Here is a 57,330-nt window from a genome sequence, read left to right on the forward strand (position 1 = left end):
TCTTGGACGCGATATAACGCGATTCCGAACAAGGAGAAGCACATGACCGAGAAGTGGCTCATCGCCCCTGGCGAGGAACGCGTCATCGACATCGAGAACATCAGCCGACTGAAGATCGGGCTCGTCGGCGGGCAGGTCGACGTGATCGCCCACGACGAACCCGGCATCCGCATCGAGGTGCACGGCGTCACCATCAAGGACCTGCGCATCGAGTCCTCCGACGGCGAGGTCGAGATCGACCACCCGCAACTCGGCTGGGACAACTTCCTCGAGGTGTTCCGCAACTTCGGCTCCGGCGGCCCCAAGGCCGAGGTCAGCGTGGCGGTCCCCCGTGCGATCGCCCTCAACCTCGGCGTCGTCAGCGCGGGCGCCCTCGTCTCCGGCATCCGCAACGACGCCCGCCTCAACACCGTGTCGGGCGACATCATCGTCGACACCCTGATCGGCGACCTCACCGTGAACTCGGTCTCCGGAGACGTGCAGGTGCGCGGTCTGACCGGCTCGATCAACGCCAACAGCGTCTCGGGCGACGTCGCCGCCACGGGCACGATCCGCAAGGCGACGGTCGACAGCGTCTCCGGCGCGACCCTGATCGACGCCGCGGGAGATGTGAACTCGATCAACGTGAACACCGTGTCCGGCGGCACCACCGTGCGCCTCGACGAGTCGCTCGCCGCGAACTACGTGGTCCGCTCGATGAGCGGTCGGATCCTGATCGACGGCGTCGAGCGCGGGTCCTCCGGGCCCAGCAACTACACCGGCTCCACGGGCGAGCTCGCCGGCCGCTTCGTCGACCTCCGCGCCAACTCGGTGTCGGGCGGAGTCACCGTGCTGCGTCGCGCGACCGCGTCGATCGCGAACGACGAGGAGTGGGACTCGTGAGCCCCGCGGTCTTCTCCCACGGCGACCTGCGCCTGTACCTGCTGTCGCTCCTCGCGGAGTCCCCGCAGCACGGCTACGGCGTCATCCAGGCGCTGACGGATCGCACGGGGGGCACGTACACCCCGAGCGCCGGCACCATCTACCCGCGACTCGCGAAGCTCGAGGAGGAGGGCCTGGTCACCAAGACCGTCGACGGCCGCACCACGATCTACGCGATCACGGATGCCGGACGCGCCGAGCTCGCATCGCGCGAGGGCGACCTCGCCGGCATCGAGGCGGGTCTCACCGACTCCGTGCGGCTGATCGCGAACGAGGTGCGGCAGAGCGTGAAGGAGGCGATGAAGAGCCTCAGGGCCGACCTCGCCAGCGCCGAGCACGACGACCGCCAGGCGTCCAAGTCGCGCCCCCGCACGCCCATGGACGACGAGCGCATCCTCAGCCGCGAGGAGATGCACAGGGCGGATGCCGTCATCAACGCGTTCCGCGCACGGGTGCGCACCGACCTCCGCACGCACATCGCGAAGGGCGGGGCCCTTCCGGCATCCGTCGTCTCCGATCTCGAAGACGGCCTGGATGCCGCCGCGAAGGGCGTGACCTCCGCCCTCGCCGGCCTGGGGCGCTGAGCGTCAGCCCCCACACCGGTCGTCGAGCGAGCACAGCGACACGAGACGCGGATTCAGTCGTACGACTGGATCCGCGTCTCGTCTCGGTCGCTCAACGGCCGAAGCCGAGGCGGGCTACTCGACCCAGATCTCCTTCTGGTCGTCGGGCACCGGCTCTTCCAGCGGGACGACGAGCACCGAGCGGTGCTGCCGGTGCGCGAGCCGCGCGGCGACGGAACCGGTGAAGAACTCCCTGATCGACTCGCCGATCCCGCGCTTGCGGGTTCCGACGACGATGAGCTGGGCGTCGAGCTTGTTCGCGAGCTGCTTGATCGCGAGAGCCGGGTCGCCGACGAGCTGCCGCGCGGTCCAGGTCAGTCCCGTGCCGTCGAGTGCGGCGGAGGCGGTCGCCTGCACGGCCTCGAACTCGGCGGCTCCCGCTTCGAAGTTGATGTCGATCGGCGCCGAATGCACATAGCCGTCCGGGTCCTCGTAAGTGACGAAACGGGTCACGTCGACGTGCACGACCACGAGCGGAGCGCCGAGCAGACGCGAGTACTTGACGGCCTCATCGAGGACGTGCTGTGACTGTCCGGGCTGCAGCCCGACGATCACCGCCTTCTGCAGGGCCGCGTTCTGCACGGCTTCCTCTCGTGGAGCAGAGGTGTTGTCGGTCATGAGGATCGCTCCCTTCACCAGGCTGGCCTCGGCCAGAGGGTCTTACCCGCGTGCTATTCTGAATGCTACTCTTACCGGCTTCAGGCCGGTGTCCTGAAACGTGTCGGGCCCCGTGTAGCCCGCAGCTAACTCGTGAGGGGGTCTCGCGCATGGGCCGTGGCCGTCAAAAGGCGAAGCACACCAAAATCGCCCGCGAACTCAAGTCGTTCAGTCCGTCTGTGAATTACTCGGCACTGGAACGCGAGCTCGGGCACCCGAGCGACGACTCGGAACCCGAGTACGTCGACAAGTGGGCAGACGAGTATGCCGACGAAGACGAGGACGAGCTAGAAAAGGCCTGACCGCCTCAGCTCGTCGTCTCCCCCGTGCGTTGCGCGGGGGTTTCGTCGTGCCCGGACGCCGGAGCGGATGCCGTGATCTGCGGCACCCCCTCGCCGTCCGGCCCCGTTCGACCCCCCTCGCCGCCCGGCCCGTTCGCGCTGCTCATCGCTGCACACGCTGTCGACACTTCTGCCGCGCCTACAGACTTCAGCAGCGCAACTCGCAAACCGACCGCGCGTGCAGACTTCAGCAGCGCGACCCGCCAACCGACCGCGCGTGCGGACCTCCGCAGCGCGACCCGCGGCACCTGCCGAAGGCACAGCATCCAACGCTATGTCAGCGCTCCCTTCTGTGTCGAGGAGACCGCATATTTCGATTGCATTTCAGAGCTTGTGAACGCAAACATTTTCTGATTTGATGTGCAGAGTGATCGACGCCGCCCGCGGCGCCTGGCCCCCGCCCTGGGGCGATCCGCATGAACCTGACCTCAAAGAGGAGAACAGCATGGCACTCACCCCCCGCTTCACTCGCACCGCGGCGATCGTCGCGGTCGGTGCGGTCTCGGCCTTCGGCCTCGCGGCGTGCTCGTCCGGTGACACCGGCGGCGACGCATCCGGCGAGCCGATCACGATCGAGTACGTGCACCGCCTTCCCGACGGCGACGGCATGACCAAGGTCTCCGACATCGTGAAGCGCTGGAACGACGACCACCCCGACATCCAGGTCAAGGCCACGAAGTTCGACGGCAAGTCCAGCGACATGATCCTCAAGCTCGAGACCGACATCAAGGCCGGCAACGGCCCGTGCCTCGCACAGACCGGCTACTCCGAGGTCCCCCAGCTGTACGTCAAGGGCCTGCTGCAGGACGTCGCGTCCGAAGCCAAGAAGTACGAGGACAAGTTCTCCGCCGGCGCGTTCAGCGGCATGAAGGTCGGCGACGCGATCGTCGGACTCCCGCAGGACACCGGACCCCTCGTGTACTTCTACAACGAGACCGCGTTCGCGGCCCTCGGCCTGGAGGCCCCGAAGACCCTGGACGACCTGACCGCCGACTCGGCCACCGCCGCCGCCGCAGGCAAGTACGTCACCGCGTTCACCCCCGACGAGGCGCTGAACTGGCTCGCCGGGCAGTCCGCCGCCGCAGGCGACACCTGGTTCTCCACCTCGGGTGACAAGTGGAAGGTGGATGCCGAGGGCGAAGGCTCGCAGCGCGTCGCCGCGTTCTGGCAGGGCCTGCTCGACAACAAGCAGACCCTCGCGACCGAGCGCTGGGGCGAGGGCTTCACCGCCGCCCTCAACGACGGCAGCCTGATCGGCCACGTCGGCGCGGCCTGGGAGGCCGGCTTCCTGCTCGACTCGCTCGACGGCACCCCGGCCGAGGGACAGTGGCGCGTCGCGCAGCTCCCCGACTTCGGCGCAGGCGCGCTGAGCGGCCCCGACGGCGGCTCCGGCGTCTCGGTCATGAAGGGCTGCAAGAACCCCGCCGAGGCCATGGAGTTCAACGCCTGGCTCAACACCCAGGTCGACGACCTGGCCTCGCAGGGACTCGTCGTCGCCGCCAAGGGCAGCGTGAAGACCCCCGAGAAGATGCTGCGCCAGTTCGGCGGACAGGACGTCCTCGCCGAGCTCGCCACCGCGACCGAGAACCTCAACCCGGACTTCCCCTACGCTCCGGGCTTCTCGACCCTGTCGACGATGAACGAGACCGCGGCCGCGGCCGTCGCCGGCACCGCGAAGGTGGCCGACATCTTCACCACCGCCCAGGAGACGGCCGTCGCCTCACTGAAGGACCTCGGCCTCCCGGTCGCGGAATGACCCTCGGACAAGGCATCATCTGATGATCGACGGCGGAGTGCACACCACCACGGTGCACTCCGCCGTCGTCATGAAGCGAGAGGCGAAAGCATGGTCACCGTGACCGACAGCAGGGTCGTCCCGAAGACCCCGACCCCGGCATCCGCACCCGCACGACGGCGGCGCTCCGGCATCCGACGCGAAGGACTCACCGGCTGGCTGTTCATGCTGCCGTTCGCGATCCTGTTCGTCGTCGTGTTCCTGGTTCCGATCATCGTGTCGGTGCGCTCGGCCTTCTTCGCCCAGGTCCCCGCGGGCGACGGGCTCTACGGCGGCGGTGAGCTCGTCGACACCTTCGTGGGGCTCGACAACCTCGTCATGGCCGCGACGAACAGTGCGTTCTGGGCCGGCATGGGCAGGGTCGTGCTGTTCGCTGTGATCCAGATCCCCGTCATGATCATCGGCGCTCTCGCTCTCGCGTTGCTGCTGGACTCGTTCATCGTGCGGCGCCCCGCACTGTTCCGTCTCTCGTTCTTCCTCCCGTACGCGGTGCCTGGCATCATCGCCGCGATGATGTGGCTGTACCTCTACACACCCCAGGTCTCGCCGTTCCTGCCCTACCTCCCCGAGGGCACCGACCTGATGTCACCCCAGACGATCCTGTTCTCGATGGCGAACATGACGACCTGGACCTACATGGGCTACAACATGCTGATCTTCCTGTCGGCGCTGCAGGCCGTGCCGCGCGACCTGTACGAGGCGGCCCGTCTCGACGGCGCATCCGGGTTCCAGGTCGCGATGCGCATCAAGGTGCCGCTCGTGCGAGGAGCCGCACTGCTGGCCGTGCTGCTGTCGATCATCGGCACGATCCAGCTGTTCAACGAGCCGGTCATCATGGAGGCCGCGAACTCGTGGATGGGCAAGGACTTCACGCCGATGATGCTCACCTACAACTCGATGATGGGCGAGATCTCGCCGTCGGGCAGCGGCCCGGCATCCGCCTACTCCCTGCTCATGGCCCTGATCGCGGGCGTGCTCGCGATCGTCTACGCACTGCTGCAGCGCCGGAAGGGTGACGCCTGATGACCACCACACGACTCCTCACGGTCGCCCCGGCATCCGCTCGCCGAGCGCGCAAGCCGCAGGCTGCGGATGCTCCGCCCCCGTCGATCGCGCCCGGCCCCCTCGCGCGGACCTTCGGCATCATCGCGCTGGTCATCGCGACACTGTACTTCCTGGTGCCGGTGTACTGGCTCATCGTCGCGTCGACCAAGAACAACACCGACCTCACGTCGACCTTCGGCTTCTGGTTCGCCGACTGGAACCTCGGCACGAACTACGACAGCCTCATGGGCTGGACCCAGGGGCTGTTCTGGCGCTGGGTGGGCAACTCGCTGTTCTACTCGGTGAGCGCCGGCGTCATCGGCACCCTGTTCGCGGTGATGGCGGGCTACGCGATCGCGAAGTTCGCGTTCCCCGGCAAGCGGATCGCGGTCGGCGTCATCATGGCGGGGCTGCTGCTGCCTGTCGCCCTGCTCACTGTGCCGCTGTACATCGAGTTCCACTCGCTGGGGCTCACGAACACGGCCTGGGCGATCATCATCCCCTCGGCGGTCTCGCCGTTCGGCGTGTTCCTCGGCATGGTCTACGCGCAGTCGTCGGTGCCGACCGAGCTGCTCGAGGCCGCGCGCATCGACGGCGCAGGAGAGGCGCGCATCTTCTTCACGATCGTGCTGCGCCTGCTCGGGCCCGCGATGGTGACGATCTTCCTGTTCATCTTCGTGGCCACGTGGAACAACTTCCTGCTCCCGCTCATGATGATCTCCAGCGCCGACCTGAAGCCCGTCACCCTCGGTCTCTACGGCATGATGAGCTACTTCTCCCCCGACAAGGGCGCGGTCATGCTCGGCGCCCTGCTCGGCGTCATCCCGCTGATCATCCTGTTCTTCACCCTGCAGCGGTACTGGCGCTCCGGCCTCGCGGCCGGCGCCGTGAAGGGCTGAGCCCTCCCCACGTGCGTGGCGGGGAGACTCTCCCCTCATCCCCGCCACGCCGGTTCGGGAGGAGAAAGCGCGTTCGGGAGGAGAACGCACGTTCGGGAGGAGGACGCCCGTTCGGGAGGAGAAAGCCCGTTCGGGAGGAGCCTCCGCGCGGAATCCTCCTCCCGAGCGTGAGAACTCCTCCCGAGCGTGAGTTCTCCTTCCGAGCAGGAGTTCCCCTCCCCAGCAGGAGTTCCCCTCCCGACAGGAGCTCCCCTCCCGACAGGAGCTCCCCTCCCGACAGGAGCTCCCCTCCCGACAGGAGCTCCCCTCCCGACAGGAGCTCCCCACCCGACAGGAGCTCCCCACCCGACAGGAGCTCCCCTCCCGACAGGAGCTCCCCTCCCGAGCGTGAGCTCCCCTCCCGACAGGAGCTCCCCTCCCGACAGGAGCCGGATGCCGCGGCATCCGGCTCCTGCTAGAGTCGGGCCGTGGGAACAATATGCTCCGCGCCCGTGACGGGGCGCTTCTTCACCTTCCGCGACCGCCGCGCCTGACGGCGCGCTCGCATCCGCTCGATTGAGCGCGCCGTCCCTCCGAGACGTCATCACGCACCTCGGACGGGCGCTTCCGCATACCCGCGACCCGGCCTCTCCGTGGTGCTCCAGAACCTTTCCTTGGAGCGCTCCCATGCCTCGTTCCCTTCACGGCGGCCGCCATGAACTCGGCCAGAACTTCCTCGTCCACCGACCGACCATCGACACCGTCATCGCCCTCGTCGACGCGACCACCGGGCCCATCCTCGAGCTCGGGGCTGGTGACGGCGCCCTCACGCGCCACCTCGCGTCGACCCGCCGGCCGCTCACGGCGATCGACCTCGACGAGCACAGGGTGCGGCGCCTCGCCCGCGCCCTCCCGCACGTGCGCGTCATGCACGCCGATGCGCTGCGGCATCCGCTCGACGCGCCCGTCGTCGTCGGCAACGTCCCGTTCCACCTCACGACGCCGATCCTGCGGCGCCTGCTCTCGGAGCGCCGCTGGGATCACGCCGTGCTCGTCACCCAGTGGGAGGTCGCCCGCAAGCGCGCCGGCGTCGGAGGCGGGACGATGATGACGGCGCAGAGCGCACCGTGGTTCGAGTTCTCCCTGCGGGGGCGGGTGCCCAGCTGGGGATTCGCGCCGCGCCCCGGCGTCGACGGCGGCATCCTCACGATCACCCGTCGCGGATCGCCCCTCGTGCCGTACGCCGAGAGACGCGCGTACGAGAGGTTCGTCCGTGACGTGTTCACTGGGCGCGGCGTCGGTGTCGAGAGCATCGTCAGGCGGATCGCGCCGGTGAGTGCCACGACCGTTCAGCACGCCCTCGCCGCGGCGAAGGCGCCGCCTCGCGCACTACCCCGCGACCTGGCCGCCGCGCACTGGGCATCGCTGTGGGCGGCGGTGCGCGGCGCGCGATGACCGCCTCCTCGGCGCGGCGCGGTCCTGTGCGGTGCGGTGGATCAAAAGTGCATCCGCCGGGCCATCCCCAGCGGCATTTCTGATCCATCTTCGCGCGACGCGGGACGCGGGAGCGGGACGAGACGGGACGCGGCCCGGAGGACTCATCCTCCGGGCCGCGTCGTGCTGCGGGTCTGCGGGTCAGCTCAGCCGACGCCGCCTCGTCCACAGCACCGCACCGAGGGCCAGCAGAACCAGAGCGGATGCCGCCACGGCCGACCACAGCGAACCATCGGCTCCCGTCGTGGCGAGACCCGCTCCGGAGCCCGTGCCCGCACCGGGCGCGGCCGTGACCGCCAGCCCGGCCGATGCGAGCTCGACGCCCTCGGCATCCGTCGCGACGAGCGTGTGGGCGCCCGCCGGGGTGGAGGCGGGAACCGTGATCGACAGCACCGCCTCGCCGTCATCGGACACCGTCGCCTCGCCGACCTTGACCGGCTCGGAGTGCAGCCACAGCTGCACGAGCTGACCGGGCTCGAATCCGCCCAGCTGCACGGTCAGCGTGCCGCCGGAGCGCACCGTCCCGACCGACGGGGTGATCTTCGGGGCCTTGGCCGGCTTGGCCTTCTTGACCTTCAGCTCCGCGCTCGCGAGCTCGGCTCCTGAGCCGTCCTTCACGATGACGCGGTGCTTCCCGATCTCGGCATCCGCCGGGATGAGCAGCGGCGTGCGGAGGGCTCCGTCGGCGTCGACCGCGGCATCCGCGATCTTCACGCCGTCGAGCCAGAACGACACGGTCGAGGAGGGGGCGAAGCCGGTCAGGGCGGCCCCGACCGTCTCTCCCGCCCGCACCGAATCGGCGTCGAGAGCGAGCGCCGGGTCGGTCGCGGGGGTGCACTCGCCCAGGTCATCGGCCGGACGCGCCTTCGGGGCGTGGCCGTCCTTCGGCGCGGGCGTGCCGTAGATCGCCATCTCGGCGATCGCGGCGAACTGCGTGCCCGAGATCGACGAGGTCGCGGTGACCTTGACGTACCGTGCCGACACGGAGGCGAAGTCGACGTCCTGCCAGTCGGCGACGTTCTTCCACTCCCCCGCGGCGACGTCGGTGAACGTCGTGCCGTCGGTCGAGACCGCCACCTGGAAGCCCTTGATAGGGCCGTTCTGGTTGGCTCCGCGGCGCAGGTACGAGATGCCGTCGACCTGCTCGGCGCTGCCGAGGTCGAAGGTCACCACGTGCGGGTACGACGTGGCGTTCGCGCTCCAGCGGCTGTGCCAGAAGGTGCCGGCCTCGCCGTCGAGCATGTTCGCGGCCTTTCCGTCCTCGCCCTCGGTCTCCTCGGAGCTCGCGGATGCCGTGATCTGCGCGTTCGGGATGCGAGCACGCGACGCGACCGAGGTCTGCTGCACGGTCGACACGGTGCGCACGTCGCAGTCGACGAGGTACGTCGCCGAGATGCCGATGTCGACCGCGGAACCGGCCGCCGCGGCCGGAGCCGTGATCAGCCAGGTCGTCTCGACGCTCGCTCCGGGGGCGACCTCATCGAACAGGTTCGACGAGCCGTCGGCCACCTCGACCGTGTACCCCTCGGGCAGCGCGAGCTGCACGCCGATGTTCTCGGCGGTCAGCGCCTCACTGTTCGTGAAGGTCGTGGTGAACGTCGCCTGCGCTCCGGGGCTCAGCACCGCGGTGCCGCCGGAGACCGTCGCGCACGGCGTGCCGCCCGCGGTCGGTCCGAGGTCGGTGACCGTGAAGTCGTCGAGCACGAAGTCGACGTCGGGTCCGCCCGTGCGCTCGAGTCCGACCCAGGTGTAGTCGCCGCATCCGACGATCACGTCCTGGCTGAACGCCGTGGTCTCCAGCGCCTGGGCGATCGGCGTGCGGCTCAGCGTGGTCGAGGCGACCTCGCCGCCCGCGACGACATCCGTGCCGGTGAGCCAGCGGTAGGCGCCGCTCGCTCCCGCCTGGTAGTCGAAGCCGATGCGGTACGAGTGCCCGGCCTGCAGCGGCACGAGCGTGGGGTCGGTCCGGTAGACGATGCCGTTGTTCTCCGAGTGCGACATGAGCGAGTGCTCGCCGGTCAGGGTGGAGTCGACCGCGAGACCCGCGAGCGCGCCGCCGGGGGCGAACGGGGATGCCGTGTTGCGCCAGTCGCTGCTCGTGTACGGGTCGTGACGGCGGGAGATGCTCGTGCGGGGGTCGTCGATGCCGTTGGCGTCGCCCTTCACGAACGGACCCCAGCCGGCCTGGTTGCCCTCGAAGTCGTTCGAGTACACGGTGCCGGCGGCTGCGGGAGCCGTCGTGTCGGCCATGATGCGCGCGTTGTCGATGCGCACCTTCGCCCCGCCGGCGGCCGCGGAGACCGAGACGGTCACCTGCCCGGACGCGGGCGCGAGGAAGGATGCCGTGCCGCGCTGGTAGTGCTGCCCGGCCTTGGAGTCCGCCCGCATGTAGTTGTACGTCGGGGAGAGGTTCCAGGTGCGCTGCACGGCGCCGGCCCCGGTGTCGACCGCCACGGTGACGTCACGCGTGGCCGTCGGGTCGATCTGCACCTGCGCGGAGAACGAGTAGCGCTGGCCGGGGGTGAGCCCGGTCACGGTCTGGCTGATCGACGAGGCCGCCGCACCGAAGACCGCGATGTTGTCGCCGCGCGACTTGTTCTTGCCGGAGCCCTCGTTCGTGCGGGCCAGGGTCACATCGCCGCTCGGGTGCCAGACGTCGAGCGAACCGGAGTTGAAGCCGGGGTCGTCGAGGCCCGCGTCGTGGTAGGTCACCGCGGCGCGCTGCGCTCCGCCCTGAGGCACGACGACGTAGGCCACGCCCTTGTCGCCGCTGATCGTGAGCTTTCCTCCGACCGCGTTCACGGTGCCGACCTTGACGCGGCCCTGGTCGCCCAGAGTGAAGACGTCGAACGCGATGTTGCCGCTGAAGGCGTCGGTGAGGCCGAACGTCTTCTCGCCGCCCGATGCGGAGTAGAAGTACATCTTGTCTGCATCCACCGGGGATCCGGCATCCGCGTTGGAGGCCAGCGACTGCCACGGCAGCAGGTAGGAGTCGCCGCGGAGCACCGTGGCGCCGTCCATCGTGATGACGCGCGTGCTGCCGTCCATCGAGATCTTCACGTCGTCGGTCAGCGTCGCGGCCTGCCCGGCCGTGTAGCTGAGCAGATCGAAGTGCTGGATGAACTTCGTCGGCAGGCTCTGGGTCCAGACGTTGTCGATGAAGCCGTCCCAGTTCTGGTTGCCGACCCAGCCCTCGGCGTCGACCAGGCGCTGCTGGCCGAGGAGGGCGTCGTTGTTCCAGATGTCGGCCTGGCCGTTCTGGATGAAGCGCACCATCGTGGAGTTGATGCCCTTGTTGGTCACTCCGCCGTAGCTGAGGTCGTTGGGCCAGTGCGACCAGACCGTGTTGTCGACGAACTTGTCGCCCCACTCGGTCGCGACCTCGAGGCCCATGCCGTGCAGCTCGTCGGCGAGCTCCTCGGCGACCCAGCCGTTGGAGTAGTAGACGTCGATGTAGACGCCGCTGAGGCCGGGGACCTCGTCGCGCAGCTGCTGGAACCGGTCGAGCACGCGGCCCGAGCCGAGGTCGGCCTGCTGGTTGATGTAGTACGACTGGTCGAGCCAGTTCCAGCCCGGCTTGTAGGGTGCGGCGCCGTCGATGATGGCCGAGTCGAAGGCGTTCGCCTGCGGGTACATCTCGGTCGCGTTGACGTGCACGCTCATGTCGGCGTTGAGCTTCGCGCCCTCGTCGACCAGGTGGTTGAGGTCGCCCACGCCGCCGGCGCGCTCGTTGAAGTTGTCGCCGTAGTCGGTGTTGGCCGAGTCGTGGCCCTCGCTGCCGAAGCCCTTGTTGAGCACCCACTGCCCCAGGCCGTCGGTCTGGTTCGCGATGCGCTTGGTGTTGTCGAGCGTGAGGTCGAAGTAGTTGGTCGCGCTGGAGGCGAAGTTGAACGGGATGCGGCTGACGACGCGCTCCGCGACCCTGTCGGCCCCGAGGCGCGGGGTGTCGACCTCGCGGTAGCGGATGCCGGCGTCCTGCCAGTCGACCGCTCCGTCGCCGTTGCGGTCGCCCGCGAACAGCACGGTGACCTTCGGCAGCTCGTACGTGGTGACGCGGCCGTCGACCGCGGTCGTCGGGTGGATCAGCCACGTGTTCGAGCCGATCTCGGCCGTGCGCCCGTCGGCTTCGGTCACGCGGGTGAGGAGGCGGCTGTTCCACGAGGGGGTGCTGCCGGATGCCTGCGTGGTGGCGTTGGTGATGACGCTGCCGACGACCTCGCCGTTGCCGAGGAACGCGAAGGACGCGCCCTTCTGCCCCGTCGCCGTCGTGCCGCTCAGAGCGATGTGCTCGTCGGCGTTCTTCGTGCTGTCGGGGCTGATCACGGTGCGGTCGAGCACCGAGCCGGCATCCGATGCGCTGGTCGACAGGAACGCGTTGTCCGGCAGGCCGAGGGTCGTGACCGGCGCGGTGCCGTCGACGCCCGTGACCGCGAAGGAGACGGTGCCGTCAGCGGCGACGCGGATGCTGCTGCGCACCGTCACGTCGACACCGGTCAGGACCGAGACGTAGTCGATGCCGGATACCGTCGACGTCGCCGTGGTCGTCGAGGCGTAGGAGGTGCCGTTGACGGCCCACTTGCCGCCCGACGTGCGCTGGCCGCCGATGGACGAGCCGCCGACCGTGTACCCCAGGATCTGCGGGAAGGTCTTCGACACGGTGGCCGTGGTGCCGCCGTTCGCGATCTGCACGGTCTCTCCGGCCGGCGGGGTGCCGGGGTCGGTGACGATCGGCGGGAGCGCCTGGTCGGAGAGGACCTCGATCTCACCGGCGCCGCCGCCGTTGCCCGCGGGGTCCTGAGCGTCGAGCACGACGAGGGCGACGTAGCGCCCGGTCTTCGCCGTCGCGAGCTCGATGCGCTGCTTCTCGGTGTTGGCGGTGGGGGCGTGCAGGGTCGCCGTCCCCACGGCCGCACCCCACCCGCCGTCCTTCGGCGAGGTCGTCGCGACGGACGCGTCGTCTGTGACGTACACCTCGACGTTCTTCGCGTCGATGCGCTGGCCCTTCTTGCCCGAGTAGTCCAGCGCCTTCACGGAGATCGACCGCTGCAGGTCGATCGCCAGCCAGTGCGGAGCCGGGGCCGGGACCGTGTACCGCGAGACCCACTGCGTGGCGTAGTCGCCGTCGAAGGCCCCGAGGGCGGTGCCGTCGAGAGCAGGGGGCGCAGGGTACGCGTCCGACTCGCTGGACACCGCCGCCAGGCGGTACTCGGTCTTGGGGACGGGGATCAGGTCGGCTGCCTGTGCGGGAATCGCCTGCACGGCGACTCCGCCGAAGACGAGCACGCTGGTCAGCAGTGAGCTGACCGCGCGCGTCGCGCGGGGTGGTCGGGTTTGAGTCGACACGTCTTACCTCTCGAACGGGAGGTGCTCGGAGAGAAAGACGCTCCGATGCGCCAGGGTGGAGTCATCGCTCGCACGATGTTTGCGCAATCACTCTATGGGAGCAGGTATTGATATTTCAATACCTTCCAGGGAGGCGAGCGCAAACATTTACACGATCGACATCGGCCGCTCCGCACGTCGAGGCTCGCACGGCATCCATCGTTCGACGGAGAACGTCGTCAACCGTCCTCGCGATGTCACCGCTCTCCCGCCCCTGTGGAGTGGAGGACATGACCGACTCCTCCGCGCGCCAGCGCCTCTCCGACCGTCTGACCTCACGACGAGGGGCCTGGATCTCCCTGGGGCTCGTCCTCCTCTTCATGACCCTCCTCTTCGGCGCGTTCGGCTCGGCGAAGGCGCCGGGGGGCAACGCCCAGGCGCCCGCCGCATCGGAGTCGTCCGAGGCGGCGGCGCTCCTCGACCGGTTCCCTGACGCCGACCGGCAGTCGGTGCTGGTCGTCGCGTCGCGCGACGACGGACGCGCGCTCTCCGACACCGACATCGCCGATCTGGAGAGCCTCCTCCCGGTGCTCGAGCCGCACGCCGACGCCGAACCGAACGGCCCGATGGTGAGCGACGACGGCAAGGCCGCCGTGATCGCGACCCCGATCCTCGTCGGCGACACGAACGCGGAGACGGCGGAGACGATCGACGCCCTGCGCACCGCCATCGCCGGAGACGCGCCCGAAGGGATGAGCCTGCAGGTCACGGGAGGCCCGGCCTTCGGGGCCGACGTCGCCTCCTCGTTCGAGGGAGCCGATTTCACCCTCCTGCTCGTGACGATCCTCATCGTCGCCGTGCTGCTGATCGTCACCTACCGCTCGCCGGTGCTGTGGCTGATCCCGCTGGTCGTCGTCGCGCTCGCGGACGGCCTGGCCGGACGCATGACCGCGGCGGCGGCATCCCTGTGGGACCTGCAGTTCGACGCCGGCATCATCAGCGTGCTCGTGTTCGGCGCGGGGACGAACTACGCGCTGCTGCTCATCTCGCGCTACCGCGAGGAGCTCCTGCTCTCCGACGACCACCGGCAGGCGCTGAGCACCGCCTGGCGCAAGTCCGCCCCGGCGATCGTCGCCTCGAACGCGACCGTCGTGCTGGCGCTGCTGACCCTAGTGCTCGCGGTGATCCCCGGCACGCACGGCCTCGGCATCACCTCTGCGATCGGACTGCTGATCGCCCTCGGCTCTGTGCTGTTCCTGCTGCCGCCGCTGCTGGCCGTCTGCGGTCGCGGGGTGTTCTGGCCCTTCGTCCCTCGTCCAGGAGCGGCCGTCCGCCACGGCGGCGGCTGGCGACGAGCGGCGACGCAGGTCGTGCGGCGCCCCGTGGTGAGCCTCCTGTCGGGAGTCGCCCTGCTCGCGGTCATGGCGGCCGGCCTCTTCGGCACGGCGGTCGGGCTCGACCAGCTCGACAGGTTCCGCGTGCAGTCCGAGTCGGCGACGGGACTCGAGGTGGTCTCCGCGCACTTCGCGCCGGGAGAGGCCCAGCCGATCCTCATCGTCTCGCACAGCGACGGGGCCGACGCCGTCATCGCCGCGGCAGAGAACGTCGACGGCGTGGTGCGCGTGAACGCCGCAGGGACCACGGATGACGGCACACTGACGAAGATCAGGGTCATCAGCGAGTACGGCCCGAGCACCACGCAGAGCCTGGATCAGATCGCCGCACTGCGTGACGCGGTGCACGCCGTGGACGGCGCCGACGCGGTGGTCGGCGGTGCGGTGGCGACCGACCTCGACGCCAGGGAGGGCGGTCAGCGCGACCTCCTGCTCATCGCCCCGCTGGTGCTCGCCGTGAGCGTGGTGGTGCTGCTGATCCTCCTCCGCTCCGTCATCGCCCCCGTGCTGCTGCTCCTCGTGAACGTCGCGAGCGCCCTCGCCGCGATCGGCGCCGGAGCCTGGCTGAGCAGGGTGCTCTTCGGGCAGCCCGCGCTCGATCTGCAGGTGCCGCTCCTCGCGTTCCTGTTCCTCGTCGCTCTCGGCATCGACTACACGATCTTCCTCGTTCACCGCGCGCGCGCCGAGGCGTCCCTCCACGGCACCCGCGACGGCATGGTCGAGGCGATCGCCCACACCGGAGGCGTGATCACGAGCGCCGGGATCGTGCTCGCCGCCGTGTTCGCCGCCCTCGGCGTGCTGCCGCTCGTCACCCTCGGTCAGCTCGGCCTCATCGTGGGCGTCGGTGTGGTGGTCGACACGCTCGTCGTGCGGACCGTGATCGTCCCGGCGGTCTTCGCCCTCGTCGGTGACCGCATCTGGTGGCCGGGGCGGCCTGCGGTCAGGAGCCGATGAACTCCTCCGGCGGGCCGAACGACGGCTGCTCGCGGATCTCGACGGCCGCACCCAGGCCGTCGAGATCGAGCACCACGACCTCGTTGGCCCCCTCGCGCCAGAGCGGCGCCGGCGCGTACAGCGTCTCCTGCGGACCGATCTTCCAGTAGCGGCCGAGCAGGAAGCCGTTCAGCCACACCATGCCCTTCGAGCCGCCGGGGAAGGCGAGCCACGCGTCGAGAGGTTCGGCGACGTCGAGGCTGGCCACGGCCACTCCGTCGGCGGAGGGGGTTCCGGACGCGGCATCCGGAGCCCCCTGCGGCACGATGCGGTGCGTCCAGCCGTTCACGAAGCGGCGTCCGACCATGACGGAGCCCATGATGCCCTTGCCCTCGCCCGTGCGGGGGCCGTAGTTGATGCGGCCGAGGCTCTCGACGATGATCGTGAGCACGCCGCGACCTCCGGAGGCCGGAAGCGCGAGCGACGTCTGCGCATCGCGGTCGAGGGTGCCGAGCCGTGCGTCGTCGAGGAAGACCGTGGCCCGGTCGTGCAGCCCGTCGATCGTGAGCGTCGCATCCGCGGGGAACGACACGGGAGCCTCGTAGACGACCAGGCCGTCTTCGGCGCCGAGCTGTTCGAACGTGCGCGGCATCGGCGTCGAGCCTCCGGTCGTCGGAAGCGCGCGCACGACGTCGAGAAGAGAGCGCACGGGCACGAGCGGGGCGGATGCCGCGGCCTGGCGTCGCGGGTCCGCGGGGATCTCGGGCAGCTCGCCGTCGTGGAAGGGGGCGAGCATCGCGCGCAGCGCGTGGAACTTGTCGTTCAGCGTGCCGTCCTCGCCGATCGGAGCGTCGGAGTCGTAGCTGGTGACGGTCGGCTGCAGCACCCGGTCGTGGTTCGCGCCGTTCCACAGCCCGAAGTTCGTGCCGCCGTGGGCCATGTAGAGACTGACCGAGCCGCCCTCGGCGAGCAGGTCGCCCACGGTGCCGCCCATGCTGGCCGCGGAGCGGACGTGGTGCCGCTCGCCCCAGTGATCGAACCAGCCGCCCCAGAGCTCGCTGCACATCAGCGCCTCGTCGCCGCGGCGCAGCTCGACCGCCTTCGCCACACCTGTGCCGAAGGTGAAGGTCGTCATGGCTCCAGGGACGCTGCCGTGCTCGATCATGTCGGACGTGATGCCGTCGGCCGTCGTGAGCATCTCGACGATGCCGCGTGCGCGCAGCCCGTCGCGCAGGTGCACGAGGTGGGCCGCGTCGCTGCCGAAGGATCCGTACTCGTTCTCGATCTGCACCGCGACGATCGGCCCGCCGTGCGCCGCCTGCAGGGGGGCCAGTCGCGGGATGAGCTCGTCGTACCAGGCATCCACCGCCGCGAGGTACGCGGGGTCGCTGGTGCGCAGGGCGTCCACTCGGCCGGAGAGCCAGAACGGGATGCCGCCGTTCGACCACTCGGCGCAGATGTAGGGGCTGGGCCGCACGAACACGTCGAGGCCGATCTCGCCGGCGAGGCGGATGAAGCGCTCGATGTCGCGCCAGCCGTCGAACCGCGCATCGCCCTCGGTGCGCTCGTGGAAGTTCCAGGCGACGTAGGTGTCGACGGTGTTCGCGCCCATCGCCGCGAGTCGGAGGAGGCGGTCCTCCCACTGGTCGGGGTGGACGCGGAAGTAGTGGATCGCACCGGACAGGATGCGATGCGGCGCACCCCGGCGGATGAGCTCACCGGCGCGCCAGGACAGGGCGGGACCGGAGGAGGGTGCCGCGGGCGCCGGGTCGGCGAGAGTCGCGGTCGGGCCGTCGACAGCGGCGGCGAGAAGGTCGGACATAGCGCTCCAAAGACGAGTGTTTGCGTTCACATTATCGCATCATGACCCGCCTGAGTTACTGAGATTCCGCCGATTGATCGCTACCATTGAGACATGTCACCTCGCCGTCACCAGGAAGACAGGGCCCCGAGTCAGGTCGATGTCGCCAAGCTCGCGGGCGTCTCGACGCAGACCGTGTCCCGCGTGATGTCCGGCCAGGACAACGTGCGGGCCGACACCGCCCGACGGGTTCTCGCCGCCGTCGACGAGCTCGGCTACCGTGTGCACGCCGCCGCGGCATCCCTCGCATCCGGGCGCACCCGGGTGCTCGGCGTGATCGTCGTGTCAACCGACCGCTACTCCTCCGCGGCGCTCGGCGTCGGCATCCAGCAGGCCGCCGCCGCCAACGGCTACACGGTGTCGACCGCCGCCGTCGCCGACCACGCGTCGACCGAGGCCTTCCTCGAGGCGTTCGACCGACTGGAGCGGCAGGGCGCCGAGGGCATCATCCTCGGCGTGCCCGTCGAGCTGGAGACCCCCGCCATGCGGATGCGCATGGAGCGCACTCCAGCCACGCGCAGCGAGCGCACCTCGCTCGACGAAGACGCTCCCCTCGCCGTCGATCAGCGCGCCATCGCCAGGCTCGCCGTCGAGCACCTGCTCGACCTCGGCCACGAGACCGTGTGGCACGTGTCGGGCGACGACTACTGGACCGAGACGCAGCAGCGCAGCGAGGCCTGGGAGCAGACGCTCCGCGACCGCGGCATCGTCCCTCCGCCCGTGATCCCCGCCGACTGGACACCAGAGTCCGGCTACCGCGCCGGCCGCACGATCGCGGCGATCCCCGAGGTCACCGCGGTCTTCGTGTCCAGCGACGAGATGGCCTTCGGCCTCATCCGCGCCCTGCACGAAGCGGGCCGCAGCGTGCCGGAGGACGTCTCCGTGGTCAGCGTCGACGACATCGCCCTCGCTGCCTACGCCTCCCCCGCCCTCACGACCGTGCGTCAGCCGTTCGAAGACATGGGCCGCGCCGCCGCGCTGCGCCTGATCGCGCAGATAGAGGGGCACGACGCGATCGGCGACATGCCGTCCACCGATCCGCAGCTCGTCGTCAGGTCGTCGACCGCTCCGCCGCGCGCCTGAACGGACGCACCGTCACCAGCGCCCGTACCGGCGCTCCCACTCGTCTTCGATCGTGCGACGACGTCCGGCGATCCAGCCGAAGGGACACGCGACGACGAGTGCGCCGGCGAGGAGCAGCAGCGGAACCTGCCACCCTCCGGTCGTCTCGTGCAGCAGGCCGATCGTCAGAGGGAACAGCGCGGCCACGCCGTAGCCGAGGCTCTGCACGAAGCCGCTGAGGGCCACGGCGCTCTCGGGGGTGCGGGCGCGGATGCTCAGCAGCACCAGGCTCAGCGGGAACATGATCGCGGTCAGTCCGAAGATCATGACCCACAGCGCGAGGGCCGCGGTCGGGAAGAGCAGGAGGCCGGCGAGGCCGACGAGCCCCGCGCCGACCGCGAAGAAGAACAGCGGTCTGGTGGCCTGATAGCGCACCACGAGGATCGGCACGAGCATCGAGCAGGGCAGACCGACGAGCGCGAACGCCGACAGCAGAAAGCCCGCCGTCGCCGGGGTGACGCCGCCGATGTCGACGAGCATCGTCGGCATCCAGGCGAACGACGCGTACGCCATCGACGAGGATGCCGCGAACACGACCGCGAGCGCCCAGGCCAGCGGCAGCCGCCACAGCCTGCCGAAGATCCGCGGGTTCGCCGACGCCGTGGTGATGGGCCCGGTCGCGACGGCCACGGCATCCTGCGCCGACGCCTCGCGGACGATCGCCGGCCGGTCACCAGCGGGCTCCTCCGCCACATCCGGGGTCGTGCGGTTCGTGACGAGCATCGTGATCCACGGGATGAGCGCGACCGCGGCGAAACCGCCCCAGATGCCGAGCGACACGCGCCAGCCGAGCGTGTCGGCGATCGGCACGGCCACCAGCGGCGGCAGGAAGGTCGAGACCGCCATCGTGGTCGAGTAGACCGTCATCATGACGCCGAGACGGTCGGGGAAGTACTTCTTCACCAGTGGCGGGAGCAGCACGTTGCCCGAGCCGACGCCGGCGAACACGACCGCGGTCGCGGCGAGCAGCGTCGTCGAGTCCACCGCGAAACCGCGCAGCAGGAGCCCGGCGGCCATCAGCCCGATCGCGAACACCGCGACCCGCTCCAGCCCGAAGCGGCGCTCGAACAGCGGGGTCACGATGCCGAAGATCGCGAAGCACACCGGAGGCGCGGCGCCGATCAGACCGACGACAACGGGCGACATCGGGAAGTCCCGTGCGATGTGGTCGATCACCGGAGACAGCGACGCGACCGCGGATCGCAGCGAGAACGCGACGAGCACGATCCCGAGCAGGGCCAGTGCCCGACCCTCCCAGAGCGGTCGGCTCGCAGGCGTACCCAGGGATCCGGTCATCAAGAGGTCTGCGACCCCTCCACCCACGCGAGGTACTCGTCCGACACCGTGCCGGTCACGTAGCGTCCGTCGAAGCAGCTCATGTCGAGCTCGGTCACCGCCGAGCCCTCCGTGATCGCGGCCTTGAGGTCGTCGACCTCCTGGTACACGAGGTGGTCGCAGCCGAGCACCTCGGCGATCTCGGGGATCGTGCGGCCGTGCGCGATGAGCTCCTGACGCGACGGCATGTTGATGCCGTAGACGTGCGGATGCCGCACCGGAGGCGCCGCGGAGGCGAAGGTCACCGAGCTCGCGCCGGCATCCCTGGCCATCTGGATGATCTCCTTCGACGTCGTTCCCCGGACGATCGAGTCGTCGATCAGCAGGACGTTCTTGCCCTGGAACTCGGTCGACATGGCGTTCAGCTTCTGCCGCACGCTCTTCTTGCGCACCGCCTGGCCGGGCATGATGAAGGTGCGGCCGACGTAGCGGTTCTTGTAGAAGCCCTCGCGGTACTCGATGCCGAGCTTGCGGGCGACCTCCATCGCGGCGGGGCGCGACGAGTCGGGGATCGGCATGACGACGTCGATCTTGTCCATCGGCACGTGCTTGGCGATCGTGTCGGCGAGACGGTCGCCCATGCGCAGGCGCGACTCGTAGACCGAGATGCCGTTCATGACCGAGTCCGGACGCGCGAGGTAGACGTACTCGAACGCGCAGGGCGCCAGGGTCGGGTTCTGCGCGCACTGCCGGGAGAACAGCTCGCCGTCGTTCGTGATGAACACGGCCTCACCGGGCTCGACCTCGCGGACGACCTCGTAGTCGCCGTTCTCGAGCACGAGCGACTCGCTGGCGACGACCCATTCGTCGCGGCCCTCCGCGCCCTCCACGGTGGACGGACGGCGACCGAGGATCAGCGGGCGGATGCCGAAGGGATCACGGAACGCGAGCAGGCCGTAGCCGGCGATCACGGCGATCACGGCGTACGCGCCCTCGATGCGCTCGTGGGTGCGCTCGACGGCCTCGAATACGCGCTCCGGGTCGAGGTCGACCGTCGAGGTGGTGTTCTGCAGTTCTCCGGCGAGCACGTTGAGCAGCAGCTCGGTGTCGCTGGAGGAGTTCAGGTGGCGGCGGTCGCGCTGGGCCATGTCGGCCGTCAGCTCGCGCGTGTTGGTGAGGTTGCCGTTGTGGATGAGGATGATGCCGTAGGGCGCGTTCACGTAGAACGGCTGCATCTCCTCCTCGTTCGACGCCGTGCCCTTCGTCGCGTAGCGCACGTGGCCGAGGCCGACGTTGCCGAGGAGCGCGCGCATGTCGCGGGTGCGGAACGCCTCGCGCACCATCCCCTGCGCCTTCGCGTTGTGCATGACGCCGTTCGACTCTGCGGTGGCGATGCCCGTCGCGTCCTGGCCGCGGTGCTGCAGCAGGAGGAGAGCGTCGTAGATGTCCTGGTTGACCGGGGCCGTTCCGACCATTCCGACGATGCCGCACATGGGGTGGTTACTTCATCCGTTTCTTCAGTGGGAGGAGTAGGCGCCCACGAGGCGCACCGCTCCGCCGTCGACGCCCTTGGCGCCCTGTTCGAACTCGCCGGCCGGACGCGCGCCGAAGCCCACGGTCGCGACCTGCCAGGCGGGCATGCCCTCTGCGGCGAGCGCAGCGATGGCGGCATCCTTCTTGTCCTGCGCGATCACCGCGAGGAAGCCGATGCCGAGGTTCCAGGTGCCCTCCGCCGACTCGAGCGTGGAGCCGGCGATGTCGCTGAGCACGCGGAAGACGGGGCTGGGGGACCACGTGCCGCGGTCGACCTCCGCCCAGGTGCCCTGCGGGAGCACGCGCGCGAGGTTCGCCGCGATGCCGCCGCCGGTGACGTGGCTGAGCGCGTGGACGCCGCCGCCGAGCGCGTCGATGAGGCGCAGCAGCGGGAGCGTGTAGAGGCGGGTCGGCTCGAGGAGCGCTTCGCCCCAGGTGGTGCCGAAGTCGGCCGCGGTGTCGGCGTAGCTGATGCCGGCGCCGGTGACGATGTGGCGCACCAGGGAGTATCCGTTGGAGTGCAGGCCGCTGGACTGCACGGCGAGGACGACATCGCCGTCCTGCACGCGCTCGGCGCCGAGGATGGCGTCGGCCTCGACCACACCGGTCGCAGCGCCCGCGACGTCGTAGTCGCGCGGTCCCAGCAGACCGGGGTGCTCTGCCGTCTCACCGCCGACGAGCGCGGTGCCCGTGGCGGAGCAGGCCTCGGCGATGCCGCGCACGATGTCGGCGATGCGCTGCGGCACGACCTTGCCGCACGCGATGTAGTCGGTCATGAAGAGCGGCTTGGCGCCCACCACGACGATGTCGTCGACGACCATGCCGACCAGGTCCTGCCCGATCGTGTCGTGCTTGTCGATCGCCTGGGCGATCGCGACCTTGGTGCCGACGCCGTCTGTGCTGCTGGCGAGCAGCGGCCGGCGATAGCCGAGCAGCGCACTGGCGTCGAAGAGGCCGGCGAATCCGCCGACACCGCCGAGCACTTCGGGTCCGTGCGTCGCGCGCACGGAGGACTTCATCAGCTCGACGGCGAGATCGCCTGCAGCGGTATCGACGCCGGCTTCGGAATAGGGATTGGTGGGGGAGGCAGCCACCCCTCGATCCTACCGTCAGCCGCGACCCCCGAACTCCGGAAGACGAAGAGCGGATGCCGCGCTCTCCCCATACGATGGGGCCATGTCCGACAAGCCGCAGTGGCTGATCCGCGAAGACGCGAGCGTGCCGGTGCTCGTCGCGCTCGCGCTGCGGCAGTCCCTCGGCATCCGCACGCCCTCCGACCTGCCCAGCCTGCGGGATCTGCCGGTGCGCGCCCCGGATGCCGTCGACGCCGCTCCGCTCGTCGAATCGCAGTGGCGGGACTACTGGGACATGACCGTCGAGCCGCGCGCGCATCACTCCGGCGTCCCGCTCGAGCTCGTCGACGGGTTCGACACGCTCGTCGCGCTCCCCGCGACCGGTGCCGAGGAGCTCACCGCGGCGATCACGCCGTTCGCGGCTTCCGCCCTCGACTACGCCAGGTCGGCCCACGACCGCTATGTCTCGTCGCTGCACGGCCCCTCGGCGGGCAAGCCGGGCACCGGCGGAGACTCCTACCGGGCGTACGCCAGCGCCATCGCCGAGTTCGAGCGCGAGGTGGGGCGCCGCGCGCACTCGTTCGAGCTGAACGTGCAGGTGCTGCCGCTCTCGCAGCGGGGCATCTGGTGGATCGGCGCACTGTCCGTCGCCGTGACCGACGGCCTGCGGCGCGACGTGGTCGCCTTCGACGGGGCGATCCGGCCGATCATCGCCGAACTCGCCTGAGGCGAGGGTTTCGGGTCAGTCGTTCTCGATGATGGTCTCGCGCTCGACGCGGACCACCCGGTCTCTGCGGCGCGCGACCCGCTCCGCGATGAGCCCGGCGACACCGCCGAGGGCGAGGCCGATCGGCGCGGTCCACAGCAACAGGAATCCGAAGACCTGGCCGGGAGGGTAGACGACGTCGAGGGCCTCCGAGGGCTGGAAGCTGCCCGCGAACGTGAGGATGCCCGCGACGATCACGCCGACGACGACGCCGACGCCCATGAACACGCCGTAGCGCGGCACGCGGCGCACGGTCGCTTCGACGGTCTGCTCGGATTCGCTGGGGGCCATGCATCCATTGTCCCACCGCGGGGCCGTGGTGCTCGCCCCCTTCTCCGTGCCGCCGCGGCGCCTCCGTCGGAGCCGCACGCGCTGAGGAGCCGGATGCCGACGCGAGTCGCCCTCCCCGCGCGGGCGAGGAGGGCGACTCGTGGCGCTCAGGCGTCGACGGAGGCCTCGACGGCCTCGGTCTCGCCCTTGCCGCGACGGGCGATCAGCACGCCGCCTCCGGCGATCAGTGCGACGAGCACCAGACCGCCGACGATCCAGGGCCACACCGGCGCCCCCTGCACCTCAGGGACAGCCGTGACCGCGGTCGCCGCCGCACTGCCCTCCGACTCGCTCTTCTCCGGGGCGACGGGCGCGGAGCCGCAGTCGGCGCCCACGGGGATGACGGCGCTCACCGGGTCGAGCTCCTCGCCGGCCGCGTAGGTGCCGAACGCGGCGGCTCCGGCGTCGGTGAGGGTGGTGGGCACGGCGTCGAGCGTGATCACGCCGTCGGCGAGCGCGGCATCCGGCACCGCGAACTCCGCGAGGCGAACGCCCTGCTGATCGACGACCTCTCCGGACTGCGTGGTGCCCGCGATGTCGAACACGAGGTAGCCGGCGGATCCGGCGAGCTCGACCCTGGCGTTCGACAGCGTCGTGTTCAGCGCGCCGTCGTGACCGGTGAAGGCGATGCCACCGCCGTAGCCGATGAGGCCCGTGCCGCTCTCGCCGTCGAAGGTCCCCGTGCCGTTCGCCCACACGAACTGCGGGTACTCGTACGCCACGTCGGTGAGTGTCCACCCGCCCTTGGCGATGCCCTCGATGTAGGTGCGGAACGACTCCTTGTAACCCCAGTTCAGGGTGGCGCCCTCGACGGTGCACGCGCCGATCGCCGCCGTCGTCCTGGCCAGGGTGAACGCCAGCCCGCGGTCGACCGAGCCCTGCAGCGTGAGGGTGTGGTCGCCGTCGGCGAGGGTGGCCGGGAGGGTTCCGGTCCACGAGGCGATGCCCGCGGCATCCGCCGTCACGGTGCCGAGCACGACCGGAGTCGAGTACACGACCACCTTGATGCCGGTCTCGCCCGATCGGAACCCGGATGCCGAGATCGTGGCCTCCTCGCCGGCCTGGAGCGCGGTGAGGTCGTCGGCGCTGATGTCGATCCCGGTCGACGCCGGCGGGGTCTGCGGAAGCGGCTTGGCCTTGACCACCGCGGCAGCGGCGACGGTACCGGTGGTCCCGGCCGGTGCGGCCGCGGCCGATCCGATCGTGAACGTCACGGGGTCAAGGGTGGTCGAGTAGCCGGCGAGCACCTGGTCGCGCCCTGCGGACGTGAGCGCCGCGGGCGCCGCGCTGTACGTGACAGCGCCGTTCGCGGAGATCCGCGCCGCCCGCGAGAGGTCGAGCGTCGCGAAGGCGACCTGCGTGCCCCCGCTGGTCACGAAGAGCGTCGCGGTGTCGGCCGAGGTGATCCGGATCTGCGGCTGCGAGACCGTCACGTCGAGCACGCCGTGGTGCCCGGTGAACCGCACGGCGCCGACGTACGAGACCGTGCCGAGGCCGGTGCCCTGGTCGTAGGTGCTGCCCGTCGCCTGACCGAACTGGAACTGGCCGCCGGAGCGGGTGGCTCCACCCGACACCTCGATCGCACCCTGGGCGATCGGACCGGTGACGTAGCTCGTGAAGGAGGAGGAGACGGCCCACTTCAGCGCGCCGCCGGGGACGGTGGTCGGCGGCGTGGTCGGGGTGCTCGGGGTCTCGGGCTCCGGCTGGGTGAGAGCCTTCCACTGCTCGGGACTGATCGCGACCGTGGAGCGCGCGAAGATCGTCGCTGCCGACGGCACCGAGTGCTGCCGCCACACGATCACCTCGTAGGTCTTCGCCGGGTCGAGCTCGGCGACCTTCGCCGTGAGGTCGACGGAGAAGGCCCCGGCGGTGATCTTCTGCACCCACTGCATCGCGAGGAATCCACCGCCGGCCGTGACCTCGGCCTCGGTGCCCGCCTCGATCAGCGCGACGTAGGCGCCGGTGACGTCGCCGAGTCGGGATCCGGCTGCCGTGACGGTCAGGCCGCCCGCCGCCGTCGCGCTCTTCACGCTCGTCGAGACCGAGGAGGCGAGGCCGTAGTCGAGGGCGACACTGCGCTCCTGGTCGGCGTTGACGACCCCGCCGGCGCCGTACGTGTAGACACCGTACGAGCCGGGGGTCGCCGGGGTGTCCTTCAGCGTCAGCGTCGCCTGGAACGACCCGTCGGCGGCGATGTCGGCCCACTGCGCCCGGATCGTCGGCTGGTACTGAGCAGGCACCTGATTCAGCACGCTCTCGGCGAGAGCCCACGCCTGCGTGCCCACCGAACGGGTCGCAGAGGCCGCGCCCTTCGACGGCTGCCAGGTCGCAGCGAAGTTCCCGAACACCACATACGTGCCCTGCGGCAGCGTCGACGGAATCGGCGCCCCCCGACCACCCACATTCGCCGTGGGGTCGTAACCCGTACCCTTCACGACGACCCTGTCACCTGCCTTGAGCGCGACACCGGTCGCCGGGGTGACGCCGTCGGCGAGGAACACGGAGAGAGACGGGGATGCCGGAGCCGGCTTGATGACATCCCAATCGGCATCGCTGATCGCGACGGCCGCCCGCGCGAGCATCGTCGTCGCGTCGGGGTTGGAGTGCTGCTTCCACACGATCACCTCATAGGTCTTCGCGCGGTCGAGCTTGTCAGCGGGCGCCGTGAGCTCGACGGTGAACGCCCCGCCCGAGACACCGCGGACCCACTGCATCGCGGCGTAACCGCCTCCGCCTGTGACGTTCGACTCGGCGCCCGTCTCGATGATCGCGGCGTAGACGCCGGTCGCGGTGCCGAAGTCCTTTCCCGTGACGGTGGCGGTGATGCCGGGCGAACCCGCGGTCACGGCCGAGGACACGGTGATCTTCGGCGCGATGGAGTAGTTCAGGGCGACGCTGCGCTCCTGGTCGGCGTTGACGACCCCGCCGGCGCCGTACGTGTAGACACCGTACGAGCCCGGAGTCGCGGGGGTGTCCTTGAGCGTCAGCGCCGCCTGGAACGAGCCGTCGGCGGCGATATCCGCCCACTGCGCCCGGATCGTCGGCTGGTACTGAGCAGGCACCTGATTCAGCACGCTCTCGGCGAGAGCCCACGCCTGCGTGCCCACCGAACGGGTCGCGGAGGCCGCGCCCTTCGACGGCTGCCAGGTCGCAGCGAAGTTCCCGAACACCACATACGTGCCCTGCGGCAGCGTCGACGGAATCGGCGCCCCCCGACCACCCACATTCGCCGTGGGGTCGTAACCCGTACCCTTCACGACGACCCTGTCGCCCGTCTTGAGCGCGACACCGGCCGCCGGGGTGACACCGTCGGCGAGGAACACCGAGAGAGACGGAGATGCCGGAGGCGTCGTACCCGGATCGGTACCGGGGTCAGTACCCGGATCGGTACCGGGGTCAGTGCCCGGATCGGTACCGGGGTCAGTGCCCGGATCGGTACCGGGGTCAGTACCAGGATCGGTACCGGGGTCAGTACCAGGATCGGTACCGGGGTCAGTGCCCGGATCGGTACCAGGAACGGGGCCGAAGACGGCATCCCACTGCGCGCCGCTGATGCTGACGGCGCCGCGGCCGTAGATCGTCGTCGCGTCGGGGTTGGAGTGCTTCGCCCAGACGAGCACCTCGTAGGTCTTGGTGCGGTCGAGCTTGTCGGCGGATGCGGTCAGCGTGAACGCGCTGGCGCCGGTCGTGACGACCGGCATCATGAACGCCGCGTACCCGCCGCCACCGGTCAGCCCCCCTTCGGTTCCCGTCACGATCAGCGCCGCATACGCTCCCGTGGCATCGGCGGGGAGACCCGAGGCCTGCACCTGCACGGAGACGCCGCTGGAGTCCGCCGAGCCGACGCTGACGGAGACGATCCCGTCGGCGGCGAGCGCAGGCTGCGCGACCGCGAGTCCGGCGACGATGAGGAAGAGCGATATCAGGGCGGCGAGGCCTGCGCGGAGGCGCGTGCTCGCCGTGGGGGCTGGGGCTGTGTCGTTCACGGATTCTCTCCGGACTCCGAGGCGCGCGGGCACACGCGCCGGCGGTGCCGCTGTGCAGTCGGGCGGGAAGGGTAGATGTTGGTTAGGCTTAGCTAAGTCGCACCATCTCCGACAGTAGACGGACGTCGCAGGGCGCGTCAACTTTTAGGTTAGCCTTGCCTAATGCGTCGTACTCTCGTCGTCCTCCTGGTCTCCACGCTCGCCTTCGGCCTCTCCGCCTGCGGCGGCACCGGAGCACCGGCCTCCCCCGCGGCCTCGCAGGACGACTGCCCCGCGGCATCCGTGCCCCTGGCCTCGCTCGACCTCGTGAAGGACGTCCGCGCCGCGAAGGGGCAGTCGACCGCCTGCCTTCCCAGCCACGCCATCGAACCGGTCTCCGACGAGACCGCCCCGAAACTCCCCGTGACGGTGACCGACAGCGAGGGGCGCGAAGTGACCGTGACGGATGCGGACCGCATCCTGCCCATCGACATCTCCGGCACGATCTCGTCGACCGTGTTCGCCCTCGGGCTCGGCGACCGCGTCGTCGGACGCGACTCGTCCACCGACTTCCCCGGCACGGAGGAACTGCCCGTCGTCACGAAGTCGGGCCACACCCTCAACGCCGAGGCCATCCTCGAGCTGGCGCCCACCGTGGTCCTCACCGACACCACGATCGGCCCGAAGGAGGTCAGGCAGCAGCTGCGCGACGCCGGCATCGCGGTCGTCGTGATCTCCAGCGACCGCAGGCTCGACACCACCGACGAGCTCGTCACGGAGATCGCCGCGGCGCTCGGCGTCCCCAGCCGCGGGAAGGCCCTGATCGAGCGCCTCGACGCCGGACTCGACGACGCGATCACCCAGATCGCCGAGGTGACCCCCGCTGCGGAGTCCGACCGGGCGCGGATGCTGTTCCTTTACGTGCGCGGCAGCGCGAACGTGTACTACATCTTCGGTGAGGACTCGGGCGCCGATTCGCTCATCGACGCGGTCGGCGGGATCGACGTCGCGGGCGAGATCGGGTGGCAGGGCATGAAGCCGATGACGGCGGAGGCGCTCGTCGAGGCGCGGCCCGATGTGATCGTCATGATGACCGACGGACTGGAGTCGGTCGGCGGCGTCGACGGCCTCATCGAACGCATCCCCGCCGTCGCCCAGACCCCGGCCGGCGCCCACCGCCGCGTGATCGACATGGCCGACACCGAGGTGCTCAGCTTCGGCCCGCGCTCGGCCGACGTCGTCCTCGCGATCGCCCGCGCCCTCTACGCCCCCGAGATGACGAAGTGACCGGAGAGGTCGTCACCCCGACGCCGACGACGCACCGGGGCCTGCGGTTCGCGCTCGTACTGATCGGGCTGATCGCGGCCCTCGTCATCACGTGCGTCGCGTCGATCACGAGCGGTCAGTACCAGCTGTCGCCGTCGGGCCTCGTCGGGGTGCTCCTGCACGGCATCGGCATCGACACCGCGTGGGCGCCCGACAGCGCCACGGACTACGGCGTCATCTACAGCATCCGACTCCCCCGCCTCGTGCTCGGCCTGCTCGTCGGCGCCGCCCTCGCCGTCTCCGGCGTGCTCATGCAGGCGATCTTCGGCAACCCGCTGGCGGATGCCGGAGTCGTCGGCGTCTCCTCCGGCGCGGCCCTGGGCGCCGCGGCGAGCATCACCCTCGGGCTCGCGTCGTTCGGGATGTGGACGACACCGGCTTTCGCGTTCCTCGGCGGCCTCGTCGCCGTGATGGCGGTCTACCTCATCAGCCGATCCGGCGGGCGCACCGAGGTCGTCACGCTGCTCCTGACCGGCATCGCGATCAACGCGATCGCCGGCGCCGGCATGGCCTTCCTGACGTTCCTCGGCACCACGTCGACGCGCGAGCAGATCGTCTTCTGGCAGCTCGGGTCGCTCAACGGCGCGCTGTGGTCGCACACGGCGCTCGTCGCCCCGCTGGTCGCCGTCGGCGTGATCGTCGCACTCGTCGTCGCACCGGGCCTCGACCTCTTCGCACTCGGCGAGCGCACGGCCAGGCACCTCGGCCTCAACGTCGAGCTGCTGCGGATCGTGGTGATCGTGACCGTCGCCGTGCTCGTGTGCGCGGCCGTGGCCTTCGCGGGGATCATCGGGTTCGCCGGACTCGTCGTGCCGCACCTCATGCGCATGATCATCGGCCCCGCGCACCTGCCCCTCGTGATCGCATCGGCGTTCGGCGGGGCGCTGCTGATCTCGCTGGCCGACCTCGTCGCGCGCACCGCCGTGCCTCTCGCCGACCTTCCGATCGGCATGATCACAGCGCTCGTCGGCGGCCCGTTCTTCCTCTGGCTGCTGGTGCGCACCCGACGGCGATCGGGAGGATGGGCATGACCGTGCGTCTCAGCGGCACCGGCCTCACGGTGCATGTGGGCGAGGGGCGGACCATCCTCGACGACGCCGCGATCGACATCAGGGCGGGCGAGGTGCACGCGCTGGTCGGGCCCAACGGGGCGGGCAAGTCGACGCTGTTCGGCGTGCTCGCCGGTGACGTCTCCGCCGCGGGAGCGGTGGCGCTCGACGGACGTCCGCTCGGCGGCATCCGCCCGCAGGAGCTGGCCAGACAGCGCGCCGTGCTGCTGCAGGAGAACGCGGTGACCTTCCCCTTCACCGTCGAGCAGGTGGTGCGGATGGGGCGGGCGCCGTGGGCGCGCACGCCCTCGTCCGCCGAGGACGACGACATCGTGATCGCCGCGATGACGGCGACCGAGGTCCTGCCCCTGGCCCTCCGCGCCGTGACGTCGCTCTCCGGCGGCGAGCGCGCTCGGGTGGCCCTCTCCCGCGTGCTCGCTCAGCGCACCGGCATCCTGCTCCTCGACGAGCCGACCGCCGCCCTCGACCTCAAGCACCACGAAGACGTGATGCGCCTGATCCGCGAGCAAGCCGCCGATGGCGCGGCGGTGGCGATCGTGCTGCACGACCTGAACGCGGCCCTCGCCCACGCCGACCGCGTCACCCTCCTCTCGAACGGACGAATAGCGGCATCCGGCACCCCGTCCGAGGTGCTCACCGCCGCCAGGATCGAACAGGTCTACGGGCAGCCGGTCGACGTCTTCCCCCACCCCACGACCGGGGTCCCCCTGGTGGTGGCGCGGCGCTGAACCGGGCAGGTGCGACCGGGTCAGGGACGCAGGGGCAGCACCTCGGCCAGGTCGGCGCGGGTGCCGGATGCCTGGACGCGACCGGATGCCGCGGCATCCGCCCATCGCTCCGTCCCGGTCGCGACGGCGATCCAGGTGGCGGCGTCCATCTCGACCACGTTCGGCGGGGTCCCGCGCGTGTGCCGCGGCCCCTGGATGACCTGCACGGCGCCGAACGGCGGGACGCGCACCTCCACGCTGTTGCCCGGCGCCTTCTCGTCGAGCAGCTGCAGCAGATAGCGCACGGCCGTCGCCAGGGCGGTGCGCGCCGGCTTCTCACCCGCGGCATCCGCGGCGCCGACGGCGGCGAGCGCCGCACGTCCGTCGATGATGTCGATCCTCTTCGGGGGCATGGGATCAGGGTACGCGGCGGGGCGCCCGCTCGGCGGTGCCGGTGCTTGTCGGGAGCGCACAAGATCCGCGCCCCACCCCTGCCCGCAGGCTTAGGCTCGAAGCGATGACTCCGAACGAGACCCTGCACGGGGCGCGCGCCGAGCTGCTCGCGGCGGCGCAGCGCAGCGCGCGCTGGGCAGCGCCGTTCCCTCCGACCGACGACGGCGCGCACGCGGCATCCGTCCTGGTGCTGTTCGGCAGGCTCGACAGCATCCCCGCCCGCACCGACGAGCTGACGGTGGCGGCCGACCTCGACGTGCTGCTGCAGCGACGAGCGGCCACGCTCTCGTCTCACCCCGGCCAGGTGTCGTTCCCCGGCGGGCGCAGGGAGGAGCAGGACGCGGATGCCGTCGCCACGGCGCTGCGCGAAGCCGAGGAGGAGACCGGACTCGACCCCGCGGGCGTCGAGGTGCTCGCGACACTGTCGGAGCTGCCCCTCGCCGCGAGCAACCACCTCGTGACGCCCGTGCTCGGCTGGTGGCGGTCGCCGTCGCGGGTCGTCGCGGTCGATCACGCCGAGACCGTCGAGGTGTTCCGCGTGCCCGTCGCACACCTGCTCGACCCCGACATCCGCTTCACATCGACGATCAGCCGCATGGGCCGCACGTGGAAGGGCCCGGCGTTCGACGTGGACGGCACGATCGTGTGGGGCTTCACCGCGATGGTCCTGGACGCGCTGTTCGACGCCACCGGCTGGACCATCCCCTGGGACCCCACGGTCGAGCGGCCCGTCACGGTCTGAGCCACCCGCTCCGAGGCTCCGCCGCACCCGGTCCGAAATCCGGACGCGCGGCCTCGGTAGTCTGGACGGGTGAAGATTCTCGTCCTCGGTTCCGGTGCCCGTGAGCACGCGATCATCCTCGCCCTGCGGGCCGAGCAGACGGAGCACGAGATCTTCGCCGCCCCAGGCAACGCCGGCATCGCGCAGGACGCGACCCCTGTCACGGTAGACCCGCTCGACGGCGCCGCGGTGACCGCGTTCGCCAACGAGCACGCGGTCGACCTCGTCGTCGTGGGGCCTGAGGCTCCGCTGGTCGCCGGCGTCGCCGACGTGCTCCGCGCGCACGGCGTCCCCGTGTTCGGACCGGGCAAGGCCGCAGCCCAGCTCGAGGGGTCGAAGTCGTTCGCGAAGCGGATCATGGATGCCGCGGGCGTCCCCACCGGCCGCGCCGTGCGCGCCGCCACCGTCGCCGAGGTCGAGGCCGCATTCGACGAGCTCGGCGCCCCGCACGTCGTCAAGGCCGACGGTCTCGCCGCCGGCAAGGGCGTCATCGTGACCTCCGACCGCGCCGAGGCGCTCGCGCACGCGGAGCACTACCTGCCCTCCGGCCCCGTGCTCGTGGAGGAGTTCCTGTCGGGCCCCGAGGTCTCGCTGTTCTTCCTCAGCGACGGCGACACCGTGCGCGCGCTCAGCCCCGCGCAGGACTTCAAGCGTGCTCTCGACGGCGACGAGGGCCCCAACACGGGCGGCATGGGCGCGTACTCGCCGCTGCCCTGGCTCGATGAGCAGTTCGGCAGCGAGCGCGCCTTCGTCGAGGAGGTCACGCGCGACGTGGCCCTTCCCGTCATCCGCCGGCTGGATGCCGAGGGCACGCCGTTCATCGGACTGCTCTACGCGGGCCTCATCCTCACGCCCGCCGGCGTGCGCGTGATCGAGTTCAACGCGCGGTTCGGCGACCCCGAGACGCAGATCGTGCTGCCGCGCCTGGTCACTCCGCTGTCGGAGCTGCTGTTCGCCGCGGCATCCGGCACCCTGGAGGACCAGCCGGAGCCCGTCTTCAGCGACGACGTCGCGATCACCGTCGTCCTCGCGAGCGAGGGCTACCCCGAGGCGCCGCAGACCGGGCGTCCGATCGAGGGCCTTGCGGATGCCGCGGCCGTCGAGGGCGTCCGCCTCGTGCACGCCGCGACCGCCAGCCCCGACGCCCCCGGGGGCTCACTCGTCGCGACGGGTGGCCGGGTGCTGAACGTCGTCGCCGTGGCATCCGACTTCCGCACCGCGCGCACCCGCGCCTACGAGGCGATCGCGAAGATCTCCCTCGACGGCTCGCACTACCGCACCGACATCGCCGCCCGCGTCGCGGAGTAGCGCGCGGCGCCGTGTCGCGGCATCCGTTCTTCGGATGAACGCGCGTTTATCGGAGGATTCCTGCCTGATCGTCCGAGATTCCTGCCATTCTCCGAATTTCCGCACGCTCGCCATTGACAATGTTGGCTTTCTTCAAGAAAGTTAGCGGATGCCGCTCCGCTCCGACTGGTCCTCGGCGACCTGCCCGATCGCCCACTCCGCCGACGTGCTGGCCGACCCGTGGGTGCTGCTGATCCTGCGCGAGATGTTCTCCGGACGGACGCGCTTCGACCAGCTGCGCGCGGCTACCGGAGCCGCCGACTCCGTGCTCTCGCGGCGGCTCACGGCCATGACCGACGCGGGTCTCGTCGAGCGCGAAGACCCCGCGGCGGCGCGCGCCGGCTATCGGATGACGGATGCCGGACGCTCCACGCTTCCGATCCTGCACGCCTACGCCCGCTTCACCCAGGTCACCGACCCCGACGGGCCGTGGGGCCTCACGGTCACGTGCGGCCGGTGCGGGGCGACCGCGGCATCCGTCGACTGGTGCGCGGTCTGCGCCGCTCCCCTCGACGCGGACAGCACCCGATGGTCACGCCGCAGCATGGGCGGAGAGCCCTTCGCCCTCACCGGATCGAGCGCGGCGCCCGGCTCCACCGGGGCGACCTCCCCCTCCGAGACCACCGGATCGAGCGCCGCATGACCGCCGAGTCCGTCGAGGAGCCGACCGGCACCCGCCGCCGCATCCACCCCGCCTGGATCGTCGCGCTCGTCGCCCTGATCGCGCTGATCGGCGCCGCGGGATTCCGCGCCGCCCCCGGCGTGCTGATGCTCCCGCTCCAGGAGGAGTTCGGGTGGACCACGGCGGAGCTCTCCCTCGCCGTCACCGTCAACCTCCTGCTGTTCGGCCTCACCGCTCCGTTCGCCGCCGCGCTCATGCAGCGCTTCGGCATCCGCGCCGTCACCGTCACCGCACTGCTGGTCATCGGCGCGGGGTCCGCGCTCAGCGTCTTCGTCGCCACCCCGGCGCAGCTGATCCTGGCGTGGGGTGTGCTGATCGGCCTCGGCACCGGGTCGATGGCCCTCGTCTTCGCCGCCACCATCACCGACACGTGGTTCGCGACCCGTCGCGGACTCGTCTCCGGCGTGCTCACGGCCGGCAGCGCGACCGGCCAGCTCATCTTCCTACCGGTCATCGCGGCGACCGCGGAGGGCGTGGGCTGGCGTGCGGCGTCGCTCATCATCGCGGGAGGTGCTCTCGCCGTGGTCCCGCTCGTGTGGATCTTCCTGCGCAACCGACCGGCCGACCTCGGCGTCGGCCGGTACGGCGAGACGGCGCCGGTCGCGGCATCCGCCCCTGCTCCCCGCGGCAGCGCCTGGGGCGCGGCTCGACTCGCCCTCACGACGCTGCGCGACGCCGCCCGCACCAAGACGTTCTGGGCCCTGGCGATCGGCTTCGCGATCTGCGGCGCCACCACCAACGGCCTCATCGGCACGCATTTCATCCCCAGCGCCCACGATCACGGGATGCCGACGACCACGGCGGCCGGTCTCCTCGCCGTCGTCGGCGTCTTCGACATCGCTGGCACCGTGCTCTCGGGGTGGCTGACCGACCGGGTGAATCCCCGCATCCTGCTCGCGGCGTACTACGCGCTGCGCGGGGTGAGCCTGCTGTTCCTGCCGAGCCTGCTGTCGGCGTCGGTGCAGCCCAGCATCGTGGTGTTCATCGTGATCTACGGTCTGGACTGGGTCGCGACCGTGCCGCCGACGATCGCCCTGTGCCGCGAGGTCTTCGGCGAGCGGGGTCCGCTGGTCTTCGGCTGGGTGTTCGCCGCGCACCAGGTGGGCGCCGGCGTCGCATCGGTGCTCGCGGGCATGGTCCGCGACCACACCGGCCAGTACACGATCGCCTGGTTCGCCGCCGCCGGCCTGTGCGCCGTCGCGGCTCTCGTGAGCGGCACGATCCGCCGGCATCCCACCCCCGCCCCGCGCGCCTGACCCCGCGCGCGTCGCCTCGCCTCGCGGCGCGTCGAGTGCACGAGAAGTCGACGGAGGATGCCGCGGACGCGACTCAGAGCACCTTCGAGAGGAAGTCCTTCAGGCGCTCGTTCTTCGGGGATCCGAACAGCTCGGAGGGAGGAGCCTCCTCCACGACCACGCCGCCGTCCATGAACACGGTGCGACCGGAGACCTCGCGGGCGAAGCCCATCTCGTGGGTGACGAGCACCATCGTCATGCCGCCGGACGCGAGATCGCGGATGACCTGCAGCACCTCGCCCACCATCTCGGGGTCGAGGGCGCTGGTCGCCTCGTCGAAGAGCATGATCTCGGGGTCCATCGCCAGGGCGCGGGCGATGGCCACACGCTGCTTCTGACCGCCGGAGAGGGATGCCGGCTTCGCATCCGCCTTCTCCTTGAGCCCGACCCGGTCGAGCAGGGACAGCGCCCGTGCCCGTGCATCCGCCTTCGACAGCCGACCGAGCTCGATCGGCGCGAGTGTGATGTTCTCCAGCACGGTCATGTGCGGGAACAGGTTGAAGTGCTGGAACACCATGCCGATGCGCTGGCGCACCTCGTCGAGCTTGACGCTCTTGTCAGTCAGGTCGACGCCGTCGATGATGACGTGACCCGAGGTGGGCTCCTCGAGCTTGTTGAGGCAGCGCAGCAGCGTGGACTTGCCCGAGCCGGAGGGACCGATCACGGCGATGACCTCGCCGTCCTCCACCCGGAGGTCGATGCCCTTGAGCACGTGGTTGTCTCCGAAGGACTTGTGCAGGTCCCGGACTTCGATCTTGCTCATGCGGTGAACTTCCTCTCCAGGCGGTTGGCGAGCAGCGTGAGCAGCGTGATCACGACGAAGTAGATGAGGGCGACGATCGTCAGCACCTGCGCAGACAGGTAGGTCGAGGCGATGATCTGCCGCGACTGGAACGTCAGCTCGGCCAGGCCGATCACGCTGATCAGCGACGTGTCCTTGAGGGTGATGATGCCCTGGTTCACGAACGACGGGATCATGATGCGGAACGCCTGCGGCAACACGACCTTCTGCATGGTCTTCCAGTGGCCGAGGCCGAGCGAGCGCGAGGCCTCGTTCTGGCCCGGGTCTACGGCCTGGATGCCACCGCGGATGATCTCGGTCATGTACGCGCCGGTGTTGAGCGACAGGGTGATCGCTCCGGCGACGAACGGGTTGAACGTCAGCCCGGGGAACAGCTGCGGGATAGCGAAGAACACGAAGAACGCCTGCACCAGGATCGGGGTGCCGCGGAACACGAAGACGTACGCGGTGGCGAGCCAGCGGAACAGGAAGAACCCGGAGATGCGGCCGAAGCCGAAGACGATGCCGAGCACGAACGCGGCGACCAGCGCCACGAGGGTCGCGAGGATCGTGAGCCACAGACCGCTCATGAGCGCCGGCCAGTACTTCACGGCCACCGAGATGATGTCGGTCGGCTGCGCCGACTCCTCGCCGCCGGAGAGGTACCGGTTGACGATCGTCTCGTACTCGCCCGACTTCTTGAGGTTCGCGAGGCCCTTGTCGAACATCTCGACCAGCTCGGGGTTCTGCCCCTTGTTCACCGCGAAGCCGTACTCGCCGCCGAGCTCCGGGTCGCCGACCAGACGGAAGCCCGACCCCTGCTGGATGCCGTAGGCGAGCACCGGGAAGTCCTCGAAGTAGCCGACGGCCTGGCCCGCCTTGACGGCGTCGACCATGTCGGTCGTGTCCTGGTACGGCGTGATGGTGAAGCCGTACTCCTTCTTGTTCTCCTCCGCGAAGGTCTGACCCTGGGTGCCGGTCTTCACGGCCACGGTCTTGCCGTCGAGGTCGTCGAGCGACTGGACGTCGCTGTCCTTCATCACTCCGAGCTGGATGCCGCTGGTGAAGTAGGGGTCGCTGAAGTCGAAGGTCTTCTTGCGCTCGTCGGTGATCGACATGCCGGCCATGACGGCGTCGACCTGGTTCGCCTGGAGCGCCTGGACGGCGGCGTCGAATCCGAGCTGACGGATCTCGACCTCGAAGCCCTGGTCCTTCGCGATCGCGCGGAGCAGGTCCATGTCGATGCCGACGAGCTGGCCGTCGGAGTTCGTGAACTCGAAGGGCGCGAAGGTGGTGTCGGTGCCGATGACGTACTTCTCATCGGCGGCGGTCGCCGCGGTCGGCGCGACGAGGAGGGCGCCGACCGCGAGGAACGCCGTGAGGACGGCTGCTCCCGCGGTGCGCCCGAACCTGCGCAGGCGCGCGGAGGCGGAGGAAGGATTGCGGATCACGACGGATGCTCCCGGGATCGACGACGACGACCGGTTGGCCGCCGACCAACAACCCTAGCCGCCGGTCGCGTTCTCGCACGCAGAACCGGCACAAGGGCCGGTGGGCTGACTACAGCGTGATCCAGTAGCGGCGCAGCAGCGCGTGCCCGCGCTCGGTCTGGTCGCTCACGTCCTGCAGCACACCGCCGGCGCCCTCGATCGTGCGGGCGGAGGCGACGTTGTCGTCGTCACAGGTGACCAGCACGCGGTCCAGCCCGATCTCGCGCGCACGGTCGAGCGCGAGGGCCAGCGCCTTCGACGCATAGCCCTGGCGGCGACGCGACTCCCGCACCGCGTAGCCGATGTGCCCGCCGGCCTCGCGGAGCCACTCGTTGAGGTCGTGGCGGAACGAGAGGAATCCGATCACCTCGGCGTCGTCGACGATCCAGTAGAGGTCGTTGTGCACGCGGTCCTCGGGAGGCGCGATCGAGGTGTCGGCGAGCCGTGCGGCATCCGCGATCAGCTGGTCGAGGGTGACCCGCCCCGGGATGACAGGCGCCTGCAGACCCGAACCGTCGATGTGACCTCCGCCGAACTCCGCCACGGCGGCGGCCCAGCTGTCATAGAGGTCGGTCGTTGGTCGGATGAGCGCGATCGTCATCACCCGATGACATCACACGCGCTCGCTCCTGCCAAACCCGTCCGCCTCCCGGCCGCCGACGCCCCGGCCGACACCGACGCCCCACCTGTCTGTCGTGCGTCAGGTGGGGCGCCGGAACTCGGAGGGGGACGTCGAGACGCGGATGCCGGGAATCCGGTGCCGCGTCAGAGCGTCAGCCCTTCCCTCCCGACGCGGCCGCGGGCTCGGACTCGTAGCGTCCGAGGAACAGCGACGCGACGAGGGCGACGACCATGACGCAGGCCGGCAGCAGGATCGCCTGCGCCATTCCCGCGGAGAACCCGTCGGCGACCTGCGGGGGCAGCGCGCCTCCGGTGCCGATGCCCCCGGCCGCGTCGGACAGTCCGGGGAGGTTGGCCTCCAGCCGCGACTGCATGAACGCCGCGATGGATGCCGAGCCGATCACCGATCCGATCGTGCGGGTGGTGTTGTAGATGCCCGCACCGGCGCCGGCCTGGCGCGGCGGGAGTTTGCGGGTCGCCGTCGTCGCGAGGGGACCCCACATGCCGGCGTTGCCGATGCCCATCAGGGCGGACGGGAGCAGGAACATCCAGATCGGGGTGTCCATGTTGATCAGCGCCGAGTACCAGACGAGGGCCACGCCCACGCAGAGCAGACCGGGCACCAGGATGATGCGCGGATCGACGCGATCGAGCAGCTTGCCCGCGAGCGGCGCGAGCACGCCGGACAGCACCGCCATCGGGATCATCAGCAGCGCCGCCTCGGTCGGGGTGAGGCCGCGTGCGATCTGCAGGAAGAACATCATCGGCAGCGACATGCTCGTCACGGTGAAGCCGACCGCGGCGATCGCGACGTTGGCTCCCGAGAAGTTGCGGTCGCGGAACAGGTCGAGAGGCACCAGCGGCTCGCTGCGCGTGCGGGCCTGCTGCACGATGAACAGGGCCAGCACGACGAGGCCCGCGATGATGAGGCTCCACACGGAGATCGGGCCCCAGATGACGCCCCACTTGAACTTCTCGCCCTCCTGCAGTCCGAAGACGAGGAGGAACAGGGCGACGGCGCTGAGCACGACGCCGAGCACGTCGAAGCGATGCGGGTGCGTGGCCAGCTTGGGCACGTAGATCCACGCCAGCACGAAGCCGATGACGCCGACGGGCAGGTTCACGAAGAAGATCCACTCCCAGCCGAGGCCGTCGACGAGCAGGCCGCCGACGAGCGGGCCGACGAGCGTCGCCACACCGGCGGTCGCGCCCCACAGCCCCATCGCCGCTCCCCGGCGCTCGGCGGGGAACGTGCGCGTGATGACCGCCATCGTCTGCGGCGTCATGAATGCGGCGCCGAGACCCTGCACGGCGCGGGCCACGATCAGCCCTTCGAGCGTCGTCGACAGGCCGCACCACAGGGAGGCCAGCGTGAAGACCGCGAGGCCGATGAGGTAGATGTTCTTCGGCCCGAAGCGGTCACCGAGGCGCCCGGTGATGAGCAGCGGAACGGCGTAGGCGAGGAGGTAGGCGCTGGTGACCCACACGACGTTGTCGAGGTTGTTCGTCGTCGGGTCGAGGGCGGCCTTGATGGCCGGGTTGGCCACCGAGACGATGGTCGTGTCGACGAGGATCATGAAGAAGCCGATGACCAGCGCCCACAGAGCGGGCCAGGGGCTCTTCGGTCGGTGGCCGACGGAGTAGGTGCCGGTGGACGGCCCTGAAGACGAGGGGGCGGATGCCGCGGCCCCGGTCGATGCGGATTCGGTCATTGCTGTGCGGCCTTTCGCTGGGCGAGATAGCGTTCGGTGTCTTCGAAGGCGTGCGGTCCCCAGGGGAACGCGGCGGCCTCGAGACGGGTGAGGAGGGAGTCGAGCCAGCGGAGCTCTGCGTCGAGCAGCATCTCCTGGCGTTCGAACTCGACGAGGACCTGTTCGGGGACCCCGTTGGCGCGGGCCCCGCGCAGCCCGTCGCTGTGCTGGGCATGGGCATCGGCGAGAGCCGCCCGGCGGATGCGGAGGCTGTCGATCGCGTCTGGTCGTTCGAGGTTGTGCGCCTCGGCGAGCGCGATGCGGAAGTCGGACGGACGGTCGATGCGCGACAGCTCGCGCCGCACCCAGCCGATGACGGCCTCACGGCCCTCCGCGGTCAGCGTGTACGTGGTGCGCTCCGGCCTGTTGCCGTCGCGATCCACACCGACCTCGTCGAGCAGTCCTGCCCGCTGGAGGCGCGCGACCGTGTGATAGAGCGTGCCGTTCGTGATCGGGAGCAGGCGATCGTCGCGGCGCGCGCGCATCAGCCGCACCATCTCATAGGGGTGCATGTCGCCCTCGCGCAGCAGCGCAAGCACCATCACCCCCATCGGGGTGAGCTTGTCGACGGCATCCGGCATTGTTAGTCCATTCCAATTAGTCCACGTGGACTATACGCCCGAAACGACCCCGACGGCAAGCTCGGATCAGCGCAGCGCCACCTCGAGCTGCGCCTCGGTGAGCGGACGGTCCGCGTAGACCAGACGCATCACCGCGGGGTCGGGGTTGCCGGCATCCGGACCGCGATGCACCAGCTCGAGCCCCAGCTTCTCCGCGACGTGCGCCGACGCCGTGTTGTGCTCGACGAGATAGGCGATGAGCGGCCACTCCGGAACGCGTTCACGCGCGAGCTCGACCCCCGCCCGCGCGAGTTCGGTCGCATACCCGCGCCCGTGGTGGTCGGGCGCGATCCGGTATCCGACGTTCCACACCGCACCCTCGGTGCCGAAACCCCGCACCGAGCTTCCGCCGTTGCCGACCATCTCCCCGGTCTCGCGCAGCCGCGCCACGAAGGACCCGAGTCCGGCATCCGCCCACCCCTCCTCCCACTTCCGCATCATCGCCAGCGTCGGCTCCGTGTCGAGATGCCGCAGGGACGGGAAGTGGGTCCACACGCGGGGGTCGTTGTGGATCGCGAAGACCTCATCGAGGTCGCTGGGCGCCGGTCGCGTCAGCACCAGACGCTCGGTGAAGAACTCCTCAGGCATGCCCTCACGCTACGACCACCCTCCGACACCGGGATAATGGCTGGGTGAGCGAAGCACAGAGCATCCCCGGCTGGCGGCACGTCTACTCCGGCAAGGTCCGCGACCTGTACGCCTCGGAGGATGCGGCGGACACGCGCATCCTCGTCGTGGCGTCCGACAGGGTGAGCGCGTTCGACTACGTGCTGTCCCCCGGCATCCCCGAGAAGGGGGCCCTGCTCACCCGCCTCAGCCGCTGGTGGTTCTCCGCGCTCTCCGACGTCCCGAACCATCTCGCGGAGGGCGAGATCCCGGCGTCCGTCGCCGATCGCGCCATGCTCGCGCAGTCCCTCGAGATGCTGCCGATCGAGTGCGTCGTGCGCGGCTACATCACCGGCACCGGCTGGGCCGAGTACCAGGAGAGCGGCACCGTGTGCGGCATCCCGCTGCCCGCCGGTCTGCAGAACGGCGACCGCCTGCCCGAGCCGCTGTTCACCCCCGCCTACAAGGCGCCGATGGGAGAGCACGACGAGAACATCACCTTCGAGCGGGTCGTCGAGCTGGTCGGCGCCGAGCGCGCCGCCGAGCTGCGAGACGTCTCACTGGCCGTCTACGGCCGGGCCGCCGCGATCGCCGAGGAGAAGGGCCTGATCCTCGCCGACACGAAGTTCGAGTTCGGGACGGATTCCGACGGCGTCCTGCGCCTCGCCGACGAGGTGCTCACGAGCGACTCCTCCCGGTACTGGGATGCCGAGGCCTGGGCCGTCGGCACCACTCCGAGCGCGCGGATGGCGAGCTTCGACAAGCAGATCGTGCGCGACTGGCTGGCGCTGCACTGGGACAAGCAGGGCGAGCCGCCCGCGCTGCCGAAGGACGTCGTCGAGCGCACCGCCGCCCGCTACCGCGAGCTGATCGAGCGCCTCGGGGCCTGAGTCGCGGCATCCCGCGCACCCAGGCAACACTCAGGAATCGGTAGTGTGGCTCCAGCACTCCGACACCCCCGACCCTGAGGAGCCCCGCAATGCCCCTGTGGAAGCTGCACGGAGACGGCCGCACCGTCGCCCCCGGCGCCGTCGTGCGCCCCGATGAGCGCCTGAACTGGCCCGGCACGATCGCGATCGGCGTCCAGCACGTCGTCGCGATGTTCGGCGCGACGTTCCTCGTCCCCATCCTCACCGGGTTCCCGGTGTCGACGACCCTGCTCTTCTCGGGCGCGGGAACACTGCTGTTCCTGCTGCTGACCCGCAACAGGCTGCCCAGCTACCTCGGCTCATCCTTCGCGTTCATCGCCCCGATCACCGCGCTCAACGGCGGCAAGGCCCTCGAGTCGGCCGAACAGATCACGCAGGCGCTCGTCGGCGTCGTCGCCGCGGGTGTGCTGCTCGCCGCGATCGGCTTCCTCGTGCAGGCCGTCGGCACCGGCTGGATCGACAAGCTCATGCCCCCGGTCGTGGCCGGGTCCATCGTCGCCCTGATCGGCTTCAACCTCGCGCCGGCCGCCTGGAACAACTTCCAGAAGCAGCCGGAGCTCGCCACGGTCACCCTCGCCGCCGTCGTGCTCTTCAGCGTGCTGTTCCGCGGGTTCCTCGGCCGCATCTCGATCTTCCTCGGCGTGGTCGTCGGCTACATCGTCGCCCTCTTCACCGGACAGGTGAAATTCGACGGCGTCGCGGAGGCCGCCTGGATCGGCCTTCCCGACTTCCACCTCGCCGCCGTCGGCGACCCGAAGGCCTGGGCGCTGGTGCCGATGTTCCTCCCCGTCGTGCTCGTGCTCATCGCCGAGAACGTCGGCCACGTGCGCGGCGTCGCGACCATGACCAACGACCCGGAGATCAACAAGCACACCGGGCGCGCCCTCGTCGCTGACGGCCTCGCGACCACCCTCGCCGGCGGCTTCGGCGGCTCTGGCACCACCACCTACGGCGAGAACATCGGCGTCATGGCGGCGACCCGCGTCTACTCGACGGCGGCGTACTGGGTGGCCGGCGTCGTCGCGATCCTCCTCGCGTTCTCGCCGAAGGTCGGCGTCATCTTCAACAGCATCCCCTCCGGCGTCCTCGGTGGCGTGACGACGGCGCTGTACGGCCTTATCGGCGTCATCGGCATCAAGATCTGGGTCGACAACCGCGTGGACTTCTCGCGTCCGGTCAACCAGTACACGGTCGCCGTGTCGTTCGTCATCGCGATCGCCGGCTTCATGATGAGCTGGGGCACGTTCCAGCTCGGCGCCATCGTGCTGGGCACGGTCGCCGCTCTGGTCATCTACCACCTGGGCAACGCGATCGCCCGCTGGCGCCGGAGCGGCGCCGATGACGGCGGCCCCATCCCCGCGGTCGGCCCGCTCGGCGGCGACCCCGCCTGACCCGCCTGGAGGGGGACGGATGCCGCGGCATCCGTCCCCCTCCACGCACCTCAGCCCACCGTGCCCGTGTCGGGGCACACCGCACCGGACGCGCGCGGACGCGGCTCGCCCCGCCGCGGAGGCATCGCCAGCGGCAGCGGCTCCTCGGGCTCTGGCAGCCCATAGCTGCGGCGGACCCAGCGCCGCGCGTCCTCCAGCGGATAGGTGTCTCCGAAGACGGCGAACTTCACGAACACGCCCTCGAGCAGGCTGCGCAGCATGACCTCCTCGAGACCAGGGTCTGCCGCACCGCGCGCGCGGAACAGGTCGCGCACGGCGTCTTCCGTCGCCGTCACCGCATCGGCGTGACGCCGCTCGGACTCGGCGAACAGCCGGTGCGTCGCGGGCTGCTGCTGCATCGCGAGGACAGCCCGCTGCAGGGGCACCGCGAAGGCCGTGGCCATGAGGGCGCCGTCGATCACGGCGGCGAGCGCCTCGTCCGGCGTGCCGTCGACGCGGGCGAAAGAGAGCACGGTCTCGAACCAGCGGTCGATCACGGCGGAGACCAGCTGCTCCTTGCCGCCGAAGTGGTAGTTCACGAGCCCCTGGGCGACGCCGGCCCTGGAGGTGATCTCGGCGATGCTGGCGCCGGCCACTCCTCGCTCGGAGAACACGGTGATCGCAGCCTGCAGGATGTTCTCCCGCGCCCTCTCCCTGGCGATGCGGTTCTGCTCATCGGAGCGTGCCACGAGGCATCCTCCTCTGCGATGCGGACGAGTGTCTTTGCTGAACGGCCCCCACCGTATAGATTACTCACTGAATAATCGTTCAATCTATGAGGATCCGTCAGATCCCCCACTTCCAGGAGCCCCCATGCATCCCCTCGCCCGTGTCGATCTCAACGACCTCGGCTCCCTGATCGAGTGGCTCATCTCGCAGTGGTGGGTGTGGGCGATCGTCGGCGCCGTGGTGCTCTTCTTCATCGTGGTCTGGCTCATGCCCGGCTTCAAGGTCAAGGCCGATGAGAAGTTCTCCACCACCGACACCGAGGCCAACGAGATCGCTCTCGGCCTCCTGCAGATCGTGAACCTCCCGTCCGGGCACTGGAACGATCCGACGGCGTCGATCCTCGGCGACCGCGAGAAGAAGGTGCTCGTCGACCAGTGGGGCGTCCCCACGCGCCAGGACTGGCTCGACAACATCGAACGCCTCGTCACCGTGCGCCGCCGCCGCGAGATGTGGGTCCTCTACCTCGCCGTGCGCGCGCAGCTCGCCGAGCAGCTCGGCCGCGTCCCCAAGGCGAAGGAGTGGCTGAACGCGATCGTCACCGAGGGCGGGGACAAGCGCGATGCGCGCACGTTCGTCACCTCGATCGAGTACACCGAGGGCCTCATCCGCAAGCGCGTCGGCAAGGACATCGTCACGCCCGACCTGTTCGTGAAGACCCTCGACGGCTACGCGCTCGGCCAGGCCGTGGGCATGACCACGTGGGGTGTGGCGCTCGGACACGGCGACGTCGCCGAGGCGCGCCAGATCATCCACCGCATCAACGTCGAGGGCCGCCCCGCCTTCTCGTCGTGGGCGGACTTCGGCCTCAGCTACATCGCCGGCCGCGTGATGCACTGGAGCGACGGCAAGGTCGAGGAGAAGTCCTTCGACAAGTTCGGCGACGGGTGCGTCGACTTCCAGGCCGCGGCCACCGCGAAGCGCAACGGTCCGTGGGCGACGCTGTCATGGAGCCTGTGACCGTAGACCTCGACCCCCTTCGACGAGGGGCCGGCTTCCGCGACATCCTCGCGTACGAGCGCATCTGCCGCACGCCGCTGCACCGCCGCTTCGTGTTCATCCTCGTCGCGGTGCTGCTGTTCGCCGCGGCGATGCTCGGGGCGCTCTGGTTCCTCGGGCGCAGCGACATCCTCGCCGTCGCACCGATCCTCGGGGTGTTCGTGGTGGGCTACACGGTGCTCGCCGCCGTGGGGTTCGTCTGGTACGCGATCGGACTGGGCCGCAGAGTCAAGGTGGCGGCCTTCGCCTGGCGCAACGACTGGGCTTACGCCGATCTCCTGGAGAGCACGCGGCGCCCCGGCGCGGCGTTCGCCCGCGTGAACCGAGGACAGGAGCGCGCGGTCGTCGCCTGCGACGACGAGCGGATGCCGTTCGAACTGGGCATGCACCACTCGGTGGCGCGCGGCCAGGAGGCGGCGACGATCCAGCGTCCATTCGCCTTCATCGAGCTGCCGCTGCCGTCGGCGGTGCCCCACATCGTGCTGGCGAACCGCCGACGCAGCATCATCCCCACCCTCGGCCTCGGCCGTGGCGCGGCGAAGATGCAGCTCGAGGGCGAGTTCGCGTCGGTGTTCCGCCTGATCGTGCCCGAGGGATACCAGCAGGACGCGCTCTACATCTTCACGCCCGACCTCATGGCCCGCGTGCTCGATCTCGGCTCCGGCGCGGAGATCGAGCTCGTCTCCGACCGTCTCTACGTGTACCTGCCGGCGCGGACGCGCTTCGATCGCGCCGACACGATGGCCGCGGCCGTGGTCCTCGCCGAGGAGTTCCACCGTCGCTTCGCCGCGCGCACCGAGCTGTATCGCGACGACAACGCCGGCGAGCTCGCCGCCAGGGCCGGCGTCTCGGTCGGACTGCGCGGACAGCGCCTCGGCGGCAGCGGCGTCTCGGTGATCGCGATCGCCGCGACGGCCGGCGTGCTGCTGCTCTCCGCCGGGGTGACGGCGTTCTCGCTGTTCGGCGGAGACATCCTGCGCACCCTCACCGGGTGACCACAGACCCACGGGTGCGGACCTGGCCGGGGGGCATAACAAATGTCCGCACCCGTGTTCCCCTCTTCCTCGATCCGACGTCAGACTTCGACGTCCGTCGAGCCCGGCCGACACCTTCGGCCAGGCTGAGCGCACGCAATTGTTTACCTGAGTACAAGAATTCGTGGGCACGCCGTCGCCGACCTTGACCCGCTCGAATCGACGCGGTTACCGTGAGCGGGCTTCGGCACGGCGGCGGCGCAAGGAAGCCCGTCCTCCGGATCGGAGTCCGCTCGCCGACCGGGCGTGCGGCATCGCTCAGATCGAAAAGGATCATCCATGCGACTCACGAGAACACTCGCGCTCGCCGCCACCGCGGCAGCAGCGCTCTGCATCGGCGCGGTCATCCCGGCCGCCGCTGCGACCAGTCCGGACAACGGCTCCGACGTGCCCACCTTCCAGGAGTTCGCCGCATCGACCTTCCGGGACGTCGACGGCAGCTACATCGTCAACGGAGACGAGGTGATCTCCAACCGCGGCGAGCTGCGGAAGTTCTACGACGTGCTCGTGGGCCCGGCGACACCCATCGACGGCCTCATCGTCAACACGGTCAGCGGCACCGACGACAAGTGGTCGGCGCAGCAGGTCGGCAACCTCACGTACTGCGTCAGCACCGCCTTCGGCACCCGTCACGCAGACGTCGTGAACGCCATGGCCAGCGGCGCCGCGCTCTGGGAGGCCGCATCGTCGAAGATCAAGTTCCAGTACGTGAGCAGCGCCGACGGCAACTGCACGACGCGCAACAAATCGGTCGTGTTCTCGGTCGAGCCCGTGCAGACGACGCAGTACATCGCCCGCGCGTTCTTCCCGAGCACGCCGGACCGCCAGCAGAACGTCCTCATCGACGACTCGATCTGGAGCTCGGGCTCCTGGACCCCGACGAACATCCTCGGCCACGAGCTCGGGCACGTCCTCGGGTTCCGGCACGAGCACACCCGTCCGGAGTCCGGCACCTGCTTCGAGGACAACAACTGGCGCCCGCTGACCCCGTACGACTCGGCGTCGATCATGCACTACCCGCAGTGCAACGGCTCGTCCGACGACCTGTCGATGACCAGCACCGACCGCGCGGGCATCGTCGCGCTGTACGGAAACTGAGGCTCATCGCCCGAACACGGCGTGACGTCTCAGCGGGGTCCGGCCCATTCGGCCGGGCCCCTTCTGCGCGCAGACACGGAGAGACCGCCGCCGAGAGCCCCGCTGCCACGTCTCACGCCGAGGCGCGCACCACCAGCTCTGTGGGCAGGATCGTCGACCGTGGAGCCTCGCGCCCCGCGAGCACGTCGAGCAGGACGGAAGCCATCGCCTCGCCCTGCGCGTACATCGGCTGCTGCACGGTCGTCAGCGGCGGATCCACCGCGACCGCCACCTGAGAGTCGTCGAATCCGACGATCGCGACGTCTTCGGGGATCCGGATGCCCGCCGAGCGGAGCACGCGCATCACGCCCCTGGCCATGAGGTCGCTCGCGACGAACACGGCATCGGGGAGCGGCGAACCCGCGGCGAGAAGACGTCGGGCGGCTTCCGCCCCGCCTTCCTCGGTGAAGTCGCCGTCGAGCTCTGCGGCAGGGGGGATGCCGGCATCCATCAAGGCGTCCCTGAAGCCCTGCACGCGGTCGACCGCCGCGGGCATGCTGAGCGAACCCGAGATCGTGGCGATCCGCCGGTGACCCCGGTCGAGCAGATACTGCGTCGCCACGCGGCCGCCCAGCACGTTGTCGACGTCCACCACGTAGTCGCCGGGGCGCGCGCGCACCGGGCGTCCGCCGAACACGACGGGGACGGCCTCGGCGATGCGGTCGACGAAGGAGTCGCTGGTGTGGTGCGACACGATGATCGCCCCGTCGACACCTCCGTTGCGCACGAATCCGGCGGTCTTCGCACCGCCCTCCTCGCTCGCGATCAGGAGGTTGAGGATGTAGTCGGACCTCGTCATCCTGGCGCTGATGCCCGAGACGATCGTCGCGAAGAACGGGTCGCCGAAGAAGCGCGTGGTGTCCTCCGGCACGACCAGGGCGATCGCGTTCGTCTGCCTGCTGGCGAGCGTGCGGGCCGCGGGGTTGGGCACGTAGTGCAGCTCGGCGATTGCGTCCTGCACCGCGGCGAGCGCCTCGGGGCTCACGGACGTCGAACCGTTCACCACGCGGGACACGGTCGAGCGCGACACCCCCGCCGCCGCCGCGACCTCCTCGATCGTCGCCCTGACCATCGCCTGCTCCCCGCTCTGATGCTGTCGCGGCGGCAGCCTCAGACGGCGCGCGCTGCGATGATCCGAGCGTACTGGAGGCCGGAGTCCTTGACGACGCGCTCCTGGGTGTCGTACTCGACCCGCACGATGCCGAAGCGCTTCTCGTACCCCCACGCCCACTCGTAGTTGTCGAGCAGGGACCAGTAGAAGTAGCCGCGCACGTCGACGCCCGCATCGATCGCGTCGCGCACCGCGGAGACGTGCGCGACGAGGAACGCGGTGCGATCGGCATCCGGCACCGTGTCGCCCTCGCGGACGTCGTCGTAGGCGGCGCCGTTCTCCGTGACGTACAGCGGGATGCCGGGGGCGTACTCCGGCCCGACCCGCTGCAGCAGACGCGTCAGACCCTCGGGCTGCACCTCCCAGCCCATGCCCGTCCGGGGCAGCCCGCGCTCGACCCAGTGGATGCCCTCGTGCGAGGGGAACGGGGAGGCGACGGCCCGCTCGGTCGGGGCGTCTCCCGCCGGCGGCTCCTCGGCCGGGGCGGTGCCGGCGAGCAGCTCGCCGTGGTAGTAGTTCACGCCGAACGCGTCGAGCGGAGACGAGATCGCCTCCATGTCGCCCGGCTGCACGGCCTGCTCCCACCGGGCCACAGCGGAGGAGTCGACGGTGCGGAAGTCGCGGATGACGTCGGCGGGGTAGGCGCCGCGGAAGATCGGGTCGAGGAACCAGCGGTTGAACTGCCCGTCGATGCGGCGGGCGGCGTCGACATCGCCGGGGGCGTCGGGGTCGGCCGGGTCGGCCACCGTGAGGTTCAGCGTGACACCGAGGTCGAGGGAGGAGTCGCGCGAGCGCAGCTCCTGCACGGTCTTCCCGTGGGCGAGCAGCAGATGGTGCGCGGCGAGCATGCCGTCTCCGACGTCCATCCGCCCTGGGGCGTGGATGCCCGCCGTGTACGACAGGAACGACGAGCACCACGGCTCGTTGAGCGTCGTCCAGTACCGCACCCTGTCGCCGAGCGCGTCGTGCATGGTGCCCGCGTACTCCAGGAAGCGGTCGACGGTGTCGCGGCTGGTCCAGCCGCCCTGCGCCTCCAGCGCCTGCGGCATGTCCCAGTGGTACAGCGTGAGCCAGGGCACGATGCCGGCATCCAGCAGTTCATCGACCAGCCGACTGTAGAAGTCGACGCCCTTCTCGTTGACCGCGCCGCCGTCTGGACGGACCCGCGACCACGACGTGGAGAAGCGGTACGTCTGCAGCCCGAGCTCCTTCATCAGCGCGACGTCCTGCGGGTAGCGGTGGTAGTGGTCGCACGCGACGTCGCCGTCGTCGCCGTTGATCACCGCGCCGGGCACGCGCGCGAACGCATCCCAGATCGAGGCCGTGCGGCCGTCCTCGAAGGCGGCGCCTTCGATCTGATAGGCCGCGGTGGCGGCGCCGAACAGGAACTCCTGAGGGAAGGGGCGGGTCATAGGGGTCATCCTTTCACCGCACCCGCCATGATGCCACTGACCAGCTGCCGACCTGCGAACACGAAGAGCAGCAGGAGCGGGATGGTCGAGAGCAGCACTCCGGCGAGCACGATCGAGTAGTCGACGAAGTGGTTCGACTGGAGCAGGGAGAGCGCGACGGGCAGGGTCGGGTCCTGCCGGTCGAGCACGATGAACGGCCAGAAGAAGTTGTTCCACGCCGACACGAACGTGAACAGCGCGAGCATGGCCGCAGCGGGACGGGCGGCCGGCACCCCGATGGTCAGGAACGTCCGGAACGAGGAGGCGCCGTCCATGCGCGCCGCCTCGATGAGCTCGTCCGGCACGGCCTGGGTGAGGTACTGGGTCATCCAGAAGACGCCGAACGCGCTGGTCAGAGCGGGAACGATGATCGCTCCGGGGGTGCCGGTCCAGCCGAGCTCGCTGAACAGCACGTACAGCGGCACCACGCCGAGCTGCGTCGGCACGGCCATCGTCCCGACGACGAAGGCGAGCAGCCAGCCGCGGCCCCTGAACTTCAGCTTCGCGAACGCCCAGCCCGCGAGCGTGGAGAAGAACACGACGGATGCCGCGATCAGGGCGGACGTGTAGATCGAGTTCCACAGCGCGCGCCAGAAGTTCACGGCCGGGTCGTTCACGACCTCCAGGGCGTTCTGGATGAAGTTGCCCCCGGGGATCCAGGAGCGGTTCGGGTCGCGCAGCGTGTACGCGTCGCCCGAGCCGATGAGGAAGGACCAGTAGAAGGGGAAGAGGCTGCTCAGCAGCACCACCCCGAGAGCCCCGTACACGAACCACCCCGGTCGGGAGCCGCGGATGCGGCGGGTGCGACCGGCTCCTCTCCTCGGCGACACGGGCGCCCGGTCGTCTGCGGCGTCGCCGGCGGCGGCATCCGTCCTGTCGATCACGGTCATGAGCGCTTCCCCTCGCTGCGCACCAGGGCGCGGGTGATGAGCAGGTTGATCGCGCCGATGACGAGCACGATGAGGAACAGGATCCAGGCGAGCGCCGAGGCCCTGCCGAAGTTCCACTCGCCCCAGCCGATGTTGTAGAGGTACAGGGTGATCGTCAGCCACTGGCTGTCGGCGCCGCCGGTGCCGTACTGGTCGTACATGCGCGGCTCGTCGAAGATCTGCAGCCCGCCGATCGTGGAGGTGATGATCACGAAGATCAGGGTCGGCCGCAGACTCGGCAGCGTGATCGCGAAGAACTGGCGCACGGCGCCGGCCCCGTCGACCGTCGCGGCCTCGTAGTAGTCGCGCGGGACGGCCTGCATCGCGGCGAGGAGGATGAGGGTGTTGTAGCCCGTCCAGCGGAAGTTCACCATCGTCGCGATGGCGATGTGGCTCGCGAAGGCGTTCGAGTGCCACGGCACGGGGCCGAGCCCGATGCCCTCCAGCAGGCTGTTCACCAGACCGTACTTGTCGCCGAAGAGATTCGAGAAGATGAGGGCCACGGCGACCGGCGCCATCACGTAGGGCACCAGCACGCCCATGCGCCAGAAGGTCTTGGCACGGATGTTGCGGTCGAGCATCGCGGCGATGAACACCGCGGCGATGAGCTGCGGGACGCTCGACAGCACGAAGATGCTGAACGTGTTGCGCAGCGCGATCCAGAACTTCGGCTGGCCGAGCACATAGGCGTACTGCTCGAAGCCGATCCAGGTTCCGGTGCCGCGCACCTGGTCCCAGTCCATGAACGAGATCACAGCGGTGTAGGCGATCGGGAACAGCCCGACGATCAGGAACAGGATGAAGAACGGGGAGATGTAGAGGTAGGGCGAGAGCCTCAGGTCCCAGCGCGAGAGCCGCGCTGACCCGAAGCCGAATCGCCTCGGCGGTGCAGTGGTGGTCATGTCGAGTCCTCAGTCGTGGGTCCGGTCCGTCGGGCGGGGCGGCCTCCCCGCAGGTCGTCGAGCGAGCGCAGCGAGAAGACACGCGCCCGCTCGACGACCCGGGAGTCCGGCTACTTCAGCGCCTTGACCTCTTCGGTCCACTGGGTCCAGGACGCATCGGCATCCTGCGTGCCCTCCTCGACACGGGTCAGGGCCTTCTGCATCGCATCGTTGATCTGGAAGTAGAAGGCGCCCTTGAACGGGGCGACCGTGACGGCCTGCGCGCGCTCCGAGAGGATCTGACCGGTCGGGGCGTCGTTGAAGAACGCGTTGGTGGCTCCGAGCAGCGCGTCATCCGTGAGCGCGTCGTTCTGGCTCGGGAAGGTGCCCGCGTTCGAGAACGCCTTGATCTGCTGCTCGGGGGCGGTCAGCCAGTCGGCGAGCTCCTGCGCGGCCTTGACGTTGGCGCCGTTCGCGGGGACGGTCAGGTACGACCCGCCCCAGTTGCCACCGCCGCCGGGGAAGACGTTGGCGATGTCCCAGCCGGTGACGTCCTTGGCGTTGCCCTCGATGACGCCGAGCATCCATCCGGGGCAGAGCATGGTCGCGAAGGAGCCGTTGGCGAGCCCCGCCATCCAGTCGTCCGACCACTGACCGAGGTGCGCGGACTGGGTGGCGGATGCCGTGAGCACCTGGTCGTAGATGTCCTTGACCTCGTCGTTGTCGGTGGCGATGATGTCGCCCGACTTCGGGTCCTCGTAGGCCGCCTCGACCTGGTTGATCATGCCCTGGTAGGTGCCGCCGGCCGAGTCGAAGAAGGCCTTGCCGGTGGCGTCGGTGTACTGCTGGCCGACCTCGAAGTAGCGCGCCCAGTCGCCCTCGAGGAGCTTCGCGACCTCGTCGCGGTCGGTGGGGAGCCCCGCGGCGGCGAACAGGTCGCTGCGGTAGCAGACGCCCTCCGGGCCGATGTCGGTGCCGTAGCCGATGAGGTTGCCGTCCTTGTCGGTGGCGGCCGCGGTCTTCCAGTCCAGCCAGCGGTCCTTGAGGCCGTCGTCGACGGGTGCGAGCAGGTCGGAGTACTTCATGACCTCCGGCAGCCAGTCGACCTCGATGGCCTCGATGTCGGCGAGGCCCTTCTTGCCGAGCTTCTGGAAGTAGTTCTCGCGGGCCTCGTTGCTGGTCGCGGCCCGGTTGTGCACGATCTTCACGTTCGGGTGCTCGTCCATGTACTCCTGGAGGAGCTCATCGGTGTAGCCGAAGTCGTTGAAGGTCGCGACGGTGAGGGTGATCTCGCCGCCGGATCCGCCGGACTCGGCGGCGCCTCCGGCGCAGCCGGCGAGAGCGAGGGCGGAGACGGAGGCGACGGCGGCGACCGTCGTCAGTCTGCGTGCATGCGTATTCACGGGGCACTCCTTTGTGTGCGTGGTGTGGATGTTCGTGGTGCGGGGTGATCCGTTCATGGGAGCGCTCCCACAAACTTCTGAGCACTCTATGGGAGCGCTCCCACGAGTGTCAAGCGCGGACCGGCGCCTCCGAGAGCCGGTCACTCGCCCGAGATCCGGTCCTTTCCCCCGCCGTCATCCGCATCTCGGGCCAGCATCCGGATGCCGGCGGATGCCCGCGGATGCCGACAGATGCCGAACGCCGAGTAGCCTTGACCGGTGCCCGAACTCTCCCCCGCCCTCACCCGCGCAGAAGCACTGATCCGCTCCATCCCGGACTACCCGGAGCCCGGCATCGTCTTCCGCGACATCACGCCCCTCCTGGCCGACGCCGAGGCGCTGCGCGTGACGACTGAGGCGATCATCGAGCCCTTCGCGGGACAGTTCGACGTCGTCGCCGGCATCGAGGCGCGCGGGTTCATCCTGGCCGGGGCCGCGGCGATCGCGGCCGGAGTGGGGCTCATCCCGATCCGCAAGGCCGGCAAGCTCCCTCGACCAGCGGCATCCGTCGACTACGCCCTCGAGTACGGCACCGCGACGATCGAGATGCACGACGACCTCCCCGCGGGGTCGCGCGTGCTGCTCATCGACGACGTGCTCGCCACCGGCGGCACCCTCGCGGCGGGCCGTGAACTGGTCGAGCGCCTGGGCAGCCACGTCATCGGCATCTCGGTGCTGTTCGAGATCGACGGGCTCGGCGGCCGCGAGGCCATCGGCGACCTGCACACCGTCTTCCACGCCTGACCCGCCCTCCGCCCAGCGGCGTCGACGTCACGTGCAATCGCCGAGTGCACGGCATCCTCGCGTCAGCATCACGTTCACTCGACGACATCACGTTCACTCGGCGACATCCGTTCCCTCGTCGACATCACGTGAGGTCGGCGGGGACCCGCGAAAAGGCGGTGCGCGCGAGCCGGTAGACTGAAACTGCCCGTCCTCCCACGACTTCCGGAGCCGTCATGCCCACCATCGTCGTCGACGTCATGCCCAAGCCCGAACTGCTCGACCCGCAGGGGAAGGCCGTGTCCGGAGCGTTCACCCGCCTGGGCGTCGAGGGCTTCACCGCCGTCCGCATCGGCAAGCGCTTCGAGCTCACCGTCGAGGGCGAGGTCACCGACGAGGTCCTCGCCGAGGCCCGACGCATCGCGGACGAGGTGCTCTCCAACTCCGTGATCGAAGACGTCGTCGGCATCGAGGTCGCCGAGTGACCGTCCGCATCGGGGTCGTCACCTTCCCCGGTTCGCTCGACGATCGCGACGCGCAGCGCGCCGTCCGCATCGCCGGCGCCGAGCCCGTCGCCCTCTGGCACGGCTCGCACGATCTCGACGGCGTCGACGCGCTCGTCCTCCCCGGCGGCTTCAGCTACGGCGACTACCTGCGTGCAGGCGCCATCGCGGCGCTCTCGCCGATCATGTCCGAGGTCAAGGATGCTGCGGCCAAGGGCATGCCGATCCTCGGCATCTGCAACGGATTCCAGATGCTCGTCGAGGCGCACCTGCTGCCCGGCGGCCTGATCCGCAACGACCACCAGCACTTCGTGCGCCGCGACCAGCGGCTCACGGTCGAGAACTCCGACACCGCGTGGACGAACACGTTCCGCACGGGTCAGGAGATCGTCATCCCGCTGAAGAACGCCGACGGCGGCTACATCGCCGACGAGGAGACGCTCGACCGCCTCGAAGGCGAGGGCCTCGTCGCCTTCCGCTACGCGGGCGTGAACCCGAACGGATCTCTCCGCGACATCGCCGGCCTCACGAACGAAGCCGGCAACGTCGTGGGGCTCATGCCGCACCCCGAGCACGCCACAGAGCCCGGCTTCGGCCCCGACACGGCGGCCGCCATGCGCTCCGGCGTCGACGGCGTCGGCTTCTTCGCGAGCGCGATCGCCGCGGTCGCGCGCGTCGCCGCCTGATCAGCCTTCCGAAGACGGATGCCGCAGCTGCGGCATCCGTCTTCGTCGTTGCGGGGCCCGGTCAGTAAGTCGAGCCCGGCCAGTCGGCGAGACCCTGTCAGTCGACGGGGTCCGACCAGTCGGCGGGCCCCCTCAGTCAGCCGGGACCCGGCCATCCGGCGGGGCCCCGCCAGTCGACGGGGCCCGGTCAGGCAGCCGAGCCCCGCCAGTCGACGGGGCCCGGTCAGTCGGCGGGGCCCGCTCAGTCAGCCGAGCCCAGCCAGTCGACGGCAACCGGCCAGTCGGCGGGGCCCGGTCAGTCGGCCGGGAGGCGGAAGGGGTCGTCGCCCGCGGCCGCGAGCAGGTACCACGCCGTCGTCCCCGTGTGCAGGCTCGCGTAGTAGAGGTCGCCGAACCCGGAGTCCAGGCCGTCGCTCGAGGTGGCGACGATGCCCTTGCCGTCGCCGTTCGGGGCGTCGCGCTGCGCGAGGCGGATGCTGCTCAGCAGACTCTCCGCTCGATCGGCGTCTCCTGCGCCGTCGCGGAGCCGGAGCGACAGCGCCAGGTGACCGGCACCCTCGAACCACACCTTCGAGACGTCGACGTTGCTGATCGAGGGCCCCTGGTACGGGCCGTCGGTCGCCATGAGGTTCGTGAGGGTCCAGTCCAGCGCCGCTCCGTAGCGGCTGTCTCCCGTGGCGAGCGAGCTCCAGGTCTGCGCGTCGAGCGGTATCGGATGCGTGTTGACGGTGGAGCCGTCGAGAAGGGTGCCGGTGTCGACGTGTCCGTCCTGCGCCTGCATCGCGGCGACGAATCCGGATGCGACGCCCGCCCTGTCGGCCCACACCGCGTCGCCGGTGAGCTGCGCCAGCTGGGTGAAGAAGCCCGCCACGTCGGCGTTGTGCTCCGTCGACTTCCAGGTCAGGGAGGCGCCGGCATCCGTCTGCCCTCCCGTGTACCCGTAGGGGGCTCTGGTCATGTCGGCCGTGTTCGTCTGGATCCACCCGCCGATCCGCAGCGCCCCGTCGAGGTACCGCTGATCCCCGGTCGCGTGGAAGAGCCGAGCGAGGGCCATCCCGACCCAGGCCTCGTTGCCGGTGAAGGTTCCGGGTCCGGTGATCTCCACCCGCCCCTGTCGGATCCCGTGCGGTTCGTAGGAGGTCCTGACGCGGCCGTCACCGATGGGGTCGTTCGCCTGCACGAAGAGCAGCGTGTCGCCGATCGTCCGCGCGCGGCGGAGGTCGTCGGGCAGCCCTCGGGCGGTGTACGCGATCACGACCAGGGCGTCGTCGTACACGAACGACGGCGTGAAGTCCCAGCTCGGGGTGGTGAAGAACCCGCCCTGGTAGCTGCGGGGCAGGCAGTGCCCGTCGCCGTCGCAGAACTCGTCGACGCGCGCATCGAGGAACTCGTAGGCCCGCGCGACCGACAGTGCGGGGTCGAGCGGGGTCACGTCGGCCGCCGAAGGGTCGTGCATCGTGACGGCGGCGGATGCCGACGGCGCTGCTCCCCCGACCGCAGCCGCGACGACGAGCGCGGCGACGACGGCCCACAGCGCGGAACGACGCGGAGAACCCGGCATGGAGACCTCTCGGACTCAGCCGCGATCCGCGGGCGCGGACGCGCGGACGACCAGGAGGCCGTGTTCAGAATCCTGGCATGCTGGTTGACAGCGGGGTAGCGGCGAAGGTCCAGCATCCCCTGTCCGTTCGTCGAATGCCGACGCCACGGCCGAGGAGACGCCATCGCGATCACACTCTCCGCGGACTAGCCGAGTGCGGGCGGCCACACGCCGATCAGCACGGCCATGACCACCACGGTCACGAGCTCGTGCGCGATGTTCATGGTGGTCAGCGCCGTCGGGCGCCCCTCGAACGCGTCGTGGGTGATGAAGCGGGCGGCGGTGAATCCGGCCCACAGCGTGACCGAGGTGATGATCGCGCCCCAGAAGAACGATCCTCCGTAGAAGTGCCAGGCGATGGCGGATGCTCCGGCCAGCACCCACGCCGTGATGAAGCTCACGATCACGGTCGTGATGATCGCCATCGTCGCGCTCGATCCGGCGCGGTCCATGTCGACGTTCGCCAGCTTCGACCACCGCGTGCCGAACACCTTCGGTGCGTACCAGATCGACCCGACGAGCATGCTCGACGCGGTCGCCAGAAGGACGGCCCAGTAGTTGATCTCGGGAACCATGACAGCCTCCACTCGTCGGATGCCGCCACACTACTCCCCGGCATCCCCCTGGCCGCGGGTCGCCTCGCCGACAGCAGGCCCAGCCTGCACGATCCCGCGACGCCGTCCCGCCTGCGCGATCCCGCCTCCACCCCGCCCACGCGGATGCAACAAGCCCCTGACCCGCGGCGGAGAACCCTCCGTCGAACCGATTCGATTCCTGCTCTGGCGAGAATGTAAGCGTTTGCACTAGCCTGATCCCATGGCACAGCTTGAGCAGATCGCAGCCCCCGGTTCCGAGTGGTGGCGCAGCGCAGTCATCTACCAGATCTACCCCC

49 protein-coding genes (1 of these 49 running past the window's edge) are annotated in these 57,330 nt (G+C 70.0%); 26 read left to right on the plus strand and 23 right to left on the minus strand.

Annotated elements, in window-relative coordinates; genetic code table 11:
• Nucleotides 1-42 precede the first annotated feature (42 nt).
• Nucleotides 43-882, plus strand: coding sequence for a DUF4097 family beta strand repeat-containing protein (locus ACFVRO_RS01930; RefSeq protein WP_105676711.1), 840 nt, complete (start codon nt 43-45; stop codon nt 880-882).
• On the plus strand, nt 879-1,505 hold the full coding sequence (locus ACFVRO_RS01935; protein ID WP_386948659.1) for a PadR family transcriptional regulator: 627 nt from the start codon (nt 879-881) through the stop codon (nt 1,503-1,505). Before ACFVRO_RS01930 ends, ACFVRO_RS01935 begins: the two co-directional genes overlap by 4 nt.
• A 114-nt stretch (nt 1,506-1,619) precedes the next feature.
• Here ACFVRO_RS01935 and ACFVRO_RS01940 read toward each other — a convergent pair whose 3' ends face one another.
• A complete protein-coding gene (locus tag ACFVRO_RS01940; protein WP_105676732.1) occupies nt 1,620-2,162 on the minus strand; it encodes a universal stress protein in 543 nt (180 codons plus the stop codon).
• 149 nt (nt 2,163-2,311) lie between these two features.
• On the opposite strand from ACFVRO_RS01940, the gene ACFVRO_RS01945 reads away from it, so the two are divergent.
• From ACFVRO_RS01945 to erm, 5 genes are all read left to right on the plus strand, one after another.
• Nucleotides 2,312-2,503, plus strand: coding sequence for a DUF3073 domain-containing protein (locus tag ACFVRO_RS01945; RefSeq protein WP_045256918.1), 192 nt, complete (start codon nt 2,312-2,314; stop codon nt 2,501-2,503).
• A 484-nt stretch (nt 2,504-2,987) separates the two neighbouring features.
• Nucleotides 2,988-4,298 (plus strand): ABC transporter substrate-binding protein, encoded by a 1,311-nt coding sequence (locus tag ACFVRO_RS01950; RefSeq protein WP_105676710.1) that lies wholly within the window; start codon nt 2,988-2,990, stop codon nt 4,296-4,298.
• A 90-nt stretch (nt 4,299-4,388) separates the two neighbouring features.
• Nucleotides 4,389-5,360 carry a carbohydrate ABC transporter permease gene (locus ACFVRO_RS01955; protein WP_386948662.1) on the plus strand — a complete coding sequence of 324 codons (972 nt, stop codon included), beginning with the start codon at nt 4,389-4,391 and terminating at the stop codon, nt 5,358-5,360.
• Nucleotides 5,360-6,280 (plus strand): carbohydrate ABC transporter permease, encoded by a 921-nt coding sequence (locus tag ACFVRO_RS01960; RefSeq protein WP_344013289.1) that lies wholly within the window; start codon nt 5,360-5,362, stop codon nt 6,278-6,280. The genes ACFVRO_RS01955 and ACFVRO_RS01960 overlap by 1 nt, the downstream gene beginning before the upstream one ends.
• A gap of 666 nt (nt 6,281-6,946) precedes the next feature.
• Complete coding sequence (gene erm, locus ACFVRO_RS01965; protein ID WP_386948665.1) at nt 6,947-7,714, plus strand: 23S ribosomal RNA methyltransferase Erm; 768 nt, start codon at nt 6,947-6,949, stop codon at nt 7,712-7,714.
• A gap of 180 nt (nt 7,715-7,894) precedes the next feature.
• Here the strand turns inward: erm and ACFVRO_RS01970 are convergent, their stop codons facing one another.
• Complete coding sequence (locus tag ACFVRO_RS01970) at nt 7,895-13,096, minus strand: endo-alpha-N-acetylgalactosaminidase family protein (protein WP_386948668.1); 5,202 nt, start codon at nt 13,094-13,096, stop codon at nt 7,895-7,897.
• A 269-nt stretch (nt 13,097-13,365) separates the two neighbouring features.
• Here ACFVRO_RS01970 and ACFVRO_RS01975 point away from each other — a divergent pair, with 269 nt between their 5' ends.
• Nucleotides 13,366-15,423 carry an MMPL family transporter gene (locus ACFVRO_RS01975; RefSeq protein WP_386948671.1) on the plus strand — a complete coding sequence of 686 codons (2,058 nt, stop codon included), beginning with the start codon at nt 13,366-13,368 and terminating at the stop codon, nt 15,421-15,423.
• On the opposite strand, the gene ACFVRO_RS01980 is transcribed toward ACFVRO_RS01975, so the two are convergent.
• On the minus strand, nt 15,410-17,224 hold the full coding sequence (locus ACFVRO_RS01980; RefSeq protein WP_386948674.1) for a beta-galactosidase family protein: 1,815 nt from the start codon (nt 17,222-17,224) through the stop codon (nt 15,410-15,412). The two genes, ACFVRO_RS01975 and ACFVRO_RS01980, sit on opposite strands and share 14 nt — an antisense overlap.
• A gap of 93 nt (nt 17,225-17,317) precedes the next feature.
• On the opposite strand from ACFVRO_RS01980, the gene ACFVRO_RS01985 reads away from it, so the two are divergent.
• Nucleotides 17,318-18,346 (plus strand): LacI family DNA-binding transcriptional regulator, encoded by a 1,029-nt coding sequence (locus ACFVRO_RS01985; RefSeq protein WP_341940507.1) that lies wholly within the window; start codon nt 17,318-17,320, stop codon nt 18,344-18,346.
• A gap of 12 nt (nt 18,347-18,358) precedes the next feature.
• On the opposite strand, the gene ACFVRO_RS01990 is transcribed toward ACFVRO_RS01985, so the two are convergent.
• The 3 genes from ACFVRO_RS01990 to purM are packed head-to-tail and all read right to left on the minus strand — an operon-like array spanning nt 18,359 to nt 22,287.
• Entirely contained in the window at nt 18,359-19,681 is a 1,323-nt protein-coding gene (locus ACFVRO_RS01990; RefSeq protein WP_341940508.1) for an MFS transporter, read from the minus strand.
• Nucleotides 19,681-21,153, minus strand: coding sequence for an amidophosphoribosyltransferase (gene purF, locus ACFVRO_RS01995; protein WP_105676697.1), 1,473 nt, complete (start codon nt 21,151-21,153; stop codon nt 19,681-19,683). The genes ACFVRO_RS01990 and purF overlap by 1 nt, the downstream gene beginning before the upstream one ends.
• Before the next feature lie 24 nt (nt 21,154-21,177).
• A complete protein-coding gene (purM, locus tag ACFVRO_RS02000; protein WP_105676696.1) occupies nt 21,178-22,287 on the minus strand; it encodes a phosphoribosylformylglycinamidine cyclo-ligase in 1,110 nt (369 codons plus the stop codon).
• A gap of 82 nt (nt 22,288-22,369) precedes the next feature.
• Here purM and ACFVRO_RS02005 point away from each other — a divergent pair, with 82 nt between their 5' ends.
• Complete coding sequence (locus ACFVRO_RS02005; protein WP_341940509.1) at nt 22,370-22,993, plus strand: zinc-binding alcohol dehydrogenase; 624 nt, start codon at nt 22,370-22,372, stop codon at nt 22,991-22,993.
• 15 nt (nt 22,994-23,008) lie between these two features.
• Here the strand turns inward: ACFVRO_RS02005 and ACFVRO_RS02010 are convergent, their stop codons facing one another.
• The gene (locus ACFVRO_RS02010; RefSeq protein ID WP_386948677.1) at nt 23,009-23,323 is read right to left on the minus strand and encodes a potassium transporter Trk; all 315 of its coding nucleotides are present in this window, start codon (nt 23,321-23,323) and stop codon (nt 23,009-23,011) included.
• A 146-nt stretch (nt 23,324-23,469) separates the two neighbouring features.
• Nucleotides 23,470-27,348 (minus strand): HtaA domain-containing protein, encoded by a 3,879-nt coding sequence (locus ACFVRO_RS02015; protein ID WP_386948680.1) that lies wholly within the window; start codon nt 27,346-27,348, stop codon nt 23,470-23,472.
• A gap of 162 nt (nt 27,349-27,510) precedes the next feature.
• On the opposite strand from ACFVRO_RS02015, the gene ACFVRO_RS02020 reads away from it, so the two are divergent.
• From ACFVRO_RS02020 to ACFVRO_RS02030, 3 genes are read left to right on the plus strand one after another with little or no spacing between them, the layout of a single operon-like run.
• Nucleotides 27,511-28,614, plus strand: coding sequence for a hemin ABC transporter substrate-binding protein (locus tag ACFVRO_RS02020; protein ID WP_386948681.1), 1,104 nt, complete (start codon nt 27,511-27,513; stop codon nt 28,612-28,614).
• A complete protein-coding gene (locus ACFVRO_RS02025; protein WP_386948683.1) occupies nt 28,611-29,684 on the plus strand; it encodes a FecCD family ABC transporter permease in 1,074 nt (357 codons plus the stop codon). Before ACFVRO_RS02020 ends, ACFVRO_RS02025 begins: the two co-directional genes overlap by 4 nt.
• Nucleotides 29,681-30,451: a heme ABC transporter ATP-binding protein gene (locus ACFVRO_RS02030; protein ID WP_386948685.1), complete on the plus strand. Its 771-nt coding sequence runs from the start codon at nt 29,681-29,683 to the stop codon at nt 30,449-30,451. Before ACFVRO_RS02025 ends, ACFVRO_RS02030 begins: the two co-directional genes overlap by 4 nt.
• Before the next feature lie 20 nt (nt 30,452-30,471).
• On the opposite strand, the gene ACFVRO_RS02035 is transcribed toward ACFVRO_RS02030, so the two are convergent.
• Nucleotides 30,472-30,843, minus strand: coding sequence for a sterol carrier family protein (locus ACFVRO_RS02035; protein ID WP_386948688.1), 372 nt, complete (start codon nt 30,841-30,843; stop codon nt 30,472-30,474).
• Between the two features lie 104 nt (nt 30,844-30,947).
• Between ACFVRO_RS02035 and ACFVRO_RS02040 the strand changes: the two genes are divergently transcribed.
• The 4 genes from ACFVRO_RS02040 to ACFVRO_RS02055 all read left to right on the plus strand — a co-directional run bounded on the left by ACFVRO_RS02040 (nt 30,948) and on the right by ACFVRO_RS02055 (nt 34,949).
• Nucleotides 30,948-31,625: an NUDIX hydrolase gene (locus ACFVRO_RS02040; protein ID WP_386948691.1), complete on the plus strand. Its 678-nt coding sequence runs from the start codon at nt 30,948-30,950 to the stop codon at nt 31,623-31,625.
• 69 nt (nt 31,626-31,694) lie between these two features.
• Nucleotides 31,695-32,972 carry a phosphoribosylamine--glycine ligase gene (gene purD, locus ACFVRO_RS02045; protein ID WP_386948693.1) on the plus strand — a complete coding sequence of 426 codons (1,278 nt, stop codon included), beginning with the start codon at nt 31,695-31,697 and terminating at the stop codon, nt 32,970-32,972.
• Between the two features lie 148 nt (nt 32,973-33,120).
• Entirely contained in the window at nt 33,121-33,654 is a 534-nt protein-coding gene (locus ACFVRO_RS02050; RefSeq protein WP_386948696.1) for a winged helix-turn-helix transcriptional regulator, read from the plus strand.
• Complete coding sequence (locus tag ACFVRO_RS02055; protein WP_386948698.1) at nt 33,651-34,949, plus strand: MFS transporter; 1,299 nt, start codon at nt 33,651-33,653, stop codon at nt 34,947-34,949. The genes ACFVRO_RS02050 and ACFVRO_RS02055 overlap by 4 nt, the downstream gene beginning before the upstream one ends.
• A gap of 73 nt (nt 34,950-35,022) precedes the next feature.
• Here ACFVRO_RS02055 and ACFVRO_RS02060 read toward each other — a convergent pair whose 3' ends face one another.
• The 6 genes from ACFVRO_RS02060 to ACFVRO_RS02085 form a co-directional block, all read right to left on the minus strand.
• On the minus strand, nt 35,023-35,751 hold the full coding sequence (locus ACFVRO_RS02060) for an amino acid ABC transporter ATP-binding protein (protein ID WP_105673225.1): 729 nt from the start codon (nt 35,749-35,751) through the stop codon (nt 35,023-35,025).
• On the minus strand, nt 35,748-37,220 hold the full coding sequence (locus ACFVRO_RS02065; RefSeq protein WP_386948701.1) for an amino acid ABC transporter substrate-binding protein/permease: 1,473 nt from the start codon (nt 37,218-37,220) through the stop codon (nt 35,748-35,750). Before ACFVRO_RS02065 ends, ACFVRO_RS02060 begins: the two co-directional genes overlap by 4 nt.
• A 109-nt stretch (nt 37,221-37,329) precedes the next feature.
• On the minus strand, nt 37,330-37,860 hold the full coding sequence (locus ACFVRO_RS02070) for a GNAT family N-acetyltransferase (RefSeq protein WP_386948704.1): 531 nt from the start codon (nt 37,858-37,860) through the stop codon (nt 37,330-37,332).
• A 172-nt stretch (nt 37,861-38,032) separates the two neighbouring features.
• Nucleotides 38,033-39,592, minus strand: a complete 1,560-nt coding sequence (locus ACFVRO_RS02075; protein ID WP_386948707.1) for a DHA2 family efflux MFS transporter permease subunit — start codon at nt 39,590-39,592, stop codon at nt 38,033-38,035.
• A complete protein-coding gene (locus ACFVRO_RS02080; protein ID WP_386948710.1) occupies nt 39,589-40,212 on the minus strand; it encodes a PadR family transcriptional regulator in 624 nt (207 codons plus the stop codon). Before ACFVRO_RS02080 ends, ACFVRO_RS02075 begins: the two co-directional genes overlap by 4 nt.
• 66 nt (nt 40,213-40,278) lie before the next feature.
• The gene (locus tag ACFVRO_RS02085; RefSeq protein WP_223587242.1) at nt 40,279-40,839 is read right to left on the minus strand and encodes a GNAT family N-acetyltransferase; all 561 of its coding nucleotides are present in this window, start codon (nt 40,837-40,839) and stop codon (nt 40,279-40,281) included.
• Nucleotides 40,840-40,883: 44 nt separating this feature from the next.
• Here ACFVRO_RS02085 and ACFVRO_RS02090 point away from each other — a divergent pair, with 44 nt between their 5' ends.
• Together ACFVRO_RS02090 and ACFVRO_RS02095 are read left to right on the plus strand one after the other, a co-directional pair.
• Nucleotides 40,884-41,747 carry a phosphoribosylaminoimidazolesuccinocarboxamide synthase gene (locus ACFVRO_RS02090; RefSeq protein WP_386948712.1) on the plus strand — a complete coding sequence of 288 codons (864 nt, stop codon included), beginning with the start codon at nt 40,884-40,886 and terminating at the stop codon, nt 41,745-41,747.
• Between the two features lie 89 nt (nt 41,748-41,836).
• Nucleotides 41,837-43,177 carry a uracil-xanthine permease family protein gene (locus tag ACFVRO_RS02095; RefSeq protein ID WP_386948715.1) on the plus strand — a complete coding sequence of 447 codons (1,341 nt, stop codon included), beginning with the start codon at nt 41,837-41,839 and terminating at the stop codon, nt 43,175-43,177.
• 50 nt (nt 43,178-43,227) lie between these two features.
• Here ACFVRO_RS02095 and ACFVRO_RS02100 read toward each other — a convergent pair whose 3' ends face one another.
• Nucleotides 43,228-43,905 (minus strand): TetR/AcrR family transcriptional regulator, encoded by a 678-nt coding sequence (locus tag ACFVRO_RS02100; RefSeq protein WP_386948718.1) that lies wholly within the window; start codon nt 43,903-43,905, stop codon nt 43,228-43,230.
• A gap of 124 nt (nt 43,906-44,029) precedes the next feature.
• On the opposite strand from ACFVRO_RS02100, the gene ACFVRO_RS02105 reads away from it, so the two are divergent.
• The 3 genes from ACFVRO_RS02105 to ACFVRO_RS02115 all read left to right on the plus strand — a co-directional run bounded on the left by ACFVRO_RS02105 (nt 44,030) and on the right by ACFVRO_RS02115 (nt 47,073).
• Nucleotides 44,030-44,902 carry a DUF1266 domain-containing protein gene (locus ACFVRO_RS02105; protein WP_386948721.1) on the plus strand — a complete coding sequence of 291 codons (873 nt, stop codon included), beginning with the start codon at nt 44,030-44,032 and terminating at the stop codon, nt 44,900-44,902.
• Complete coding sequence (locus ACFVRO_RS02110) at nt 44,890-45,936, plus strand: hypothetical protein (protein WP_386948724.1); 1,047 nt, start codon at nt 44,890-44,892, stop codon at nt 45,934-45,936. The genes ACFVRO_RS02105 and ACFVRO_RS02110 overlap by 13 nt, the downstream gene beginning before the upstream one ends.
• A gap of 318 nt (nt 45,937-46,254) precedes the next feature.
• Entirely contained in the window at nt 46,255-47,073 is an 819-nt protein-coding gene (locus tag ACFVRO_RS02115) for a M57 family metalloprotease (protein WP_386948727.1), read from the plus strand.
• 112 nt (nt 47,074-47,185) lie between these two features.
• Here the strand turns inward: ACFVRO_RS02115 and ACFVRO_RS02120 are convergent, their stop codons facing one another.
• The 5 genes from ACFVRO_RS02120 to ACFVRO_RS02140 form a co-directional block, all read right to left on the minus strand.
• Complete coding sequence (locus ACFVRO_RS02120; protein ID WP_386948729.1) at nt 47,186-48,184, minus strand: LacI family DNA-binding transcriptional regulator; 999 nt, start codon at nt 48,182-48,184, stop codon at nt 47,186-47,188.
• A 38-nt stretch (nt 48,185-48,222) separates the two neighbouring features.
• A complete protein-coding gene (locus tag ACFVRO_RS02125) occupies nt 48,223-49,635 on the minus strand; it encodes a GH1 family beta-glucosidase (protein ID WP_386948732.1) in 1,413 nt (470 codons plus the stop codon).
• 5 nt (nt 49,636-49,640) lie between these two features.
• A complete protein-coding gene (locus tag ACFVRO_RS02130; protein ID WP_386948735.1) occupies nt 49,641-50,564 on the minus strand; it encodes a carbohydrate ABC transporter permease in 924 nt (307 codons plus the stop codon).
• A complete protein-coding gene (locus ACFVRO_RS02135; RefSeq protein WP_105673210.1) occupies nt 50,561-51,505 on the minus strand; it encodes a carbohydrate ABC transporter permease in 945 nt (314 codons plus the stop codon). Before ACFVRO_RS02135 ends, ACFVRO_RS02130 begins: the two co-directional genes overlap by 4 nt.
• Nucleotides 51,506-51,615: 110 nt before the next feature.
• The gene (locus ACFVRO_RS02140; RefSeq protein ID WP_105673209.1) at nt 51,616-52,887 is read right to left on the minus strand and encodes an ABC transporter substrate-binding protein; all 1,272 of its coding nucleotides are present in this window, start codon (nt 52,885-52,887) and stop codon (nt 51,616-51,618) included.
• Between the two features lie 258 nt (nt 52,888-53,145).
• Between ACFVRO_RS02140 and ACFVRO_RS02145 the strand changes: the two genes are divergently transcribed.
• The 3 genes from ACFVRO_RS02145 (at nt 53,146) to purQ (ending at nt 54,838) form a co-directional block, all read left to right on the plus strand.
• Complete coding sequence (locus ACFVRO_RS02145) at nt 53,146-53,670, plus strand: adenine phosphoribosyltransferase (protein WP_223587248.1); 525 nt, start codon at nt 53,146-53,148, stop codon at nt 53,668-53,670.
• A gap of 215 nt (nt 53,671-53,885) precedes the next feature.
• Nucleotides 53,886-54,134: a phosphoribosylformylglycinamidine synthase subunit PurS gene (gene purS, locus ACFVRO_RS02150; protein ID WP_105673207.1), complete on the plus strand. Its 249-nt coding sequence runs from the start codon at nt 53,886-53,888 to the stop codon at nt 54,132-54,134.
• Entirely contained in the window at nt 54,131-54,838 is a 708-nt protein-coding gene (gene purQ, locus ACFVRO_RS02155) for a phosphoribosylformylglycinamidine synthase subunit PurQ (RefSeq protein ID WP_105673206.1), read from the plus strand. Before purS ends, purQ begins: the two co-directional genes overlap by 4 nt.
• A 295-nt stretch (nt 54,839-55,133) precedes the next feature.
• Here purQ and ACFVRO_RS02160 read toward each other — a convergent pair whose 3' ends face one another.
• Together ACFVRO_RS02160 and ACFVRO_RS02165 are read right to left on the minus strand one after the other, a co-directional pair.
• Entirely contained in the window at nt 55,134-56,399 is a 1,266-nt protein-coding gene (locus ACFVRO_RS02160; protein ID WP_386948738.1) for a hypothetical protein, read from the minus strand.
• 185 nt (nt 56,400-56,584) lie between these two features.
• Nucleotides 56,585-57,013, minus strand: coding sequence for a DUF1761 domain-containing protein (locus tag ACFVRO_RS02165; protein WP_386948741.1), 429 nt, complete (start codon nt 57,011-57,013; stop codon nt 56,585-56,587).
• 241 nt (nt 57,014-57,254) lie between these two features.
• Here ACFVRO_RS02165 and ACFVRO_RS02170 point away from each other — a divergent pair, with 241 nt between their 5' ends.
• On the plus strand, nt 57,255-57,330 hold the 5' portion of the coding sequence (locus ACFVRO_RS02170; RefSeq protein ID WP_386948743.1) for a glycoside hydrolase family 13 protein. It continues 1,586 nt past the right edge of the window; only the first 76 of its 1,662 coding nucleotides appear in the window; the start codon lies at nt 57,255-57,257; the stop codon falls past the right edge of the window.

Source organism: Microbacterium sp. NPDC057944 (assembly GCF_042887445.1).
Lineage (GTDB): Bacteria > Actinomycetota > Actinomycetes > Actinomycetales > Microbacteriaceae > Microbacterium > Microbacterium natoriense.

Coding starts and splice junctions, on each gene's coding strand:
- ACFVRO_RS01940 (WP_105676732.1), bottom strand. CDS start 2,162: ATGACCGACAACACCTCTGCTCCACGAGAGGAAGCCGTGCAGAACGCG.
- ACFVRO_RS02020 (WP_386948681.1), top strand. CDS start 27,511: ATGCGTCGTACTCTCGTCGTCCTCCTGGTCTCCACGCTCGCCTTCGGC.
- ACFVRO_RS02030 (WP_386948685.1), top strand. CDS start 29,681: ATGACCGTGCGTCTCAGCGGCACCGGCCTCACGGTGCATGTGGGCGAG.
- ACFVRO_RS01955 (WP_386948662.1), top strand. CDS start 4,389: ATGGTCACCGTGACCGACAGCAGGGTCGTCCCGAAGACCCCGACCCCG.
- ACFVRO_RS01930 (WP_105676711.1), top strand. CDS start 43: ATGACCGAGAAGTGGCTCATCGCCCCTGGCGAGGAACGCGTCATCGAC.
- ACFVRO_RS02060 (WP_105673225.1), bottom strand. CDS start 35,751: ATGAGCAAGATCGAAGTCCGGGACCTGCACAAGTCCTTCGGAGACAAC.
- erm (WP_386948665.1), top strand. CDS start 6,947: ATGCCTCGTTCCCTTCACGGCGGCCGCCATGAACTCGGCCAGAACTTC.
- ACFVRO_RS02085 (WP_223587242.1), bottom strand. CDS start 40,839: ATGCCTGAGGAGTTCTTCACCGAGCGTCTGGTGCTGACGCGACCGGCG.
- ACFVRO_RS02070 (WP_386948704.1), bottom strand. CDS start 37,860: ATGACGATCGCGCTCATCCGACCAACGACCGACCTCTATGACAGCTGG.
- ACFVRO_RS01945 (WP_045256918.1), top strand. CDS start 2,312: ATGGGCCGTGGCCGTCAAAAGGCGAAGCACACCAAAATCGCCCGCGAA.
- ACFVRO_RS01950 (WP_105676710.1), top strand. CDS start 2,988: ATGGCACTCACCCCCCGCTTCACTCGCACCGCGGCGATCGTCGCGGTC.
- ACFVRO_RS01980 (WP_386948674.1), bottom strand. CDS start 17,224: ATGTCCGACCTTCTCGCCGCCGCTGTCGACGGCCCGACCGCGACTCTC.
- ACFVRO_RS02075 (WP_386948707.1), bottom strand. CDS start 39,592: ATGACCGAATCCGCATCGACCGGGGCCGCGGCATCCGCCCCCTCGTCT.
- ACFVRO_RS01990 (WP_341940508.1), bottom strand. CDS start 19,681: ATGACCGGATCCCTGGGTACGCCTGCGAGCCGACCGCTCTGGGAGGGT.
- ACFVRO_RS02125 (WP_386948732.1), bottom strand. CDS start 49,635: ATGACCCGCCCCTTCCCTCAGGAGTTCCTGTTCGGCGCCGCCACCGCG.
- ACFVRO_RS02110 (WP_386948724.1), top strand. CDS start 44,890: ATGGAGCCTGTGACCGTAGACCTCGACCCCCTTCGACGAGGGGCCGGC.
- ACFVRO_RS02055 (WP_386948698.1), top strand. CDS start 33,651: ATGACCGCCGAGTCCGTCGAGGAGCCGACCGGCACCCGCCGCCGCATC.
- ACFVRO_RS01975 (WP_386948671.1), top strand. CDS start 13,366: ATGACCGACTCCTCCGCGCGCCAGCGCCTCTCCGACCGTCTGACCTCA.
- purS (WP_105673207.1), top strand. CDS start 53,886: ATGCCCACCATCGTCGTCGACGTCATGCCCAAGCCCGAACTGCTCGAC.
- ACFVRO_RS02165 (WP_386948741.1), bottom strand. CDS start 57,013: ATGGTTCCCGAGATCAACTACTGGGCCGTCCTTCTGGCGACCGCGTCG.
- ACFVRO_RS02120 (WP_386948729.1), bottom strand. CDS start 48,184: ATGGTCAGGGCGACGATCGAGGAGGTCGCGGCGGCGGCGGGGGTGTCG.
- ACFVRO_RS02095 (WP_386948715.1), top strand. CDS start 41,837: ATGCCCCTGTGGAAGCTGCACGGAGACGGCCGCACCGTCGCCCCCGGC.
- ACFVRO_RS01985 (WP_341940507.1), top strand. CDS start 17,318: ATGTCACCTCGCCGTCACCAGGAAGACAGGGCCCCGAGTCAGGTCGAT.
- ACFVRO_RS02160 (WP_386948738.1), bottom strand. CDS start 56,399: ATGCCGGGTTCTCCGCGTCGTTCCGCGCTGTGGGCCGTCGTCGCCGCG.
- ACFVRO_RS02135 (WP_105673210.1), bottom strand. CDS start 51,505: ATGACCACCACTGCACCGCCGAGGCGATTCGGCTTCGGGTCAGCGCGG.
- ACFVRO_RS01960 (WP_344013289.1), top strand. CDS start 5,360: ATGACCACCACACGACTCCTCACGGTCGCCCCGGCATCCGCTCGCCGA.
- ACFVRO_RS02040 (WP_386948691.1), top strand. CDS start 30,948: ATGACTCCGAACGAGACCCTGCACGGGGCGCGCGCCGAGCTGCTCGCG.
- ACFVRO_RS02130 (WP_386948735.1), bottom strand. CDS start 50,564: ATGACCGTGATCGACAGGACGGATGCCGCCGCCGGCGACGCCGCAGAC.
- ACFVRO_RS02010 (WP_386948677.1), bottom strand. CDS start 23,323: ATGGCCCCCAGCGAATCCGAGCAGACCGTCGAAGCGACCGTGCGCCGC.
- ACFVRO_RS02115 (WP_386948727.1), top strand. CDS start 46,255: ATGCGACTCACGAGAACACTCGCGCTCGCCGCCACCGCGGCAGCAGCG.
- ACFVRO_RS02080 (WP_386948710.1), bottom strand. CDS start 40,212: ATGCCGGATGCCGTCGACAAGCTCACCCCGATGGGGGTGATGGTGCTT.
- ACFVRO_RS02105 (WP_386948721.1), top strand. CDS start 44,030: ATGCATCCCCTCGCCCGTGTCGATCTCAACGACCTCGGCTCCCTGATC.
- ACFVRO_RS02050 (WP_386948696.1), top strand. CDS start 33,121: ATGCCGCTCCGCTCCGACTGGTCCTCGGCGACCTGCCCGATCGCCCAC.
- ACFVRO_RS02035 (WP_386948688.1), bottom strand. CDS start 30,843: ATGCCCCCGAAGAGGATCGACATCATCGACGGACGTGCGGCGCTCGCC.
- ACFVRO_RS02005 (WP_341940509.1), top strand. CDS start 22,370: ATGTCCGACAAGCCGCAGTGGCTGATCCGCGAAGACGCGAGCGTGCCG.
- purF (WP_105676697.1), bottom strand. CDS start 21,153: ATGTGCGGCATCGTCGGAATGGTCGGAACGGCCCCGGTCAACCAGGAC.